This window comes from Phenylobacterium sp. LjRoot97, assembly GCF_964254345.1.
In the GTDB taxonomy this organism is placed as follows: Bacteria; Pseudomonadota; Alphaproteobacteria; order Caulobacterales; family Caulobacteraceae; genus Phenylobacterium.
In genome coordinates this window covers 3549027-3600749 of sequence record NZ_CAXUTH020000001.1, presented here as the reverse complement: position 1 = coordinate 3600749, position 51723 = coordinate 3549027, and the positions used below count along the sequence as shown (strand labels likewise).

General features: G+C 69.4%; 64 protein-coding genes and 1 pseudogene (2 of these 65 running past the window's edge). 29 read left to right on the top strand and 36 right to left on the bottom strand.

The features are described 5' to 3' along the window. Positions 1-35, top strand: the end of a protein-coding gene (locus ACSQ2H_RS17775) for an N-acetyltransferase family protein (protein WP_436062713.1). It extends 472 nt beyond the left edge of the window; only the last 35 of its 507 coding nucleotides appear in the window; the start codon falls outside the window, past its left edge; its stop codon occupies positions 33-35. Between the two features lie 66 nt (positions 36-101). Here ACSQ2H_RS17775 and ACSQ2H_RS17770 read toward each other — a convergent pair whose 3' ends face one another. After that, on the bottom strand, positions 102-788 hold the full coding sequence (locus ACSQ2H_RS17770) for a cation transporter (protein WP_436062712.1): 687 nt from the start codon (positions 786-788) through the stop codon (positions 102-104). Positions 789-832: 44 nt separating this feature from the next. Between ACSQ2H_RS17770 and ACSQ2H_RS17765 the strand changes: the two genes are divergently transcribed. Continuing rightward, positions 833-1255: a MerR family transcriptional regulator gene (locus tag ACSQ2H_RS17765; protein WP_436062711.1), complete on the top strand. Its 423-nt coding sequence runs from the start codon at positions 833-835 to the stop codon at positions 1253-1255. A 118-nt stretch (positions 1256-1373) separates the two neighbouring features. Here the strand turns inward: ACSQ2H_RS17765 and ACSQ2H_RS17760 are convergent, their stop codons facing one another. Beyond that, a complete protein-coding gene (locus ACSQ2H_RS17760; RefSeq protein WP_436062710.1) occupies positions 1374-1925 on the bottom strand; it encodes a TetR/AcrR family transcriptional regulator in 552 nt (183 codons plus the stop codon). A gap of 95 nt (positions 1926-2020) precedes the next feature. Here ACSQ2H_RS17760 and ACSQ2H_RS17755 point away from each other — a divergent pair, with 95 nt between their 5' ends. Continuing rightward, positions 2021-2458 (top strand): tautomerase family protein, encoded by a 438-nt coding sequence (locus ACSQ2H_RS17755; RefSeq protein WP_436062709.1) that lies wholly within the window; start codon positions 2021-2023, stop codon positions 2456-2458. 151 nt (positions 2459-2609) lie between these two features. Here the strand turns inward: ACSQ2H_RS17755 and ACSQ2H_RS17750 are convergent, their stop codons facing one another. Then, on the bottom strand, positions 2610-3008 hold the full coding sequence (locus ACSQ2H_RS17750) for a hypothetical protein (RefSeq protein WP_436062708.1): 399 nt from the start codon (positions 3006-3008) through the stop codon (positions 2610-2612). 70 nt (positions 3009-3078) lie between these two features. Here ACSQ2H_RS17750 and ACSQ2H_RS17745 point away from each other — a divergent pair, with 70 nt between their 5' ends. Then, complete coding sequence (locus ACSQ2H_RS17745; protein ID WP_436062707.1) at positions 3079-3681, top strand: GNAT family N-acetyltransferase; 603 nt, start codon at positions 3079-3081, stop codon at positions 3679-3681. Positions 3682-3685: 4 nt separating this feature from the next. Here ACSQ2H_RS17745 and ACSQ2H_RS17740 read toward each other — a convergent pair whose 3' ends face one another. From ACSQ2H_RS17740 to ACSQ2H_RS17725, 4 genes are all read right to left on the bottom strand, one after another. Then, complete coding sequence (locus ACSQ2H_RS17740) at positions 3686-3979, bottom strand: hypothetical protein (RefSeq protein ID WP_436062706.1); 294 nt, start codon at positions 3977-3979, stop codon at positions 3686-3688. Between the two features lie 96 nt (positions 3980-4075). Next, positions 4076-4639 (bottom strand): hypothetical protein, encoded by a 564-nt coding sequence (locus ACSQ2H_RS17735; RefSeq protein ID WP_436062705.1) that lies wholly within the window; start codon positions 4637-4639, stop codon positions 4076-4078. Between the two features lie 98 nt (positions 4640-4737). Beyond that, positions 4738-5667, bottom strand: a complete 930-nt coding sequence (locus ACSQ2H_RS17730) for an SDR family NAD(P)-dependent oxidoreductase (RefSeq protein ID WP_436062704.1) — start codon at positions 5665-5667, stop codon at positions 4738-4740. A 32-nt stretch (positions 5668-5699) separates the two neighbouring features. Further along, positions 5700-6959, bottom strand: coding sequence for an MFS transporter (locus ACSQ2H_RS17725; RefSeq protein WP_436062703.1), 1260 nt, complete (start codon positions 6957-6959; stop codon positions 5700-5702). Positions 6960-7207: 248 nt separating this feature from the next. On the opposite strand from ACSQ2H_RS17725, the gene ACSQ2H_RS17720 reads away from it, so the two are divergent. Beyond that, positions 7208-7693 carry a GNAT family N-acetyltransferase gene (locus tag ACSQ2H_RS17720; RefSeq protein WP_436062702.1) on the top strand — a complete coding sequence of 162 codons (486 nt, stop codon included), beginning with the start codon at positions 7208-7210 and terminating at the stop codon, positions 7691-7693. Here the strand turns inward: ACSQ2H_RS17720 and ACSQ2H_RS17715 are convergent. The 3 genes from ACSQ2H_RS17715 to ACSQ2H_RS17705 form a co-directional block, all read right to left on the bottom strand. Next, on the bottom strand, positions 7683-8591 hold the full coding sequence (locus tag ACSQ2H_RS17715) for an alpha/beta hydrolase (RefSeq protein WP_436062701.1): 909 nt from the start codon (positions 8589-8591) through the stop codon (positions 7683-7685). The two genes, ACSQ2H_RS17720 and ACSQ2H_RS17715, sit on opposite strands and share 11 nt — an antisense overlap. An 83-nt stretch (positions 8592-8674) precedes the next feature. Next, positions 8675-9709 (bottom strand): helix-turn-helix domain-containing protein, encoded by a 1035-nt coding sequence (locus ACSQ2H_RS17710; RefSeq protein ID WP_436062700.1) that lies wholly within the window; start codon positions 9707-9709, stop codon positions 8675-8677. A gap of 14 nt (positions 9710-9723) precedes the next feature. Then, positions 9724-10119, bottom strand: coding sequence for a DUF1801 domain-containing protein (locus ACSQ2H_RS17705; RefSeq protein ID WP_436062699.1), 396 nt, complete (start codon positions 10117-10119; stop codon positions 9724-9726). 127 nt (positions 10120-10246) lie between these two features. Here ACSQ2H_RS17705 and ACSQ2H_RS17700 point away from each other — a divergent pair, with 127 nt between their 5' ends. The 5 genes from ACSQ2H_RS17700 to ACSQ2H_RS17680 all read left to right on the top strand — a co-directional run bounded on the left by ACSQ2H_RS17700 (position 10247) and on the right by ACSQ2H_RS17680 (position 13819). Continuing rightward, positions 10247-10822, top strand: coding sequence for a DUF1285 domain-containing protein (locus ACSQ2H_RS17700; protein ID WP_436062698.1), 576 nt, complete (start codon positions 10247-10249; stop codon positions 10820-10822). Between the two features lie 23 nt (positions 10823-10845). After that, positions 10846-11460, top strand: coding sequence for a CoA pyrophosphatase (locus ACSQ2H_RS17695; RefSeq protein ID WP_436063584.1), 615 nt, complete (start codon positions 10846-10848; stop codon positions 11458-11460). Then, on the top strand, positions 11453-11728 hold the full coding sequence (locus ACSQ2H_RS17690) for a hypothetical protein (protein ID WP_436062697.1): 276 nt from the start codon (positions 11453-11455) through the stop codon (positions 11726-11728). Before ACSQ2H_RS17695 ends, ACSQ2H_RS17690 begins: the two co-directional genes overlap by 8 nt. Then, the gene (locus ACSQ2H_RS17685) at positions 11725-12969 is read left to right on the top strand and encodes a CCA tRNA nucleotidyltransferase (protein WP_436062696.1); all 1245 of its coding nucleotides are present in this window, start codon (positions 11725-11727) and stop codon (positions 12967-12969) included. The genes ACSQ2H_RS17690 and ACSQ2H_RS17685 overlap by 4 nt, the downstream gene beginning before the upstream one ends. A 151-nt stretch (positions 12970-13120) precedes the next feature. After that, positions 13121-13819 (top strand): glutamine amidotransferase-related protein, encoded by a 699-nt coding sequence (locus ACSQ2H_RS17680; RefSeq protein WP_436062695.1) that lies wholly within the window; start codon positions 13121-13123, stop codon positions 13817-13819. A gap of 72 nt (positions 13820-13891) precedes the next feature. Here ACSQ2H_RS17680 and hemF read toward each other — a convergent pair whose 3' ends face one another. Together hemF and ACSQ2H_RS17670 are read right to left on the bottom strand one after the other, a co-directional pair. Continuing rightward, positions 13892-14770 (bottom strand): oxygen-dependent coproporphyrinogen oxidase, encoded by an 879-nt coding sequence (gene hemF / locus ACSQ2H_RS17675; RefSeq protein ID WP_436062694.1) that lies wholly within the window; start codon positions 14768-14770, stop codon positions 13892-13894. Positions 14771-14782: 12 nt separating this feature from the next. Continuing rightward, positions 14783-15250, bottom strand: coding sequence for a tRNA (cytidine(34)-2'-O)-methyltransferase (locus tag ACSQ2H_RS17670; RefSeq protein WP_436062693.1), 468 nt, complete (start codon positions 15248-15250; stop codon positions 14783-14785). Between the two features lie 229 nt (positions 15251-15479). Between ACSQ2H_RS17670 and petA the strand changes: the two genes are divergently transcribed. The 4 genes from petA (at position 15480) to ACSQ2H_RS17650 (ending at position 20115) form a co-directional block, all read left to right on the top strand. Then, positions 15480-16034 (top strand): ubiquinol-cytochrome c reductase iron-sulfur subunit, encoded by a 555-nt coding sequence (gene petA / locus ACSQ2H_RS17665; RefSeq protein WP_436062692.1) that lies wholly within the window; start codon positions 15480-15482, stop codon positions 16032-16034. A gap of 5 nt (positions 16035-16039) precedes the next feature. Beyond that, positions 16040-17359, top strand: coding sequence for a cytochrome b (locus ACSQ2H_RS17660; protein WP_436062691.1), 1320 nt, complete (start codon positions 16040-16042; stop codon positions 17357-17359). A 7-nt stretch (positions 17360-17366) separates the two neighbouring features. Then, complete coding sequence (locus ACSQ2H_RS17655) at positions 17367-18215, top strand: cytochrome c1 (RefSeq protein WP_436062690.1); 849 nt, start codon at positions 17367-17369, stop codon at positions 18213-18215. Between the two features lie 130 nt (positions 18216-18345). Continuing rightward, positions 18346-20115, top strand: a complete 1770-nt coding sequence (locus ACSQ2H_RS17650; RefSeq protein ID WP_436062689.1) for a tetratricopeptide repeat protein — start codon at positions 18346-18348, stop codon at positions 20113-20115. Positions 20116-20119: 4 nt separating this feature from the next. Here the strand turns inward: ACSQ2H_RS17650 and ACSQ2H_RS17645 are convergent, their stop codons facing one another. Further along, positions 20120-20896 carry a hypothetical protein gene (locus tag ACSQ2H_RS17645; protein ID WP_436062688.1) on the bottom strand — a complete coding sequence of 259 codons (777 nt, stop codon included), beginning with the start codon at positions 20894-20896 and terminating at the stop codon, positions 20120-20122. Between the two features lie 158 nt (positions 20897-21054). On the opposite strand from ACSQ2H_RS17645, the gene ACSQ2H_RS17640 reads away from it, so the two are divergent. After that, positions 21055-21531, top strand: coding sequence for a hypothetical protein (locus tag ACSQ2H_RS17640; protein WP_436062687.1), 477 nt, complete (start codon positions 21055-21057; stop codon positions 21529-21531). On the opposite strand, the gene ACSQ2H_RS17635 is transcribed toward ACSQ2H_RS17640, so the two are convergent. The 8 genes from ACSQ2H_RS17635 to ACSQ2H_RS17600 form a co-directional block, all read right to left on the bottom strand. After that, positions 21528-22037, bottom strand: coding sequence for a GNAT family N-acetyltransferase (locus ACSQ2H_RS17635; RefSeq protein WP_436062686.1), 510 nt, complete (start codon positions 22035-22037; stop codon positions 21528-21530). The two genes, ACSQ2H_RS17640 and ACSQ2H_RS17635, sit on opposite strands and share 4 nt — an antisense overlap. Continuing rightward, the gene (locus ACSQ2H_RS17630) at positions 22034-22714 is read right to left on the bottom strand and encodes a dienelactone hydrolase family protein (RefSeq protein ID WP_436062685.1); all 681 of its coding nucleotides are present in this window, start codon (positions 22712-22714) and stop codon (positions 22034-22036) included. Before ACSQ2H_RS17630 ends, ACSQ2H_RS17635 begins: the two co-directional genes overlap by 4 nt. A 2-nt stretch (positions 22715-22716) precedes the next feature. After that, positions 22717-23385, bottom strand: coding sequence for a dienelactone hydrolase family protein (locus tag ACSQ2H_RS17625; protein ID WP_436062684.1), 669 nt, complete (start codon positions 23383-23385; stop codon positions 22717-22719). A gap of 187 nt (positions 23386-23572) precedes the next feature. Next, complete coding sequence (gene ychF / locus ACSQ2H_RS17620) at positions 23573-24670, bottom strand: redox-regulated ATPase YchF (RefSeq protein ID WP_436062683.1); 1098 nt, start codon at positions 24668-24670, stop codon at positions 23573-23575. A gap of 63 nt (positions 24671-24733) precedes the next feature. Next, a complete protein-coding gene (pth, locus tag ACSQ2H_RS17615) occupies positions 24734-25348 on the bottom strand; it encodes an aminoacyl-tRNA hydrolase (protein ID WP_436062682.1) in 615 nt (204 codons plus the stop codon). 29 nt (positions 25349-25377) lie between these two features. After that, entirely contained in the window at positions 25378-25986 is a 609-nt protein-coding gene (locus tag ACSQ2H_RS17610) for a 50S ribosomal protein L25/general stress protein Ctc (protein ID WP_436062681.1), read from the bottom strand. Positions 25987-26112: 126 nt separating this feature from the next. Further along, on the bottom strand, positions 26113-27156 hold the full coding sequence (locus ACSQ2H_RS17605; protein ID WP_436062680.1) for a hypothetical protein: 1044 nt from the start codon (positions 27154-27156) through the stop codon (positions 26113-26115). A gap of 274 nt (positions 27157-27430) precedes the next feature. After that, positions 27431-28366: a ribose-phosphate pyrophosphokinase gene (locus tag ACSQ2H_RS17600; RefSeq protein WP_436062679.1), complete on the bottom strand. Its 936-nt coding sequence runs from the start codon at positions 28364-28366 to the stop codon at positions 27431-27433. A gap of 159 nt (positions 28367-28525) precedes the next feature. Here ACSQ2H_RS17600 and ACSQ2H_RS17595 point away from each other — a divergent pair, with 159 nt between their 5' ends. Together ACSQ2H_RS17595 and ACSQ2H_RS17590 are read left to right on the top strand one after the other, a co-directional pair. After that, positions 28526-29602 carry a calcium:proton antiporter gene (locus ACSQ2H_RS17595; RefSeq protein ID WP_436062678.1) on the top strand — a complete coding sequence of 359 codons (1077 nt, stop codon included), beginning with the start codon at positions 28526-28528 and terminating at the stop codon, positions 29600-29602. Positions 29603-29676: 74 nt separating this feature from the next. Further along, positions 29677-30744, top strand: coding sequence for a mechanosensitive ion channel family protein (locus ACSQ2H_RS17590; protein WP_436062677.1), 1068 nt, complete (start codon positions 29677-29679; stop codon positions 30742-30744). On the opposite strand, the gene pgeF is transcribed toward ACSQ2H_RS17590, so the two are convergent. Genes pgeF through lgt form a run of 3 tightly spaced genes read right to left on the bottom strand, consistent with a single transcriptional unit; the run spans position 30741 to position 33417 of the window. Beyond that, complete coding sequence (gene pgeF, locus ACSQ2H_RS17585; RefSeq protein WP_436062676.1) at positions 30741-31514, bottom strand: peptidoglycan editing factor PgeF; 774 nt, start codon at positions 31512-31514, stop codon at positions 30741-30743. The two genes, ACSQ2H_RS17590 and pgeF, sit on opposite strands and share 4 nt — an antisense overlap. Next, entirely contained in the window at positions 31511-32566 is a 1056-nt protein-coding gene (locus ACSQ2H_RS17580) for a class I SAM-dependent methyltransferase (RefSeq protein ID WP_436062675.1), read from the bottom strand. The genes pgeF and ACSQ2H_RS17580 overlap by 4 nt, the downstream gene beginning before the upstream one ends. Beyond that, entirely contained in the window at positions 32563-33417 is an 855-nt protein-coding gene (gene lgt, locus ACSQ2H_RS17575; RefSeq protein ID WP_436062674.1) for a prolipoprotein diacylglyceryl transferase, read from the bottom strand. The genes ACSQ2H_RS17580 and lgt overlap by 4 nt, the downstream gene beginning before the upstream one ends. 83 nt (positions 33418-33500) lie before the next feature. On the opposite strand from lgt, the gene ACSQ2H_RS17570 reads away from it, so the two are divergent. The 3 genes from ACSQ2H_RS17570 to proC all read left to right on the top strand — a co-directional run bounded on the left by ACSQ2H_RS17570 (position 33501) and on the right by proC (position 35259). Further along, positions 33501-33746 (top strand): accessory factor UbiK family protein, encoded by a 246-nt coding sequence (locus tag ACSQ2H_RS17570; protein WP_436062673.1) that lies wholly within the window; start codon positions 33501-33503, stop codon positions 33744-33746. A gap of 141 nt (positions 33747-33887) precedes the next feature. Then, on the top strand, positions 33888-34391 hold the full coding sequence (locus tag ACSQ2H_RS17565) for a YbjN domain-containing protein (RefSeq protein ID WP_436062672.1): 504 nt from the start codon (positions 33888-33890) through the stop codon (positions 34389-34391). A gap of 73 nt (positions 34392-34464) precedes the next feature. Beyond that, entirely contained in the window at positions 34465-35259 is a 795-nt protein-coding gene (proC, locus tag ACSQ2H_RS17560; protein WP_436062671.1) for a pyrroline-5-carboxylate reductase, read from the top strand. 133 nt (positions 35260-35392) lie between these two features. On the opposite strand, the gene ACSQ2H_RS17555 is transcribed toward proC, so the two are convergent. From ACSQ2H_RS17555 to ACSQ2H_RS17540, 4 genes are all read right to left on the bottom strand, one after another. After that, entirely contained in the window at positions 35393-35815 is a 423-nt protein-coding gene (locus ACSQ2H_RS17555; protein WP_436062670.1) for a DUF2147 domain-containing protein, read from the bottom strand. Between the two features lie 54 nt (positions 35816-35869). Next, positions 35870-37222 carry an ATP-binding protein gene (locus ACSQ2H_RS17550; RefSeq protein WP_436062669.1) on the bottom strand — a complete coding sequence of 451 codons (1353 nt, stop codon included), beginning with the start codon at positions 37220-37222 and terminating at the stop codon, positions 35870-35872. A gap of 157 nt (positions 37223-37379) precedes the next feature. Beyond that, positions 37380-38087: a response regulator gene (locus ACSQ2H_RS17545; RefSeq protein WP_436062668.1), complete on the bottom strand. Its 708-nt coding sequence runs from the start codon at positions 38085-38087 to the stop codon at positions 37380-37382. Beyond that, complete coding sequence (locus ACSQ2H_RS17540) at positions 38087-38503, bottom strand: MarR family winged helix-turn-helix transcriptional regulator (protein WP_436062667.1); 417 nt, start codon at positions 38501-38503, stop codon at positions 38087-38089. Before ACSQ2H_RS17540 ends, ACSQ2H_RS17545 begins: the two co-directional genes overlap by 1 nt. Positions 38504-38644: 141 nt before the next feature. Here ACSQ2H_RS17540 and ACSQ2H_RS17535 point away from each other — a divergent pair, with 141 nt between their 5' ends. After that, on the top strand, positions 38645-39532 hold the full coding sequence (locus ACSQ2H_RS17535) for a branched-chain amino acid aminotransferase (protein WP_436062666.1): 888 nt from the start codon (positions 38645-38647) through the stop codon (positions 39530-39532). A gap of 306 nt (positions 39533-39838) precedes the next feature. Here the strand turns inward: ACSQ2H_RS17535 and ACSQ2H_RS17530 are convergent, their stop codons facing one another. The 5 genes from ACSQ2H_RS17530 to ACSQ2H_RS17510 form a co-directional block, all read right to left on the bottom strand. Next, entirely contained in the window at positions 39839-40237 is a 399-nt protein-coding gene (locus ACSQ2H_RS17530; protein WP_436062665.1) for a DUF4870 family protein, read from the bottom strand. Positions 40238-40332: 95 nt separating this feature from the next. Beyond that, on the bottom strand, positions 40333-40809 hold the full coding sequence (locus tag ACSQ2H_RS17525) for a hypothetical protein (RefSeq protein WP_436062664.1): 477 nt from the start codon (positions 40807-40809) through the stop codon (positions 40333-40335). Beyond that, a complete protein-coding gene (gene folB / locus ACSQ2H_RS17520; RefSeq protein WP_436062663.1) occupies positions 40809-41156 on the bottom strand; it encodes a dihydroneopterin aldolase in 348 nt (115 codons plus the stop codon). The genes ACSQ2H_RS17525 and folB overlap by 1 nt, the downstream gene beginning before the upstream one ends. 95 nt (positions 41157-41251) lie before the next feature. Beyond that, the gene (locus ACSQ2H_RS17515; protein ID WP_436062662.1) at positions 41252-41986 is read right to left on the bottom strand and encodes an SDR family oxidoreductase; all 735 of its coding nucleotides are present in this window, start codon (positions 41984-41986) and stop codon (positions 41252-41254) included. A gap of 9 nt (positions 41987-41995) precedes the next feature. Then, entirely contained in the window at positions 41996-42208 is a 213-nt protein-coding gene (locus tag ACSQ2H_RS17510; RefSeq protein WP_436062661.1) for a hypothetical protein, read from the bottom strand. A gap of 4 nt (positions 42209-42212) precedes the next feature. Between ACSQ2H_RS17510 and ACSQ2H_RS17505 the strand changes: the two genes are divergently transcribed. Continuing rightward, a complete protein-coding gene (locus ACSQ2H_RS17505; RefSeq protein WP_436062660.1) occupies positions 42213-42521 on the top strand; it encodes a hypothetical protein in 309 nt (102 codons plus the stop codon). Positions 42522-42529: 8 nt separating this feature from the next. Here the strand turns inward: ACSQ2H_RS17505 and ACSQ2H_RS17500 are convergent, their stop codons facing one another. Both ACSQ2H_RS17500 and ACSQ2H_RS17495 read right to left on the bottom strand, forming a co-directional pair. Then, a complete protein-coding gene (locus ACSQ2H_RS17500) occupies positions 42530-43072 on the bottom strand; it encodes a hypothetical protein (protein WP_436062659.1) in 543 nt (180 codons plus the stop codon). Positions 43073-43125: 53 nt separating this feature from the next. Beyond that, positions 43126-43665, bottom strand: coding sequence for a porin family protein (locus ACSQ2H_RS17495; RefSeq protein WP_436062658.1), 540 nt, complete (start codon positions 43663-43665; stop codon positions 43126-43128). 131 nt (positions 43666-43796) lie between these two features. On the opposite strand from ACSQ2H_RS17495, the gene ACSQ2H_RS17490 reads away from it, so the two are divergent. The 5 genes and pseudogenes from ACSQ2H_RS17490 (at position 43797) to ACSQ2H_RS17470 (ending at position 48926) form a co-directional block, all read left to right on the top strand. Next, positions 43797-44747, top strand: coding sequence for an SMP-30/gluconolactonase/LRE family protein (locus ACSQ2H_RS17490; protein ID WP_436062657.1), 951 nt, complete (start codon positions 43797-43799; stop codon positions 44745-44747). A gap of 122 nt (positions 44748-44869) precedes the next feature. Continuing rightward, entirely contained in the window at positions 44870-46309 is a 1440-nt protein-coding gene (locus ACSQ2H_RS17485; protein WP_436062656.1) for an aldehyde dehydrogenase family protein, read from the top strand. Between the two features lie 105 nt (positions 46310-46414). After that, a pseudogene (locus tag ACSQ2H_RS17480) lies at positions 46415-47476 on the top strand (AMP-binding protein); the annotation flags it as partial. A gap of 172 nt (positions 47477-47648) precedes the next feature. Next, on the top strand, positions 47649-47972 hold the full coding sequence (locus ACSQ2H_RS17475; protein ID WP_436062655.1) for an AMP-binding enzyme: 324 nt from the start codon (positions 47649-47651) through the stop codon (positions 47970-47972). 21 nt (positions 47973-47993) lie between these two features. Then, on the top strand, positions 47994-48926 hold the full coding sequence (locus ACSQ2H_RS17470; protein ID WP_436062654.1) for an alpha/beta hydrolase: 933 nt from the start codon (positions 47994-47996) through the stop codon (positions 48924-48926). 219 nt (positions 48927-49145) lie between these two features. Here ACSQ2H_RS17470 and ACSQ2H_RS17465 read toward each other — a convergent pair whose 3' ends face one another. After that, on the bottom strand, positions 49146-50411 hold the full coding sequence (locus ACSQ2H_RS17465; RefSeq protein WP_436062653.1) for an adenosylmethionine--8-amino-7-oxononanoate transaminase: 1266 nt from the start codon (positions 50409-50411) through the stop codon (positions 49146-49148). 49 nt (positions 50412-50460) lie between these two features. On the opposite strand from ACSQ2H_RS17465, the gene bioF reads away from it, so the two are divergent. Beyond that, a complete protein-coding gene (gene bioF / locus ACSQ2H_RS17460; protein ID WP_436062652.1) occupies positions 50461-51609 on the top strand; it encodes an 8-amino-7-oxononanoate synthase in 1149 nt (382 codons plus the stop codon). Beyond that, a protein-coding gene (gene bioD, locus ACSQ2H_RS17455) for a dethiobiotin synthase (protein WP_436062651.1) crosses the window boundary here: on the top strand, positions 51609-51723 show its 5' portion. The gene runs 545 nt beyond the window's last position; 115 of the gene's 660 nt are visible here — the first part of the coding sequence; the start codon lies at positions 51609-51611; its stop codon lies beyond the right edge, outside the window. Before bioF ends, bioD begins: the two co-directional genes overlap by 1 nt.

Genomic DNA, 51723 nt, shown 5'->3' with positions numbered 1-51723 from the left:
CCGACGCGCCGCTGAAGGCGCTGGCGGAGAGCTGAGGGCGTCGTTCTCTCGCCGAAGTCCCTCTCCCCTCAAGCGGGGAGAGGGAGATTGCGTCGGCTAGGCTAGGCGGCCTGCGCGCGCAGTTCGCCGCGGGCCTGGCGGATGATCGAGGAAGCGGTCGAGAGGAAGAGGCTGGCCATGATGGCGGCGACGGCGAGGTCGGCCCACTTGGTGGCGGTGTAGGCGACAATGCCGGCCGCGCAGAGCACCGCGACGTTGCCGATGGCGTCGTTGCGCGAGCAGAGCCAGACCGAGCGGACATTGGCGTCACCGTCCCGGAAGCGCAGCAGCAGCAGGGCCGAGATGACGTTGGCGCTGAGCGCCAGCGCGCCGACCCAGCCCATGGTCACCGCGTCGGGCGCGCCGTCGACGAAGGTGCGCCAGAGGGCGGCGACCAGCACGTAGACGCCCATCAGCCCGAGGCTGACGCCCTTGACCAGGGCGGCCTTCGACCGGAACGACAGGCTCTGGCTCAGGGCGAACAGCGACAGGCCGTAGGTGGCGCTGTCGCCGGCGAAGTCGAGGGCGTCGGCCTGCAGGGCCATGGAGCCGGCCAGCTGGCCCTGGACCACCTCGAGCGCGAACATCCCGGCGTTGAGGCCGAGCACGATCCAGACCGCACGGCGGAAGGCGGGGGAGCCGTTCTCGACGGCGCGGGCGGTATCCTCGCAGCCGCAGCCGGCGGAGGCGCAGGCGGCCCCTTCGGGGGCGGGCGGCGGCGCCTTGTGGTGGACGATCTCGTAGGTCATGCCTAAGTGATGGATCCTATAGTCACTGTAGGAGCAAGCGGCGAATGGCGGGCGATATCTCGATCGGCGAACTCTCGCGCCGGGCCGGCGTGAAAGTGACCACCATCCGCTTCTACGAGGGCGCCGGGCTGATGCCGGCCCCGCCGCGCAGCGAGGGCGACCGGCGGCTGTACGACGCCGGGCATGTGCGGCGGCTGAGCTTCATCCGCCATGCGCGCGAGCTCGGCTTCGAGATGGAGGACCTGCGCACGCTGCTGGAGCTGTCGGACCGGCCGGACGGGTCGTGCGGGCCGGTCGACGAGATCGCCGGCCGGCATCTGGCGGCGGTCGAGGAGAAGATCGCCAAGCTGACGGCGCTGAAGGGCGAGTTGTCGCGGATGCTGGCGACCTGCAGCCATGGGGCGGTGGCGGAGTGCCGGGTGATCGAGGCGCTGGCCGACCACTCGCACTGCGGCGGGGAGCACTAGGCGCCCTCCGCTGTCATCCCGGTTTGCGCCGCCCGCCTTGGGTGGGCGCTGCTGCGCGTCGCCTGACCCCTCACCCCAGCCCTCTCCCCTCGAGCGGGGAGAGGGGGCTCATCTGCCGTCAGCCTGCCTCGGCGATGGCCAGCTTGAGGTTGGTTTCCAGGATTTCGTCGGCCAGGGGGCCGTCGGGGACGGCTCTGGCGAGCATCAGAGCGCCGGCCATGCGGGTGACGACGCCGAGCGCGCGGGCGTGGCGGTCGGGGCCGTCCGGCAGCTTGGACTCGATCGAGGCGATCATCTGTTCGAGGCCGCCGGCGAAGGCGGTCTTCACCTCGTCAGGTCCGCGGCCGACGTCGCCGCCGAGGGCGGCGGCGGGGCAGCTCTTGCCCGGGGCCTTGCGGGCGGCCTGGGACAGGTAGTGGGTCAGCAGTTCGGTCAGGTCGCGGGCGCGTTCGCGATGGCCGGCCATGGTCGCGAAGGCGCTCTCCACGGCCTGGGCGGCGAGGACGTCCTTGGACTTGAAGTGATTGTAGAAGCCGCCGTGGGTGAATCCGGCGGCCTTGGTCAGGTCGCCGACGCTGACCCCGTCGAAGCCGCGTTCGCGAAACAGGGTCGAGGCCGCGCCGACGATGCGCTCGCGGTTCTCCTGCGCCTGCGCCTTGCTGATCTTCATCGGCTTGCCTCTTGACGACCTTATGGACTCAATGATGATGATCATCATTATTGAAGTCAAGGCGGCGCTTGGGCCGCGGGCAAGGGAGCCGTTCGATGCCGCTTTGGAAGATCTACCACCCGGTCGGGGCGTTCAGCCTGGAGGACAAGAAGGGGCTGTCGGAGGCGATCACCGCGCTCTACGCCCGCGGCCTGCCGAAGTTCTATGTCGGGGTGGTGTTCCAGGAGGTCGCCGCCGACTCGTTCTTCATCGGCGGCGAGAGCGTCGACAACTTCGTGCGCATCTGGGTCGACCACATCGCCCGGACCATGCCGACGGCGGAGGCGCGGGCGAAGTTCATCCAGATGGTCGACGCGGCGCTGGCCCCCTACGTCCGCGACCGCGGGCTGAACTGGGAGTACCACATCGACGAGACGTCCTATGAGCTGTGGTCGATCCAGGGCTATCGCCCGCCGTTGCCGGGCACCGAGGACGAGATCCGCTGGCGGACGGAGAACCAGCCCAGTCCGGTGGGGCCGCGGGAGGTGGTTTAGGGAGATCAAGATGCTCCCCCAGAGGGGGAGCTCCCGGCCGTCAGGCCGGGTGAGGGGGACTTTGGGGGCTCACCATCGAGTCGCGGTCCCCCTCAGTCCGCCATTCGGCGGCCAGCTCCCCCAGAGGGGGAGCATTTAGTGGCCGGACGCCTCAGACCGAGATGTCGATGATCATCGGCCTGGCCGGTTCGCCGCGCTTAGCGGCGTCGGAGGCTTCGGCCTTGAGCGCCTGCTCCATGGCTTCCTTCACCAGGCGGGCGACCTCGCTCTCGACGGTGGCGGGGTCGGCGTCGGGGTTGGCGGATTTGACCTCGGCCTCGATCTTTTCCTTCAGCTTCTCGAGCTTCTGCTCCTGGGCCCAGGCGTAGATGCCCTTCTCGCGGATCTCGTCGAGGACGGCGCGCTGGCTGGACTTGGAGAGCTCGGCCTTGCGTGCAGCTTCGGCCGCGGCGGACGGTTTTGCCGAGTCGGTTTTGCCGAGCTGGCCGATCTTGCTCAGCGTATCGGTGGAGAAAAGGCTGTTAGCTAGGTTTGAACCGCCGACTTGCATGCGAACGCTCCTTGACTGGGCTAACGTTGAGCAAAGGCCGGGCCAACCGGCGGGAGAGGAGGAAACGGCGATGAGCGCTCCGCCTAAGACGGTGCTGCAGGTCAGCGCGGAAGAAGAGGCGGCGATCCGCGCGGCGGTGCGCGGCGTCGGCGGACCGGCGATGATCATCGCGGGAGCAGAGCACGTGGCCGGGCTGACGGCGCTGCTGGCCGATCCGAAGGTGTCCGACCCGATCTACGACCTGCCGCGGCCGATCAACGAGACGAACGTCGGCCGCTGGGTCGAGGAGAGCGAGGCGCTACGCCAGAAGGGCGAATGCCTCCTCAGCGTCTCGCTGGACGAGGCCGGCGAGGTCGCCGGCTATTCGCGGTTCACGGTCTGGCCGGACCGCTCGGCGGCCGAGATCGCCGGCGCGCGGCGGGCGGACCTGCAGAACTCGCACGGCGGCAAGGCGGGGGTGGCGCGCTCAATCGCCTTCATGTTCGAGCATCTGGGGGTGCGGCTGATCGCGCTGACCGCGGCGCTGGACAATGTGCGCTCGGCCGCCTCGATCGACGCGGCGGGCTTTCGGCGAATGGGCGAGATCGACAGCGTGCGGCCCGACGGGACCACGCGGCGCTCGATCTACTGGGAGCTGACGCGCGAGGAGTGGGTGCGCACCCACCGGCTCTAGGGGCTCAGACGCGCAGGTCGACCACGGCGCCGGCCGGATCGCGGCCTTCCTGCGCGCGCTGGTCGGCGGCGCGCTGGGCGTCTTCCTCAAGGATCTTCTGGAAGTCGCCGGCGGCCATGCCCGCCAGGGTCTTCTTGAGCTTCTCTTCCTCTTCCGGGGTCAGCGTCCGGTCGGGCCGGGCCGGCTCCTCGATGCGCAGCTTGCCGGCGGACTCCTCGCTCTCCTTGGCTTTGCCAGCAGGGGAGGCGAACTGGGGCTGGGCGTACCAGCTGGCGGGGCCGACGCTGCTCACGGACATGGGGCGCTCCTGGCGGAAGGACGCCTGGCATAAAGCAAGTTTCGGGCCAGAAACCCTTGCGGCGCAAGCGATTGCGCGCGTGCAACCAGTCGGCGGTCAGCCCTTGGCGCCGAACAGCCGGCTCAGCCATCCACCGCTTCGGGCGGCCTGCGGCGCCTCCACGGCGACGAACTCGGCGTCGACATCCTCGTCGTGGCGATAGCCGGTCACCGCCTTGGCGAGGTCGATGGGGACATCGAAGATGAGATCGGCCTTGAGATCGTCGTCGCTGGCGTCCTCGACGGCCTGCTCGGCCGTCAGGCGGTCGTGGATGGCCTGGTACTCGGACGGCGGGACGCCGGTGACCTCAGGCGCGCCCTTCTCGCAATCGTAGTCGACACGCCAGGCGACCTGGCCGTCCCGGTAGAACGTGGTCGTCGCGCACATGACGGTCTCGGAGAACTGGCAGCCGATCACGGCGCAGGTCGTCGAGAGCGACGACAACCGTTCCTCCGACGCAAAGCGCGAATCCTGAGACTGGAGGATCGTCCAGCCGCTTGGCAGTTCGCCGATCCAGGCGGTAGGCCGGCGACGTGACGGCGGTTCCTCGGTCATGCCGAGGAGTTCCAGCGCTTGCGCGCGTTCAAGGCCCTTGAGGCCGATCCAGGAAAGACTGCCCATAGCCGAGCTTCGCGCGTAGCGAGCCGGGGTGCAACCTAAAGAAAAGCGGCGGCCCCCGTGGGGAGCCGCCGCTCTGTAGTCCTAGGCTATCGCGAAGATCAGCCGGCCTTGGCCGGGGCCGCGCCTTGGCTCGCCAGCGGCGGGCGCGAGAGCGGGGTGAACTTCGGCTCCATCTTCGGAACGGCTTCCGAGAGGATGGTTTCGACCGTCCAGCCTTCTTCCTTGGTCACGGTCTCGATCGGACGCGGCTGGCTGTAGAGGATGATGTTCTCGCCCGAGGCGCCGAACACCTGACCCGAGACGCTGGCGGCGGCCGGGGTGATCATGGCGACGGAGAAGCGAGCCGGTTGGTCGGCGCGGATCTTCTCGGCCATCACCGCGCGACGGGCGGCGGCGGCTTCGTCCTTCACCGGCACCGACTGGGTCATGCGGGTCCAGGCGACCGGGGCCAGGCAGTTCGAACGCACGTTGTTGCGCGCGCCTTCCATGGCGATGATCCGCGACAGGCCGGCGATGCCCATCTTGGCCGCGCCGTAGTTGGCCTGGCCGATGTTGCCCAGCAGGCCCGAGGTCGAGGTGAAGAACATGTAGGCGCCGTCGTTCTGTTCGCGGAACAGCTCGATGGTGGCGCGGGCGACGTTGAACGAGCCGCGCATGTGGACCGCGATGACCGAGTCCCATTCGGCTTCGGTCATCTTGTGGAACATGACGTCACGCAGGATGCCGGCCGGATTGATGACCGCGTGCAGGCCGCCGAATTCCTTCTTGGCCTGCTCGACCATGCCGTAGACGGCGTCCAGGTCGGTGACGCTGTCGGAGTTGGAAACCGCTTCGCCGCCCGCGGCGCGGATTTCCTGCGCGACCTGTTCGGCCGGACCCGCCGAGCCTTCGTCTTCGCCCTTCAAACCGCCGCCGAGGTCGTTGACCACGACCTTCGCGCCTTCGGCCGCCGCGATCAGCGCGCAATCACGGCCAATGCCGTTGCCGCCGCCGGTGACCAGAACAACTTTCCCTGAAAGTGCACCCATCGATCAATCTCCCTAAAAGAATAGCGTCGTTGTTATTCGAGCCTGTCGGCCTTGCGCAAGGCGGGAAACAGTTTGGCCCAGAGGCCGGTGACGATCAACGCGGCGACGCCCCCCGAGACGGCGGCCGCCACCGCGCCCATGAAGCGGGCCGCAACACCGGTGCGGAACTCGCCCAGCTCGTTCGAGGCGCCGATGAACAGCGAGGAGACGGCGGCCACGCGGCCGCGCATCTGATCGGGCGTGACGATCTGAACCAGGGTCTGGCGGACATAGACGCTGAGCATGTCGGCCCCGCCGAGCACGGCCAGGGCCACGACCGACAGCCAGAAGGTCTGCGAGAGGCCGAAGACGATGGTGGCGAGCGCGAAGATGGCGACGCCGACGAACATGATCGGGCCGGCGTTGCTGCGGATCGGATTGGCGGCCAGCCAGATCGCCACCAGGGTGGCGCCGATGGCGGGACCGGCGCGCAGCATGCCGAAGCCCTCGGCGCCGACGTGCAGGATGTCACGGGCGTAGACGGGCAGCAGGGCGGTGGCGCCGCCGAGCAGCACCGCGAACAGGTCCAGCGAGATCGCCCCGAAGACGATCTTGTTATGCCAGACGTAGCCAAGGCCCTCCTTGATCAGGGTCCATCGCGAGCCGGCCTGGGTCACCGGCTTGGTGTTCATGGCGATCAGCGAGACGGTCAGCACGGCGATCAGGTAGAGGCCGCTGGTCGTGCCGTAGGCGACGGCCGGCGAGATCGAGACCAGCGCCCCGCCGAGCGCCGGGCCGATGATCGAGCCGCCCTGCCAGGCCAGCGAGTTCCAGGCGATGGCGCGCGGCAGCAGGCTGCGCGGCACCAGCATCGGGCCCATGGCGGTGCCGGCCGGGCCCATGAAGGCGCGGCTGGTCCCGAACAGCACGGCCACGCCGAGCAGCAGCGGGATGGTGGCGAAGCCGAACAGGCTGGCCGACAGCAGCAGCAGCACCGAGGCGATCTCGCCGGCGTAGCAGAACTGGAGGATGCGCTTGCGGTCGTAGCGGTCGGCGGCCTCGCCCGCCCACAGCGCCAGCAGCAGCACCGGGATGAAGGTCACCAGCCCGATCATGCCGACATAGAAGGCCGACTCGGCGACGCTGTGGGTCTGGCGGGCGACGGCGTAGACCTGCCAGCCGAGCGCCACGCTCTGGATCTGCACGCCGAGGGTCGAGGCTACGCGCGTCGACCAGAACAGCATGTAGTCACGGTGGGCGAGGAGCTCGCGGGCGGTGGTCGGCTGGTCGGCGGCTTCGGTCGGGTCGGACATGCGAGCTCGGCACTCGGGGACTGCAAAGGCCGCGCAACTTGGACCGCGACGACCTGCGCCGCAACGCGCGATTGACGCGGGGCTGTCATGGCCTTATGCGCCGCGCTTCCCGTGAACGATCTGGAACACGTCCATGCGACGCCAGCGACGAACCGGGCGCGCCCGCCGCGCCAGCTAGAGCCCCGCTCGCCGTCGCCTTTGCGCGTATGGCGGCGGACCCCGTCGCCTCCCGCACCGCAAAGACGTTCATGATCGATCCCGCCGACCAGGCCCTTTCCTACACCCAAGAACAGCCCGCCGACGCCGACGCCATCGAGGCGCTGCTGGACCATGCCTTCGGTCCGGGCCGCTTCGTGAAGTCGTCCGAGCGCGTGCGCGAGTTCGCCGAATTCCGCCCCGAGATGTCGTTCTGCGCCTGGGACGGCGCGCGACTGGTCGGCGTCGTGCGGATGTGGAAGGTGCACGTCGGCGGAACCCCGGCGATCTTCCTCGGCCCGCTGGCGGTGCGGGCCGAAGGCCGCAAGTTCGGCGTCGGCGGCGAGATGGTGCAGCGCGCCTGCGCCGCCGCGCAAGGAGCCGGCTATCCGGTGCTGTTGGTCGGCGACGAGCCCTATTTCAGCCGCTTCGGCTTCTCGGCCGCGCCCTGCAAAGGCGTGCGGATGCCCGGACCGGTGAACCAGCGCCGGGTGCTGGCGTGCGGCGTCGAGCTGCTGGACGGACCGGTCACGGCCTGAGCGCGGCGGCGGTGATCGCCGTCAGGCCGGTCGGCGCGGTGACCAGGCCGACATGGTCGAGGCCCGGGACCAGCTGCACGCGGACCTTCGGATTGGCGGCGCGAAACTCGGGTCCGTAGCGCTCGGCGTAGAACTGCTGATCCTGCGACCCCACCAGCACGAGCACCGGCCGCCTGGCGCCGCGCAGCGCCGCGCGATGGTCGCCCACGCCGTAGTTCATGGCCAGGCGATAGGAGTAGGCCGGGGTCATCAGGCTGGCGACCTGCGGCGGGACCTCGAAGCGCGCCACCTCGGCGCCGTCCCAGCCGTGCAGGCCCAGACGGTTCAGGCCCATGATCAGGACGATCCTGGCCACGTCGATGTGCGCCCAGCCGCCGCCGCGGCGCGCGATCTTCGAGGGGAACGGGAGGGCCGGCGCCAGCAGCACGTAGCGGTCGAACAGGTCCTGATCTGGCCCGCCGGCGGTGCGCAGCGCGAAGGCCCCGCCGGCCGAGAAGCCGACCAGGGTGAGGTCGGCGCCGGGACGCGCGCGCCGCACCTCGGCGGCGAAGTCGGCCAGGTCGTCGTCCAGTTGGCCGAGATAGGCGATGTCGCCCCGGGGCCCGGAGGCGCCGTGGCCGCGGACGTCCAGGGCGTAGACGCTGAAGCCGGCGGCGTTCAGCGACCTGGCGAGCGGGTTCATAGTCAGGGACTGGCCGGCCGATCCATGCAGGAGGACGGCGACCCGGGGCCCGCCCGGATAGGCGCGATAGGCGAGGGCGGTCCCGTCGCCGGCCTGGAAACGCGACAGTGGCGGCGCGCCCGCCGGATCCAGCGCCGGGGGTGTGGCCATGGCCGAGACCGGCGCCAGCGCCAGGACGGCGCAGATCAGGGCGCGGCGGATGAACTTCAGGAACATGGGAGCCTCGTCGAACAAATGGTTCGGCGAGGTCTGCGCGGCGGCGCGGGGCCGGTCTGGCCGATTTCGAAATCGGCCAGCGGCTAGAGCGAACTCGGCAGGGCCGCCCGGCGATAGGCGCTGGGCGTGACGCCGGTCTGCGCCTTGAAGGCGCGGTTGAACGGGCCGATCGAAGAAAAGCCGGTGTCGAGCGCGATGGTCAGGATCGAGACCTCGGCCTGGGTGGGGTCGGCCAGCGCCTGCTGCGCCTCGGCGATTCGGTAGCCGTTCACGAAGGCCGAGAAGTTGCGATGCCCGAGCGCGTCGTTGATCAGGCGGCGCAGCTGGTGCTCGGGCATGCCGACCCGCGCGGCGAGGCGACCGATGGTGAGCTCCTCGCGATAGGCGCGGTCCTGGGTCATCAGTCTCTCGAGACGCGCGGCGGCGGCGGGCGGAGCCGCATCGCTGCGAACCGTGCGGGGCCGCCGGTCGAAAAGCTCGCGGGCCTGAAGGTTCAGCAGGCCCCAGGACACCGCGGCCAGTCCGGCCAGGACGGCGGCGATCGCCGCGAGGCTGGCGAGGTCGGCGCGGGGCGATGGTCCGTGCACGGCGAACAGTCCGGCGTTGAGCATGGTGGCGCCCGCCAGACTGACGACGACGATCAGGCGCAGGCGCAGCCGGGCGTCGACGAGGTCGTCGCGCCAGGTGGCGAACACCTCGGTGAGCGCGCCGGCGGAGATCAGCAGCACCGCCGCGCTGACCGCCAGCCGCAGGGCGCCTGTCGCCGCCTCGGCAAGGCCGGGGGCGGCGGCGGCGAAGCCGAGCGCGGCGACGGCGGCCCAGGCCGCGCCATGCCAGGGCCGCAGGCGGAACGAGACGCTGAACAGCGAGGCGGCGACGAGCCAGCCGACGACGGCGTTGCCGGCGCTGAGCCCCAGCAGGGCGGCGTGCAGCCAGCCGGTGGTGGCGGCGAGACCCGGCGCGGCGCACCAGGCATGGGCGGCCACGCCGAGCGCGAAGACCGCCGCCAGCCGGGCGCTCGCCTGGCCGCGATGGTCGCGCAGCATCAGCGCCGCGACCAGGACGGCGAGCACGGTGACCGCGCCGCGCAGCGCGATGTCGAGATCGGCGAAGGACATCGGCGCCGGCGCTGTCAGGCTTTGCGGGGTTTCTTCTTCGCGGCGCTGTTGAGCGCGGCGGCGGCGGCGATCAGGGCCTTGAAGGCCGTCTCGTCGAGCGCCGCGCCCTGCGGGATGTCGATGGCCCGGCGGGTATTGCCCTCGAGGCTGGAATTGAACAGTCCCGTGGGATCGTCGAGGGCCGCGCCCTTGGCGAAGGTCAGCTTGACGTAGGCCTTGTAGGTCTCGCCGGTGCAGATGATGCCGTCGTGCGACCAGACCGGCGTGCCGCGCCACTTCACCTCTTCGACCACCTCGGGAACCGCCTGGTGGATCAGGGCGCGGACGCGGGCGAGGGTCTCGCCGCGCCAGTCGCCGAGCGCGGCGATGCGGGTGTCGATCTCGGCGGAGGCGGATTGGGGCTGCGTCATGCGGCGTGTCCTTCGGCGGCGGCCGCCACCTTGCGGCGATTGAAACGGCGATGTCGAGGGAGCTGGTTCCAGCGGCTTGTGGAAGAACCCCGTTGAGGCGACGCACGCGGGTCCTTACCTTTGCTGCATGGGAGAGACGACATCCAAGCCCGGCCTCGACGGCGTGATCGCGGCGGCCAAGCAGGCGCCCGGCCGCGGATTGCCGCCGGTCCACCTGTGGAACCCCGCCCACTGCGGCGAGATCGACATCGTGATCCGCAAGGACGGGACCTGGTTCCACGAGGGCACGCCGATCGGCCGCGAGGCGCTGGTGCGGCTGTTCTCGACGGTGCTGCGCAAGGACCCGGACGGCTTCCACCTGGTGACCCCGGTGGAGAAGATGAAGATCACGGTCGAGGACGCGCCGTTCATCGCCACGCGGGTCGACGCCCAGGACGGGGCGCTGACGTTCCTGACCAATGTCGGCGACGAGGTGGTCGCCGGGCCCGAGAACGAGATTCGGGTGGACATGGACCCCGCGACCGGCGAGCCGCGGCCTTATCTGCACGTGCGGCGCGGGCTGGAGGCGCTGATCGCCCGGCCGGTGTTCTACGAGCTGGTCGAGCTGGCGCAGGAGCGCGACACGCCCGACGGGCCGCGCCTGGGCGTCGAATCGAACGGCGCCTGGTTCCCGGTCGGCCCGGCCGGAGCCCACCAGCTGTGAGCCCGAACGCACCGCCGGACGAGATGCGCGAGTGGATCGCCGGTCATCTCGACCCGCTGGACGGCGAGCCGGCGAGCACGGCCGCGTCGGATTTCGACCTGGGGCCGAACGCGTTTCCCAACGAGCCCGTGAGCCTGAAGCCGGCGGCGGTGCTGGTCGGGCTGATCGAGCGGCCCCACGGCTATTCGGTGCTGCTGACCCGGCGGGCCGACACCCTGCGCAGCCATACCGGCCAGATCGCGCTGCCGGGCGGGCGCTGCGATCCTGGCGAGACCAGCCCGGTGACGGCGCTGCGCGAGGCGCACGAGGAGGTTGGGCTGGCGCCGGACTACGTGACGCTGGCGGGGCTCTCCTCGCCCTATCGCACCGGCACCGGGTTCCTGGTGACGCCGGTGGTGGGGTTCATCCAGCCCGGCTTCTCGCTGAGCGCCAATCCGGCCGAGGTCGCCGACATCTTCGAGACGCCGTTCGGGTTCCTGATGGATCCCGCCAATCACGAGCGGCACGAGCGCCAGGGCCCCGACGGCCAGCTGCGCCGGTTCTACGCCATGACCCACGAGGACCGCTTCATCTGGGGCGCGACGGCGGGGATGCTGCGGGCGCTCTACGACCGGCTCTACGGGGCGGCGGTTGCTTAGGGAACTGGCCCCGCGGCTGCTGCTGATGGCGGCGCCCTTCGTCATCTGGTTCGTCTGGCGCGAGGTGGCGCTGCGCACGGGACGGCCGATGGGCTCGACCCCCTGGACCTGGCTGGTGGCGATCGCCGGCGCGCTGCTGGCGGTTTCGCTGCTGGCGACTGGTCTTTTCCATGGCGACAACCGCGGGGAGACCTATGTTCCTGCGGAAGTGGAGGCCGGCGGACACGTGGCGCCGGGACATTTCGAGAAGAAGGCGCCCGCAAAGTGACGCAGAGCATCGGCGAAAAGCCCTGGATGAAGCCCGCAGCGCCGGTGATGGAGGCGCTGGAGGCGGTCGGCGGCCCCGGATGCGCCCGGTTCGTCGGCGGGGCGGTGCGCAACACGCTGCTGGGCCAGCCGGTGGGCGATGTCGACATCGCCTGCACCCTGACGCCCGACCAGGCGACCAAGGCCCTGGAGGCGGCCGGGATCAAGGTCGCCCCGACCGGGGTCGACCACGGCACCGTCACCGCCATCGTTGGCGGCGAACCCTTCGAGGTGACGACCCTGCGCCGCGACGTCGAGACCGACGGACGCCGCGCGGTGGTGGCGTTCACGGAGGACTGGGCCGAGGACGCCCAGCGCCGCGACTTCACGATGAACGCGGTCTATGCCGACCGGCTGGGAAACCTGACCGACCCGACGGGGACCGGCGTGGCCGACGCCCAGGCCGGGCGGCTGGTGTTCGTCGGCGAAGCGGCGACCCGCATTGCCGAGGATTCCCTGCGCATCCTGCGCTACTTCCGGTTCCTGGCCTGGTACGGCAAGGGCGAGCCGGACGCTGCGGCGCTGGCCGCCTGCGAGGCCGGCCGCGAGCTGATGGGCAACCTGGCCGCCGAGCGGGTGGCCAAGGAACTGCTGAAGCTGGTCGCCGCCTACGACCCGCGGCCGGCGACGGCGCTGATGGCCAAGACCGGCGTGCTGGCGCAGTTGCTGCCGAGCGCCACGGACCTGGGCGCCTTCGACCAGCTGGTCGAGGTCGAGACCGAGCAACTGTTCACCTGCGATGCGCTGCTGCGGCTGGCGACCTTGCTGCCGGACAACGAGGTCGGGATCGGCAAGGCGGCGGAGGCCCTGCGGCTCTCCAACGAGCAGCGCGACCGGTTGATAGCGGCGATGGGCAAGACCCCGCGCATCACCTCGTGGATGAGCCCGCGCGAAAGCCGGCGGGCGGTCTACAAGATCGGCGTGCAGGCGTTCAGCGACCGCATCAAGCTGGCCTGGGCCCATTCCGAGCGCTCGGCCGCCACGCACCAGTGGCGCGGGCTGCTGGCCCTGGCCGAGAGCTGGACCCCGCCGCCGTTCCCGCTGACCGGTGAGGACGTGCTCAAGTCCGGCGTGCCGAAGGGCCCGATGGTCGGCCAGGTGCTGCGCGAGGTCGAGGACTGGTGGATCGACCACGACTTCATCGACGACAAGTTCTCGGCCATCGAGAAGCTGAAGGCCGTGGCCCAGGGCATGGCGTACTAGACCTCCATTGCTCCCCCTCTGGGGGAGCTCCGGGCCGCATGGCCCGGTGAGGGGGATTGCGGCGCCTCCAGCAGGCCCCCTCCGTCTCGATGCTGCGCATCGATCCACCTCCCCCAGCGGGGGAGGAACTGAGAAGTGGAGATTGCCCCCGATGAAACTCGGCATCCTGGAGACCGGCGCGCCGCCCGAGGAGATCCGCGGGCGCTATGGAAGCTATTCGTCGATGTTCCGGCGGCTGTTCGGCGAAGGCGCCTATGACTACGCCGTCTACGACGTGGCGGCGGGCGAGACGCCGGCGGGCGTGGCCGAATGCGGGGCCTGGCTGGTCACCGGATCGTCGGCGGGCGCGTACGACCCCGAACCCTGGATCGCGCCGCTGGAGGACTTCCTGCGCGCCGCCAAGGGCCAGGCGCCGCTGGTCGGGATCTGCTTCGGCCACCAGATCATGGCCCAGGCCTTCGGCGGCAAGGTGGTCAAGTCGCCGAACGGCTGGGGGCTGGGGCTGCAGCGCTACCGGATGGGCGCGGCGCGCGGTTGGATGGACAGCCCCGAGCCGATCGCCGTTCCCGGCTCGCACCAGGACCAGGTCGTCGAGGCGCCGCCCGGCGCCAAGGTGATCGGCGGCAACGACTTCTGCCCGGTGGGCATGCTGGACTATGGCGATGACCGGGCGATCTCGCTGCAGCTGCATCCCGAGTTCGAGCCCGACTACGCCAAGGCGCTGATCGAGACGCGGCGCGGGACGCGGCTGAGCCAGGACGACGCCGACCGGGCGGTGATGAGCTACGAGCAGCCCGACGACCGCCTGCGGGTCGGCGCCTGGCTGCAGCGGTTCATCGAGACGGCGTAGGGGCTGCTTGCCCAACCTCTCCCCTTGGAAGGGGAGAGGGGAAGTTGGGGCGCGCGGCAGCTCCGTCGCCGGCTAGATCCAGCTGACCATCGGCGGCATCGAGGACAGGATGGTGTCGATGTTGCCGCCGGCCTTGAGGCCGAACATGGTGCCGCGGTCGTAGAGCAGGTTGAACTCGACGTAGCGGCCGCGGCGGATCAGCTGTTCCTGGCGGTCGGCCTCGGTCCACGGTTCGTCCATGCGGTGGCGGACGATCTTCGGATAGACGTCGAGGAAGGCCTCGCCGACCGCGCGGGTGAAGGCGAAGTCCTTTTCGAAGTCGCCGCTGTTGTGGCGGTCGTAGAAGATGCCGCCGATGCCGCGGTGCTCCTTGCGGTGCGGCAGGTAGAAGTACTCGTCGCACCAGGCCTTGTACTTGCCGTGCCACTCCGGATCGTAGGGGTCGCAGGCGGCCTGCATGGCGGCGTGGAACAGCACCGCGTCGTCGGCCTCCTGGCTGCGCTGCGCATCGAGCATCGGCGTCAGGTCGGCCCCGCCGCCGAACCAGCTTTCCGCCGTCGACAGGAAGCGGGTGTTCATGTGCACGGTCGGCACGCGCGGCGAGCGCGGGTGCACGATTAGGCTGATGCTGGCCGAGACGTAGGTCGGGTCCTGGTCGGCGCCCGGCATCTGGGCGGCCATCTCGGGCGAGAAGCGGGCCAGAGCCGCGGAGGTGTGCACCCCGGCCTTTTCGAACAGCCGGCCCTTCAGGTGGCCGCCGATCCCGCCGCCGGTCCCGGTCTCGCGCGTCCAGGGGCGTGCTTCGAACTGGCCGGGCTCGCCGGGATAGAGGTCGACGGGCGCCTCCTCTTCCAGGCGCTCGAGCTCGGCGAAGATCCGGGTCTGCAGACTTTCGAACCATTCCTTGGCGCGGTCGCGCCGGGCTTCGATCTCGGGAGAAATGTTGGTCATCGCGTACCGCAGTTAGGAAATTTGCACGGGCTTAGGAAATTGATCGGTCTGCCGCAACGCCTCGGAAAGGCCGATGGCGGCCGAGACGGTGACGTTGAGCGAGCGCCGACCAGGCGTCAGCGGAATGAAGACTCGGGCGTCGGCGGAGTCGTGAACATCGTCCGGAACGCCGAGGCTCTCGCGGCCGAACAACAGGATGTCGTCGGGCCGAAACACGAAATCATGCAATGGCTGCGCGGCCTTAGTAGAGAACAACACTATGCGAGCGGCCCCCTTGGCGGCCTGAAAATCGCTCCATCCGGCATGACGAACGACATCGGCCGGTTCGCCGTAATCCATCGCCGCACGGCGGATGGCCTTGTCGGAAAGCGGGAAACCACAAGGCTCGATGACGTGTACGGGCACCCCCATACAGGCGCCGAGGCGAAGAGCCGCGCCAAGGTTTTGCGGAATGTCCGGTTGAAAAAGCGCGAGCAGCATTCTAAGCGGTCCAGCCACGGGATTAGCCGGGGCCAGGGGCGAATCACGGAAGGGCGGGGTGCGAGATGCAATCCGACTGTCTTCCGCGGGTTTGCCCGGCGCCAGCGTTCAGTTCCGGTGGCCCTTACCAGAACCGCTGGCAGGGGTCGAAGGCGGGATCACTCCGGAATTATCCGTAGTGGTCTGACGGGCCGCGGGCACGCGGCCGCAAACGAAGGGTAGCTTTAAGGTGGCCGACACCGTCGCGGGCGCAAATCCCGATACGCATGCCGCGGGCGACGACCCGAACCGGCGTGATTTTATTCATATTGCAGCGGCGGCTGCGGCCGGCGGCGCTGTCGCGGGCCTCGCCTGGCCGTTCATCGACCAGATGAACCCGTCCGGCGATACGCTGGCGCTGGCGTCGGTCGAATTCGACCTGACCAAGGTCGAGGAAGGCCAGCAGGTCACCATCAAGTGGCGCGGCAAGCCGCTGTTCATCCGCAATCGGACTGGCGCGGAGATCGCCAAGGCCATTGGGGATGACAGCGCGAGCATGCCCGATCCGCAGAAGGACGAAGATCGTCACAAGCCGGGCAAGGCCCAATGGCTCGTGCTGGTCGGCACCTGCACGCACCTCGGCTGCGTGCCGACGTTCGGCGGCGGCGACTACGGCGGCTGGTTCTGCCCGTGTCACGGTTCGCACTACGACGTCTCGGGCCGCATCCGTAAGGGTCCGGCGCCGAAGAACCTGGCGGTGCCCGACTACACCTTCCTTTCCGACACCAAGGTCAAGGTGGGCTGACCCAGATGAGCGGACATTCCAATTACGAACCGAAGACCGGCATCGAGCGTTGGCTCGACACCCGTCTGCCTGTCGTGCGCCTGGCGTACGACTCGATGATCGACTTCCCGACCCCGAAGAACCTGAACTACTGGTGGACCTTCGGCGGCATCCTGGCGGTCTGCCTCGGCATCCAGCTGGTCACCGGCATCGTGCTGGCCATGCACTACGTGCCGCACGTCGACCACGCCTTCGCCTCGGTCGAACGCATCATGCGTGACGTCAACTACGGTTGGCTGATCCGCTACATGCACGCCAACGGCGCCTCGATGTTCTTCATCGCGGTCTACATCCACATGTTCCGCGGGCTGTACTACGGCTCGTACAAGGCTCCGCGCGAAGTGCTGTGGATCCTGGGCTGCGTGATCTACCTGCTGATGATGGCCACCGCCTTCATGGGCTACGTGCTGCCCTGGGGTCAGATGTCCTTCCACGGCGCCGTCGTGATCACCAACCTGTTCGGCGCGCTGCCGGTCGTGGGTGAAGCGATCACCACCTGGCTGTGGGGCGGCTTCGCGGTCGACAACCCGACCCTGAACCGCTTCTTCTCGCTGCACTTCTTGCTGCCGTTCATGATCGCGGGCGTCGTTGGCCTGCACATCTGGGCGCTGCACGTCCCGGGCAACAACAATCCGACCGGCGTGAACGTGAAGTCGAAGGAAGACACCGTTCCCTTCCATCCGTACTACACGGTGAAGGACGGCTTCGCGATCGTGGTGTTCCTGATCCTGTTCGCGACCTTCGTGTTCTACAACCCGAACGCCCTGGGCCACGCCGACAACTACATCCCCGGCAACCCGCTGGTGACCCCGGCGCACATCGTTCCGGAATGGTACTTCCTGCCGTTCTACGCGATCCTGCGCGCGGTTCCCGACAAGCTGGGCGGCGTGATCCTGATGTTCGGCGCCATCGCGGTGCTGTTCGTCCTGCCCTGGCTCGACACCTCCAAGGTGCGCTCGATGCGCTACCGGCCGACGGCGAAGCTGTACTTCTTCATCTTCCTGCTGGCCTGCCTGGTGCTCGGCTACTGCGGTGGTCAGTTGCCGGACAACCACGTGATCCCGGGTCTGTCGACCTTCAAGCTGTTCGACGCCGACCTGAACTCGATGGTGTGGCTGTCGCGGGTCGCGACCCTCTACTACTTCGCCTACTTCATGGTCATCCTGCCGATCCTGGGCCTCACCGAGACCCCGCTTCCGCTGCCGGAATCGATCAGTGAACCTGTGCTTTCGCATCCCGCCAACGCGCCGGCCGGCGCCGCGGCTTCGCCTGAAAAGAGGGGTTAAGCCTCAGATGCTGCGTAAAGGTATCGCGCTCGCGGCGCTTGGCTTGGCCATTCTCGCGGCTCCGGCGGCTCAGGCCGCCGGCGGCGCCCTGCCGCCCAAGCACGTTGAGTTCAGCTTCGAAGGTCCGTTCGGCAAGTTCGACCAGGCTGAGCTGCAACGGGGTTACAAGGTCTATCGGGAGGTCTGCTCGGCCTGCCACTCGATGAACCTGATGTACTTCCGGAACCTCGGCCAGAAGGGCGGGCCGTTCTACGATGCGAAGTACAAGAACCCGAACGACAACCCCTATGTGAAGGCGATCGCCAAGGACTATCAGATCAAGGACATCGACTCGGAAACGGGTGATGTGATCGATCGTCCGGGCACGTCGGCCGACAAGTTCCCGTCGCCCTTCCCGAACGAAGCGGCGGCGCGGGCCTCGAACGGCGGCGCCTATCCGCCGGACCTGTCGGTGATGGCCAAGGCTCGTCACCACGGGCCGCAGTACATCTACTCGCTGCTCACCGGCTACAAGAACCCGCCCGCGGGTCTGAAGGTCGGCACCGGCCAGCACTACAACCCGTACATGAACGGCGACGTGTCGGCCGCGTGGTCGGGTCCGCACGACAAGGTTCCGCCCGGCGGCTTCATCGCCATGGCCCCGCCGCTGGCGGCCGGTCAGGTGACGTTCGACGACGGCACCAAGTCGACGCTGGAGCAACAGTCCAAGGACGTTGCGGCCTTCATCGCCTGGGCTTCCGAGCCCAAGATGGAAGAGCGCAAGGCCTTCGGCATGGCGGCGATGATCTACCTCTTCATCTTCGCGGGCCTGCTGTACGCCAGCTACCGCAAGATCTGGAAGAACGTCGCCCACTAGGGCGAGCCGCCTCCAGCGAGATACGAGAAGGCCCCGGAGCGATCCGGGGCCTTTTTCGTTGCGCGCGGCTTGCTTGACTTTGCCGTGGTCGAAAACCAACGATACGCCAAACGGCTGGCGGAGGTCGGCGATGGGTACCGGGTTCAAGACTGCGGCGCTCGCCGGGTTGGGGCTGTCGCTTACGAGTCTGTCCTTCGAGGCGCCGATCTCGCCGCAGGTCCTGGCCGCGCTCGATCCGACCTTGATGGCGTCGTCGATCTGCGGGAGTCCGAAGACCGGCGGGGCTTTGGCGCGCAATCTGCTGCTGGCCCAGGCGGTCGCCGCGCCGGCCAGCCAGGCCGGGCCGATCCCGCTCTATGACGACCTGACCAAGTCCCCGTTCCCGGTCACCACGACCGATCCGCAGGCCAAGCGCTACTTCAGCCAGGGCCTGCTGCTGACCTACGGCTTCAACCACGCCGGGGCGGTGCGCTCGTTCCGCGAGGCGCAGCGGCTGGATCCGACTTGCGCCATGTGCTGGTGGGGCGAGGCGGTGGCGCTGGGACCGAACATCAACGCGCCGATGGACGAGCGCGACCGCGAGGCGGCGCTGGCTGCGATGGACAAGGCCATGGCCCTGCGCGAGCGGGCCTCGCCGATGGAGCGGGCGCTGATCGAGGCGGTGGCCAAGCGCTACTCGCGCGACCCGAAGGCCGACCGCGCGGCGCTGGACGGAGCCTATGCCGACGCCATGCTGGCGGTCGCCGGCCGCTTCGCGGCCGACGACGACGTCGCCGTGCTGGCCGCCGAGGCGGTGATGGACACTTCGCCCTGGAACTACTGGGAGCCGGACAAGAAGACGCCGGTCGGGCGCAGCGGCGAGGCGGTGGCGCTGGTCGAGACGGTGATGGCGCGCAATCCGGGCCACGTGCAGGCCGGGCACCTCTACATCCACCTGCTGGAGGCCGCGGACGCCCAGCGGGCCGAAGCCGCCGCCGACCGGCTGGGAACCCCCACCGCGCCCAGCGCCGGGCACCTGGTGCACATGCCCTCGCACATCTACCAGGCGCGCGGCCGCTATGCGGACTCGATGCGGGTGAACGTGGCGGCGGCGCGGGCCGACGAGGCCTACATCCGCAGCGCCGGGGACCACAGCCTGGTGCGCTACGGCTACTATCCGCACAACGTCCACTTCATCGTCACCTCGGCGCAGCTGGCCGGCGACATGGACACGGCGATCGGCGAGGCCGAGCGGCTGCGGGCGCTGATGGGCGTTGAGACTTCGGCGAAGATCGGCTGGGTGCAGATCATCGAGGCCGCGCCCTATCTGGCGATGGCCCAGTTCGCGGCGCCGGAGGCGATCCTGGCCATGCCCGCGCCCGACGCCCGGCTGCCCTATGCGAGCGCGATGCGCCACTACGCCCGAGCCGTCGCCTACGCCCAGCAGCGCGACAAGGCCGCGTTCGACCGCGAACTCGCGGCGATGGACGCCCTGGTCAAGGCCGACGCCTTCGCCGACCTGACCGCCCAGCTGGTGCCGGCGGTCGACCTGGTGGGCATGGCGCAGGAGGTGGCGCACGGGCGCCTGTCGACCGCCGAGCGCCGCTACGACGAGGCGGCGGGGCACTACCGCAAGGCCATCGCCATCGAGAGCCGCATTCCCTACACCGAGCCGCCGTACTGGTATTATCCGGTCCACCAGTCGCTGGGCGCAGCGCTGTTCCTGGCGGGCAAGCCAGCAGAGGCCAGCGAGGCGTTCCGCACGGCCCTGGCGCAGACGCCGCGCAACGGCTGGGCGCTCTATGGGCTGGCCCGCAGCGAGGAGGCGCAGGGCCGCAAGGCGGACGCGCAGGCCGCGCGGCAGGCCTTCGTCCGGTCCTGGGCCGGTCGGCCGGAGTGGCTGGCGATGGAGCGGCTGTAGCGGCCTAGCCGGCGGGCGCGAGCAGCAGCTTGCCGGCCGGGAAGTCGAAGCGCAGCCGCCAGCGGGCCAGCAAGGGCGCGCCGATGACGCCGTCAGCCTGGGTGTCGGCCAGAGCGCCAGGCAGATTCTCGAACAAGGTCCCGGCGAAGGACGCGGCGCGCAGCTGCGCGCGGGTCTCGCCGTAGGGCAGCATGTCCTGCGGCTTGGCCGCGCCGGGGACCGAGGCGAGTCGCTCGGAGACGCGGACAGCGGCGTCCGAGCCGGTGGCGATCACGAAGTCGCCGCCTACGGCCCTGGGCCCATCGGAAACTGCGGCATGGGCGGTGGCGACGCCGCCGGCGACCCGCAGCGGCAGGACGCTGACCTTGCTGCGCACGCGCGGGGCCTGGGCGCGCGGATAGATGGCGATCTTGCAGGGCGCGAAGCTGACTTCGACCACGTAGGCCGACAGCAGGTCGGCGCCGATCACGCCGGCGATCGGGGTCGGGAAGGCGTAGGTCCGCGCATCCAGGTCGGCGATCACGAACGGGCGGTCGGGCAGGGTAAGGCCGGCGATGCGGACCGGGCCGCGCTGGTCGGGCTCGACCAGTCCGGCGCCCTGGGCCTTGGTCTCGTGCAGCTGGGTGACGGCTGAGCCGGTGTCGAGGATGTAGTCGCCAGCCAGGCCGTCGATCGAGGCGGGCGCGACGATCACCCCTTGTTCGTACCAGCAGGCGGTCTCGCCGGCGTGGGCGGCGAGCGGGAGAGCGGCGGCGGCGAGGGCCAGGGCGACCGGCTTCATGGGATCCGTGAGGCGAGAGAGCGCCGGGGCGCTTGGCGGCCCCTTCGCGGGCAGCATAGCGGCGATTGTAGCGCTCGGCGACGGGCAGCGTGGGCCTTCCGCGGTTGCGAGGGCGATTGGGCCTTACCCCTGCCGCATCGATCGCCTAAGTCGAAGCCATGAGCTTCATCAAGCCCTGGCGAGACTTCCGGCGCATGCAGGACGTGGCGGTCGGCGCAGCGGTGCTGATCTATGCCGGCGCGGTCGTGAACGCGTTTCGCGTGCTGCCGGGCGGCGCCGATCTGATCGCCCAGCGCACGTTGATCTGGCCGGCCATGTTCCTGTTCGTCTCGCTGGTCTCGCCGCTGGCGGTGCCGCCCCTGAAGCGCGGGCTGGCGCGCTATGTGTGGCTGAGCTTCCAGGCGGGGTTCGGCCAAACGCCGGTCTCGGTGCTGACCGGAGTGGGGCTGCTCGCGGGCGCGGCGCTGTTCATCTACTGGCAGGTCTGGGCGGTGGGCCATGGCGGCCGGTATCCCGCCGGGGTGTTCTCGGGCTATGCGGCCGGAATCGGCATCCTGGTCGCGCAGGCGGTGCTGGTCCGGGCCCTGGAGACGGTGCCCGAGGTGCGCAAGCAGATCGAAGAGCGCGAGCCCTAGCCCGCGGCGGCCGGATGGTCGATGTCGAGGTGCAGCCGCAGGGTCGGCAGGCCGAACTCGTCTTCTTCCTCGCCGACGACTACGAAGCCCAGCTTTTCCAGGATCCGCCAGGAGGCGAGGTTGGCCGGGTCGATGGTGGCGTCGACCGCGTCAGGTGTGCAGGCGGCCAGCAGAGCGCGGGCGGCCTCGGTGGCGTAGCCCCGTCCCCAGTAGGCGCGGGCGAAACCGTAGATCAGTTCCAGGCGATTGGGGTGGGGCGTCGGGATCAGGCCGACCCAGCCGATCAAGGCGTCGCTGTCGCGCAGGACGACGGCCCGGCTGCCGACCTCGCTGATCATCAGGCTGGCGGCGGCGTTGTTGATCCAGAGCGCGGTGGCGGCCCGGCTCAGCGGCACGCCGTCGCCGACATGGGCCATGACCTGCGGGTCGGCGGCGATCGCGCAGAGGGCGTCGAGGTCGCTCGCCGCCAGCGGCCGGAGCCGCAGTCTCGTGGTTTCCAGGATCACGCCGAACTTCGCCCCCCGCCGTTGTTGGAGAACAGGGCCAGTGTCCGCAGGCGGGCGAGCCGGGCGCTGTCAGCGTCGTAGTCGGCGCGGCGGTCGGAAACGAACCCGTGGCCGGCCGGATAGAGATGGATCGGGATGTCGGGATGGCGCTCGCCGATTTCCTCGACCCGCTCGGGCGGGATCGAAGCGTCGGTCTTGCCGAAGTGCAGGATGATCGGGACCTTGGGAGTCTCGTCCTTCAGCTCGCTGATCCGGCGGCCGTAGAAGCTGGCCGCGGCCGACAGGCCGGTGCAGCGACAGGCCGCCAGCCAGGTGGCCGCGCCGCCCCAGCAGAAGCCGGTGACGAAGACCGGGGCCTTGAGCGCGTCGATGGCGGCCTGGGCGTCGCCGGCGACCTGGTCCCACGGCGTGGCCTGGGAATACTCGACGCCCTTGGCGACGGCTTCCTGGCCGTAGTCCGCCTGGAAGCCGCGCTCGAGGCGGTCATAGAACGACGGGGCGATGGTCTCGTAGCCGTCGGCGGCGAAGGCGTCGGCCAGCTCGCGGATGTGCTCGGTGACCCCGAAGATCTCCTGGATCAGCAGCAGACCGCCGCGGCGGGCGTCGGTCGGCCTGGCGTGATAGGCGCCGAGCTCGAAGCCGTCGAAGGCGCTCTTGAGGGTGATCTGCTCGCCCATGCTCACGCGTTCTCGAACAGCTCGCGGGTGCGGGCGCGGGCGAGGTCGGCGGCCTCTTCGTTGTAGCGCTCGGGGCTCTCGTTGTTGAACCCGTGGCCGGCGCCTTCGTAGATGTAGACGGGCAGATCGGGGTGATGTTCGTGCACGGCCTTCTCGACCTCATCGGCCGGGATCCCAGGATCGGTGTGGCCAAGGTGGACGATGGTCGGGCAAAGCGGCTGGAGTGCGGCGTTGGCCTGCACAAGGCTGCCATAATAGCTCGCGGCGGCGGCGATCCCCTCGACCTTGGCGGCGCTCAGCCAGGTCAGCGAGCCGCCGTAGCAGTAGCCGACGACGAACACCTTGCCGCGCGCGGCCAGGAAGTCGCGGCAGGCGCCGATGTCGCTGAGCGCCTGCTCCAGCGGCGTGGCGCGGGCATGGGCGACGCCGGCGGCCAGGCCCTCCGGATCATGGGCGGCGGTGAAGTGGCGCTCGCGGCGGTCGTAGAGCGAGGGCGCGATCGCCTCGTAGCCGGCCTTGGCCCAGCGTTCGACGTCGGCGCGGATGTGCCGGTCGATGCCGAAGATTTCCTGCAGCACGATGACCCCGCCCTTGCGGGGGGTGAAGGCCTGCTCGTGGTAGGCCGAAAAGTCGAAGCCGTCCGCGCCCCGGAGGGTGATGGTCTCGCCCATGCGTTTCTCCCGTCTTGTTAGACGCGAGCTAAGCAGAGAACCTCAGCTGGGGGGAGGGCGATGGGGTGAAAAGTTCCTCCCCTTTTTGAGGAAGAGGGAGGGGGACTGCTCTCGAAGAGAGTGAGGCAAAGTCCCCCTCAGTCGGCTTCGCTGACAGCTCCCCCGAGGGGGAGCATCCAAGCGGACTTTAGACGTTGAAGCGGAAGTTCATCACGTCGCCGTCCTTGACGACGTATTCCTTGCCTTCGGCGCGCAGCTTGCCGGCGTCACGAGCCCCGGCCTCGCCCTTGAGGTTCACGTAGTCCTCGTAGGCGATGGTCTCGGCGCGGATGAAGCCCTTCTCGAAGTCGGTGTGGATCACGCCGGCCGCCTGCGGGGCGGTGTCGCCCTTGTGGATCGTCCAGGCGCGGGCTTCCTTGGGGCCGACCGTGAAGTAGGTCTGCAGGCCGAGCAGGTGATAGGCCTCGCGGATCAGCTTGTTGAGGCCCGGCTCGGTCAGGCCGAGGGTTTCCAGGAACTCGGTGCGCTCGGCCTCGTCCAGCAGGGCGATCTCGCTCTCGATCTGGGCGGAGATCACGACATGGTCGGCGCCGTCGCGCTTGGCACGCTCGGCGACCAGGTTCGACAGGTCGTTGCCGGTGGCGGCCGAGGCCTCGTCGACGTTGGAGACGTAGAGGGCGGGCTTGGAGGTCAGCAGCTGCAGCATCCGCCAGGCCTTGTCGTCCTCGGCGGACACGACGGCCTTGCGGGCCGGGCGGCCGGCGTTGAGCTCGGTGAGCGCGACATTGACCAGGCGCAGGGTCTGGGCGCTTTCCTTGTCGCCGGTCTTGGCGCGCTTCTCGAGGTTGGCGACGCGCTTTTCCAGGCTCTCGAGGTCGGCCAGCATCAGCTCGGTCTCGATGGTCTCGAGGTCGGCGAGCGGGTCGATCTTGCCTTCGACGTGGGTGATGTCGTCGTCGATGAAGCAGCGAGCCACGAAGGCCACGGCGTCACAGTCGCGGATGTTGGCCAGGAACTGGTTGCCCAGGCCTTCGCCCTTGGACGCGCCGCGCACCAGGCCGGCGATGTCGACGAAGTTCATCCGCGCCGGAATGATCTCCTTGGACGGGATGATCGCGGCCAGGGCGTTCAGGCGCGGCTCGGGCACGGCCACGTCGCCGGTGTTCGGCTCGATGGTGCAGAACGGATAGTTGGCGGCCTGGGCCGCAGCCGTCTGGGTGAGCGCGTTGAAGAGGGTCGACTTGCCGACGTTGGGCAGGCCGACGATCGCGACTTTGAGAGCCATGGGGAGAGCTGTTCCTGAAATTCGAGCCGGCGACCTAGCACGTTAGGCCGATTGGCCCAAGCCTTAGGCCTGGCGGCCGCGCGGCACGTCGCCCTTGTCGGCGGGAGCCAGGCGCATGACTTCGGTCTGATACTTCTCGTCCTCGCCCTCGGCGAGCAGGGGCGCGGCGTCGGCCACGGCGCGGAGCAGCGCCTCGACCCAGGCCTGGTCGACCTTGTGGAAGTCGGAAAGCACGTGGCCCTGGACGCGGTCCTTGTGGCCCGGATGGCCGACGCCGAGCCGGGCGCGGCGGAAGTCGGGGCCGATGTGGGCGGTGAGCGAGCGCACGCCGTTGTTGCCGGCCGCGCCGCCGCCCAGCTTCATGCGGAAGCGGCCGGGGGCCATGTCGATCTCGTCGTAGAACAGCACGAGGTCGGCGGGCTTGAGCTTGTAGAACTTCAGCGCCTCGGCCACGGAGCGACCGCTCTCGTTGTAGAAGGTCTGAGGCTTGAGGATCAGGGTGCGGACCGGGCCGCCCGGAGTTTCGATCTCACCCTCGCGGACGAGGGCGGAGAAACGGGAGCGTTCGGGACCAAAGCGCCAGCGGCGCGCAATCTCGTCAACGGCCATGAAGCCGATGTTGTGCCGGTTGCCCGCATAGCGGGCTCCCGGGTTGCCCTGGCCGGCCAGGATGAGCATGCGCTGCCCCCCAACCGGCCGTCAGGGACTTAGGCTTCGGCTTCGCCGGCGGCTTCTTCAGCGGCTTCCGACGCCGAGGCCGACGAACCGGCCACGGTGGCCACGACGAAGTCGCGGTCCATGGCGGCTTCGACGCCCTTGGGCAGGGTGAAGGCCGAGATGCGGATGGTGTCGCCGATGTCCAGACCGGTCAGGTCGAAGACCAGCTCTTCCGGGATGGCGTCGGCATGGCACTGCAGTTCGACGTCGTGACGCACCACGTTCAGCGTGCCGCCCTTCTTCAGGCCCGGCGAAGCTTCGTGATTCTTGAAGTGCACCGGCACGGCGATCTTGATCGTCTGGTGCGCGTCGACGCGGAACAGGTCGAAGTGCATCGGCTCGTCGGTCACCGGGTGCATGTCGACGACCTTGGCGATCACCGGCTGGGTTTCCGAGCCGTGCTTCAGGGTCACCAGGTGGCCGAGCAGCTTGCCGGTGTAGAGCGCCTTGCGGAACTCGTTCGACTTGACGGTGATCGCCACGGGATCCTTGTCGCCGCCGTACAGCACGCCGGGGACCAGACCCTCACGACGGGCGGCGCGCGCGCCACCGGTTCCAATGCGCTCGCGCAGTTCAACGTTCAGGATGATATCGGCCATGGCCTCGCCTCAAAACGAAGCCGCCGCGCGAAGACCCGCGCGGCGACGGAACGACCCGTAAGGGCCGAAAGGTGCGCGTAGATACACAAAACCCCCGCCCGTGGCAACGGGCAGGGGGAAGGATTTCTAACCCTTTTTCGCCGGCTTCTTTGCCGCAGGCTTCTTGGCCGGAGTCGGCTTGTAGCTGGCGTTCTCGCGGACGGTCGGAACGAAGCGCGGTTCGAACGGCTCGGGCTGGCCCGAGGCTTTGATGACGCAGCGGGCGGTGTCCATCATCCCGTGCTGGCCCAGGCAGAAGACGTCCTCGTAGTGCGGCTTGGCGACGGCCAGGCACTGATAGAGGTTGAGCTTGGCCATGTTGGCGCAGGAGGTGACGTTCGGCTCGACCATGATGGCGTTGAGCGTGGCCACGTTCGGCTCGCTGGCCTGACCGAGCACCGCCAGCGCCGCGACGGCGAGGCTGCGAATCACCACCGGAGTGAACGGCGGGGTCACGGAGGTCCCGGTCACGCCGAGCGGCTGGGCGCCGCTGATCGCCTGCTGCAGGCGGGTGGTCTGGGTGATGTCGCCGACGGCCGGGGTCGAGCCGAGCAGCTTGGCCTGGGACAGGCGCGCGTCGCGGCCGACCACGTCGCTCTTGGACCACGACTGCTTCTGCACGTCGTAGGCGGCCTGCTTCACGGTCTTGCCGGCCTGATAGAACTTGTTCCCGTCCTCATTGAGCGCGGCGATCACCACCCCGGCGCCGCTGGCCGCGCCGGGCAGGCCGACCACGTAGGCCGGGTCCTTCATGATCTCGTAGGCGATCTGCTGGCGCTGGGCGGCGGTGCCCGAGTACTGCTTGACGCCGGCGACGAAGGTCGGGTCCTGCAGGGCGACGATCGCGCCGTAGGCGATGGCCCCCTTCAGGAACTGCTTGGGCTCATAGGAGGCGGCGACCTTCAGGCCCTCGGCGACCGTCTGGCCATCGACGAAGGCCGGCGAGATCGCCGCGGCCCTGTCCATGTAATAGCGGTAGGCGGAGGCCTGCTCGACGATGCTGGGCGCCAGGCTGACGGCCGGCGCGGGCGGCTCCACCGGCTTAGGCGGCGGAGGCTCGGCGCAGGAGGCCAGAATTGTGGCGAATGCGATGGCGACGGCCGTCAGGCCAGCGCGAGAAGCCGAAATCATCCAGAGCCTTCCCCAAGAAATAAGGCGTGGGAGCCTAGCCCCTCCAGCAGGCGAGAATGTGACCGCCAGGGGTTAACGAGGCTTAACCAAAGCCGGCTTGAGGCGGGGTCTGACGCATTTGTGACCCGCCCCGCCGCGGCCGCTTCGGCGAGCATAGAGCGGGGCCGGCAGGCGGTCGTCACCGCATCGGGGCCGGGCGTCGTTTCGCCGCGGACGCGGGCGGGAACCCGGCGGCGGGACTGCGGCGGCCAGCGGCCGCCGCAGATCGTCGGGGTCAGTCGAAGAGCTTGGAGACCGATTCTTCGTTGGCGATGCGGCGGATGGCTTCGCCGAGCAGCTGGTCGCAGCTGACATAGCGGATCTTGCCGCCTTCGAGGGCGCGGTCGGGGGCCGGAATGGAGTCGGTCATCACCAGCTCCTTCAGCACCGAGCCGTTGACCCGCTCGACCGCGGCGCCGGACATCACGCCGTGGGTCACGTAGGCCGAGACCTCGGTGGCGCCGGCGTCAATCAGCGCCTGGGCGGCGTTGCAGAGCGTGCCGCCGCCGTCGATCATGTCGTCGAACAGGATGCAGCGGCGGCCGGAGACGTCGCCGATGACGTTGGCGACTTCGCTCTTGCCGGGGCCCGAACGGCGCTTGTCGACGATGGCCAGCTCGGCGTTCAGGCGCGAGGCCACGGCCAGGGCGCGGACCACGCCGCCGACGTCGGGCGAGACGATCATGATCTCGGCCGGCTTTTCGTAGTTTTCCTTGATGTCGGTCGCCAGCAGCGGCGCCGAGATCAGGTTGTCGGTCGGAATGTCGAAGAAGCCTTGGATCTGGCCGGAGTGTAGATCCATGGTCAGCACCCGGTCGGCGCCGGCGCGCTCGATCAGGTTGGCGACCAGCTTGGCCGAGATCGGCGTGCGGCCGCCGGTCTTACGGTCCTGACGGGCGTAGCCGAAGTAGGGCATCACCGCGGTGATCCGCCGGGCCGAGGCGCGCTTCAGCGCATCGATGCAGACCAGCAGCTCCATCAGGTTGTCGTTGGCGGGATAGTTCGTCGACTGAAGGATGAAGACGTCCTCGCCGCGGACGTTCTCGTCGATGGTCACCCAGACCTCGTTGTCGGCGAAGCGCTTGACCTGCGCGCGGGTGAGGGGGAGGTCGAGGCGCGAGGCGACAGCCTCCGCCAGCGCACGGTTGGAGTTGCCAGCCAGCAGCTTCATCGGTCCCCCAGGGGCAGGTATCGGTAATTGCCGGGCTTTTAGCAGGCGAGGGCCGCGGAGCAAGGCCCCAGAACAGCGCAGGACAAGATCGCATAACAATCTCGCGGGGCGGGCGGGTTCGTCTCGCGGCATGGCGGCGCTTGGTTTACGGTGTTCGCCATGCCCAAAATCGGACTCCCAGCCTGGACCTGGCTCTCACCCATCATTGGCTCGCTGCTGCTTTTCGGATCGAAGCTCGGCGGGCCTTACGACATAGTTCTGGCGATCGGACTGGTCGCTTGCGTCCTGGCCGCCGTGCACCACGCCGAAGTGGTGGCCCACAAGATCGGCGAACCCTATGGCACCTTGGTCCTGGCCGTCGCGGTGACGGTGATCGAGGTGTCGCTGATCGTCTCCCTGATGCTGTCCAGCGGCCCGTCGGGCGCGGGACTGGCGCGCGACACGGTGTTCGCCGCCATCATGATCATCCTCAACGGCCTCGTCGGCCTCTGCCTGTTGCTCGGCGGCGCGCGCCACCTGGAGCAGCGTTACGGCCAGGCCGGCGTCAGCGCGGCGCTGGCCACCCTGGCGGCGCTGGCGGTGCTGACCCTGGTGTTGCCCAACTACACGACCTCGGCCGCCGGGCCGGTCTATTCGAACAGCCAGCTGGCCTTCGTCGGCCTGGTCTCGCTGGTGCTCTACGGCACCTTCGTGCTGGTGCAGACGATGCGCCACCGCGACTACTTCCTGCCCAGCGGCTCGGCCGCGCATGACGAGGACGCGCACGCCGCGCCGCCGACGGCGCTCGCCGCCTGGGTCAGCCTGGCGCTGTTGGTCATTGCGCTGGTCGTCGTGGTGCTGCTGGCCAAGTCGCTGGCGCCGACGATCGAGGCGGCGGTGGCCGGGGCCGGCGCGCCCAAGGCCGTGGTCGGGGTGATCATCGCCGGCCTGGTGCTGTTGCCGGAAAGCCTGGCGGCGGTGCGGGCGGCGCGAGCCGACCGCCTGCAGACCAGCCTGAACCTGGCGCTGGGCTCGGCCCTGGCCTCGATCGGCCTGACCATCCCCGTCGTGGCGGTGGTCTCGCTGGTGATGGGCTGGCCGCTGTCGCTCGGCCTCGACGCCAAGGCCATGGTGCTGTTGATGCTGACCCTGCTGGTCACCACCCTGTCGCTGGCGACCGGGCGGACCACGGTGCTGCAGGGCGTCGTGCACCTGGTGCTGTTCGCGGTCTACCTGTTCACGACCATCGTGCCGTGATCCATTCCTGAGCTGTCGCGTTTGTTGACGGACCCAAGCCGGCGCGCCCGGCGCAAGTTCGAGACAATCGCGACATGACGGAGTGGATGGAGGGCGTTGCGCCCTCTTGGCTGCCTGCGTGGCTGCTGGACGTGGGGGTGCTGGCCTTCGGCGCCCTGCTGGCGTTGGCGGCCCACCAGGTGCTGGTGACGATCGTCCGGCGGCTGATCGCCTCGCGGGACGAGTTCTGGCGCGAACTGATCAAGCGCACGCGCAGGCCCAGCCGGCTGGCGGCGCTGATCCTGGGGCTGGGGGCCGCCGCGCCCCTGGCCAGCCTGGGGCAACTGCAACTCGAAGTGCTCGGCCGGGTGCTGCTGATCGGCATCATCGTGCTCTGCGGCTGGACGGCGCTGACCGCGCTCGACATCGCCACGCTGATCTACACGCGGCGCTTCCGGATCGACGTGGAAGACAACCTGCTGGCCCGCAAGCACGTCACGCAGACGCGGATCCTGCGGCGCACCATCGCGGCGCTCATCGTCGTGCTGACCATCGCCTTCGCCCTGATGACCTTCAACGGCGTGCGTCAGTACGGGGTCAGCCTGCTGGCCTCGGCCGGCGCGGCGGGGATCATCGCCGGCCTGGCGTTGCAGCCGTTCCTGACCAACCTGATCGCCGGGATCCAGATCGCCACCACCCAGCCGATCCGGATCGACGACGCAGTCATCGTCGAAGGCGAGTGGGGGCGCATCGAGGAGATCGGCTCGACCTATGTGGTCGTGAAGCTGTGGGACTGGCGGCGGATGGTGCTGCCGCTGACCTACTTCATCCAGAAGCCGTTCCAGAACTGGACGCGCGAGAGCGCCTCGCTGATCGGCACGGCGATGGTCTATGTCGACTATTCCGCGCCGATCGAGGTGCTGCGCCGCAAGCTGGAGGAGATCGCTGCGGCCTCGCCGCTCTGGGACCGCAACGTGGTCAACCTGGCGGTGACCGAGCTCAGCGAGCGAACCATGCAGGTCCGTTGCCTGACCAGCGCGCGCAACGCCGGCGAAGCCTTCGACCTGCGCTGCGAGGTCCGCGAGAAGATGGTGGCGTTCCTGCAGGAGGAGCTGCCGCAGGCCCTGCCGCGCGAGCGCTTCGATCTTCGGCCCGGCGCCTAGTCCAGCGCGATCGCCGACAGCAGGCGGCCGAAGTCCGGCTCGCCGCGCTTGAAGGCCCGGCGGTTGGAGAAGAACAGCTCCTCCTCGGCGCAGGTGTCGCGGCCCAGCCATTCGCAGCCCCCGACGCCGGCCCGGCGCAATCGGTGCAGGACGTAGCCCGGCAGGTCGAACATCGCCTTGTCGGGCGCCTCGCCCGGGACGAAGAACTCGACGTTCTCGGCGGCCTGGGCGGTGAAGGCGTCGAGGAACTCCAAGCCGACTTCGTAGGAGGCCTGGGCGATGCAGGGGCCGACGACCGCGACGATGTCGCCCGGGCGCGCCCCAAGGGTCTGCATTTGCGCGACCGTGGCCTCGGCGATGCCGGCGAGCGCGCCCTTCCAGCCGGCGTGGGCGGCGGCGACGACGCGGGCCTTGGGATCAGCGAACAGGATCGGCGCGCAGTCGGCGGCCAGGGCGCTGCAGACCAGGCCGGGCTTGCTGGCGACCACACCGTCGGCTTGCGGCCGCTCGCCGTTCCAGGGGGCGTCGGCGACCAGGGCTGTGGCCGAGTGGATCTGGTAGCAGGTGTTGAGCGCGCCTTCGGGTTGGCCGAAGTGGGCCGCGGCGCGGCGGCGGTTCTCGATCACGTCGTCGGGCGCGTCCTTGGAGCCGCGGCCGACGTTCAGGCTGGCGTAGAGGCCGGTGGAGACGCCGCCCTGCCGTGTGAAGAAGGCGTGGCGGATCCCCGCCAGGTCGAGCAGCGGCGAAGTCAGAACAGGAAGATCGGTCACGTAAGCGTCTCGAAGGCTGGCGGTTCGAAGCCGGCGGAATGGATACAGGCGGCCTTGAAGAGATCGCCCATCTGATCGGGCGAGACCAGGCGTTCGAGCTGGCGCTCGATCACGTCGCCAAGGTCGGGGCGGGCGTTGGCCAGGGCCTCGGCGCGGGCGCCGATCCCGAGCCGCACGAGCAGCTCGCCCTGGGTGAGGATCTGCGGGGTCTGACCGCCGCGCGCGGCGGCCGCGGCCATCACCGCCGGGAAGTCGGCGTGGACGGTGAGATCGGCCTCGCCCGGACCGGCCAGCGGGCTTTCCTTCTGATGGCGGCGCAGGGCCTGCAGGGTGTCGCCGAACCCGGGCGCGGCGCGGCCGTAGTCGATGAGCAGCGCCGCGCCGCCGTCGGCCAGGACGCGCAGGGCCAGCGCCTCGCCCAGAGCGGCCTGGGCTGGCGAGTGCTCGAGGATCGCTCCGACCGGGGCCAGCCGCTCGACGCCCGGGGCGCCGGCCAGGCCGAAGGCCAGGGCGCCGGCGTCGTCGAGGCCGACCATGCGCTCGGCCCAGCCCTTTTCCGTGCGTACGAACTGGCGGGCGGGCAGGCAGTCGAGCAGCTCGTTGGCGACCAGGATCAGCGGCGCGCCGCCGGGCACCTCGTCCAGCGACGCGGCCCAGGACAGATGGTCGCCGAGCGTCTGGCGCTGGCGGTCGCGCAGCGGCTGGGAGACCTCGACCAGCCAGACGTCGGCGGCCTCGGTGAACTCACGCGAGAGCCGGGCGGCGCGCAGCAGGTCGCTCATCAGCGTGCCGTCGCCGGGCCCCATCTCGACCAGCCGGAACGCGGCGGGGCGGCCCAGGCGGCTCCAGGTCTCGACGGCCCAGAGGCCGATCAACTCGCCGAACATCTGGCTGACCAGCGGGGCGGTGATGAAGTCGCCCGCTTCGCCGAGCGCCGGGCGGGTCGCGTAGTAGCCGTAGTCCGGGTCGTGGAGGCAGGCGTGCATGTACTGCGCGACGCTTATCGGCCCGCTGGCCCGGATCTGGGCCGTCAGGCGGTCGCGCAGGCTCATGGCGTCTCGGTCTTGGCTTGGCTGGGCGGCGACGCGGCCTCGGTGGCCAGGGGTTCGCGCAGGCCGCGCCAGATCAGGAAGAGGCCGCCGATCACCATCGGCGCCGACAGCATCATCCCCATGGTGAGGCCCAGCGGGAAGTGCTGGAGGTAGCGGTCAGGCTCGCGGAAGTTCTCCACGAAGGTGCGGAAGACGGCGTAGCCCAGCAGGAAGATGCCGGCCACGACGCCGCGCCGCTGGAGCAGGCCCGCGCGATGGGTCGCCCAGCGCAGGATGAGGAAGAGAACGACGCCTTCCAGCGCCGCCTCGTAGAGCTGGCTGGGGTGGCGCGGGGTGACGCCGTCGGCCTGCGGGAAGATGAACGCCCACGGCACGTCGGACGGCCGGCCCCAGAGCTCGCCGTTGATGAAGTTGGCCACGCGCCCGAAGAACAGGCCGATCGGCGCGCAGGCGGTCACGGCGTCGCCGAGGCGCAGCACGTCGATCTTGTTGCGCCAGGCGAAGGCGAACACCGCGATCAGCACGCCGAGCGCGCCGCCATGGAAGCTCATGCCGCCTTCCCAGACCTTCACGATCTGCAGCGGGTCCTGGATGACGATCGAGGGCGTGTAGAAGAACACGTGGCCGAGCCGGCCGCCGAGGATGATGCCGAGCGTGATCCAGAGGATCAGGTCGTCGATCTGGGCAGGCGTGGCCGGCGCCCCGCGGGGGCCCCACAGCGCCTGATTCTTCATCATCCCCGCGACATAGCGCCACCCCAGCAGGATGCCGGCCACGTACGCCAAGGCATACCAGCGAATTGCGAAAGGCCCGATCTGCACGAGGACTGGGTCGAAATCGGGGAATGGCAACGTGGGGATCTCCGAATGCTTCGCCGCCAAGGTTTAGACGAGAAGCCCTTCGCTTTCATCCCCCGGCGGGCCATATAGGGCCTATGCAGACTCAGAACCCCTTTCTGGACGAGTTCGCCAAGCTGACCAGCGCGGCGATGGGCCTGGCCCAGACGGCCGGAGACGAGGCGAAGGCCGCGTTCCGCGCCCAGGCCGATCGCTTCGTGGCCGACTTCGATCTCGTCCGTCGCGACGACCTCGACGCCCTCAAGGCTGAGATCGCGGCGCTGCGCGCCGAGGTGGCCGCGCTCAAGGAGCAGGCGCCTAAGAAGACCGCGAAGAAAGACTAGGTCTTAATACACGCGAATGTGGCTCGCCCCTGAAAAGAAGCCGGTGACGGCAGGGCCGCGAAGCAGCTTACTTTCAATATCGCAGGCGATTCGATGGCCGGCCCGGCCGCGGACGCCCTCTGCGAAAGGACCTCTGGTCTAATGGATACGCCCCAGCCTGAAGAAGACGTCCTGGTCACGCTCGACCCGCTAGACGTGGTCGAGCATGTGCTGACGGCCGAAAACCTGCAGTTCGATCGCACCGAAGACGGTGACCTTGCCTTCGCCCTCACCGGCGACTGGAAGGACTACGAGCTGTGGTTCGCGTGGCGTCCCGAAGCGGACTGCCTGCAGCTTTGCCTCTCGGTCGACCTGAAGGCCACGCCCGAGCAGAAAACCGCCGCCTACGAACTGATGGCGACGCTCAACCAGCGCGTCTGGCTGGGCCACTTCGAGGTCTGGGACGACGGCGAGATCATCTTCCGCCACTCGATGGCGCTGATGACCGGCGAACGTCCGAGCCTGGCCCAGGCTGCAGCGATGATCGACGTAGCGATGGAGGCGGCCGACCGCTTCTATCCGGCGTTCGACTTCCTGGTGCGCGGGTCGAAGTCGGCGGCCGACGCCGTGGCCGCCTGCATGTTCGAGACCGTCGGCGAGGCCTAGGCGCAGCCGGACTTAACCACTAGAGCGTGATGGCCGCCGAAAGCCGTTCGGCCATCACGTTCGAGGACTTCCGATGACGCCAATCCTGATGCTGGGCGCCGGCCGCATGGGCGGGGCGCTGATCGAGGGCTGGCGGATGGCCGGCGCGTTCCAGGCCAGCGACCTGATCATCCGCGAACCGCACGCCAATCCGACGCTGGAGACGGCCAAGGCGGCCGGCGCGCAGATCAATCCCCCCGATGCAGAGTTGGCGCAGGCGAAGACCGTGCTGCTGGCGGTCAAGCCGCAGCTGTGGCGCGAGGCGGCGGCGCAGGTCGCCGAGCACCTGGCGCCCGATGCGGTGATCGTCTCCATCGCCGCCGGCGTGCGCAGCGCCGACATCTCCCAGGCGTTCGGCGGCAAGGCCGTGGCGCGGATCATGCCGACCACGGCGGTCGCGGTCTGCCAGGGCACCGCCAGCATCTACGCGGCCGATCCTGAAGCCAAGGCGCGGGCCCATGCGCTGTTCGCGCCGGTCGGTGCGGTGGTGGACGTCGCCGACGAGGAACTGATGCACGCGGCGACCGGGGTCTCCGGTTCGGCCCCGGCCTATCTCTACGCCTTCGTCGAGGCGCTGGAGGCGGCGGGCGCGGCGGCCGGGCTGCCGGCCGCGGACTCCGCGCGGCTGGCCCGCTCGACCATCGCCGGGGCCGCGGCGCTGATGGCGCGCAGCGGCGAGGAGCCGGCCGAGCTGCGCAAGCAGGTCACCTCGCCGGGCGGCACGACCCAGGCGGCGCTCGACGTGCTGCTGGGGGAGAACGGCTTCCCCGACCTGCTGCGCGAGGCGGTGGCGGCCGCGACGCGGCGCTCGAAGGAACTCGGCGGGTAGGAACCCGATCCTCCCCTCTTGGGGGAGGTGGCGTCCCGCAGGGACGACGGAGGGGGGACTGCTCTTCCAGTCAAAGTCCCCCTCAGTCCGCCTGGGCGGACAGCTCCCCCAGAGGGGGAGCATCCAATCGGCTTCAGCTCGTGCGCTTCCAGGTCTGGGCCTGGCAGACGACGGCGACGCAGCCCTCGACCTTAAGGGTCCCGTCCGGATTGGCGCTGATCTTCGAACCGTAGGTCTTGCCCGAGTTGGGATCGTAGATCTTGCCGCCGGTCCACTTGCCGGGGCCGGCCGACTTGAAGTCGCGGATCATCAGCATGCCCAGGATCGGGCGGCTGCGCAGCGAGGCGTCGGGATTGTTGGCGTCCTTGGCCCCGGCGGTCTTCAGCCAGGCGACTTGGCCGCACATCTTGGTCTTGTCGCCCGCGCAAGGCGCGACCTTGACCTTGGCGGTCCCGGCCTGGACCAGCCAGAGCCCTTCGACCGGATCGGCGGCCAGGGCGGGCGAAGCGATCGCGGCGGCCAGGGCGGTCGCGGCGGCTAGGCGGGCTAGGATCATCGGGGGTTCCTCCTGGCGCAATCTCGGCGTGCGGCGGAGACTGGCCGAACCCGGTTATCCAGGCAACCTGACAATCGCCCTGAGGCCGCCCATCGGGGAACGGTCGAGGGTGATGTCGCCGCCATGGCTGCGGGCCACGTCGCGGGCGATGGCCAGGCCCAGCCCGACGCCCTTCTCGTTCTGGTTCCGCGATTCATCGAGGCGGTTGAAGGCCTTGAAGGCGTCCTCGTAGCGGTCCTGCGGGATGCCCGGGCCGTCGTCATCGACGATGATCTCTACCCCGCCCGAGGCGCGCGCCGCAGCGAGGACCTCGACCGTCTCGCCGTGGGCGGCGGCGTTCATCACCAGGTTGGACAGCGCCCGCTTCAGCGCGTTGGGCCGCACGGAGGCCAGCAGGTCCGGATCGGCGGCGACGTGCACCTTGGCGCCCGCCCGCAAGGCCCCTTCGCTGACCTCGTCGATCAGCGACTTGAGGTGGACGGTTTCGACGGCCTCGCCGCCCTCGCCGCGGGCGAAGGCGAGGTACTCGTCGATCATGTGCTCCATCTCGGCCAGGTCGCGCTTCATCTCGCCGGTGCGCGGGCCAGGATCGGCCAGGGCCAGCTCCAGCTTAAGGCGGGTCAAGGGCGTGCGCAGGTCGTGGCTGACGCTGGCCAGCAGGGCGGTGCGCTGGTCGATATGGCGCTGGATGCGCGACTTCATGGCCAGGAAGGCCTGGGCGGCCTGGCGCACCTCGCGCGCGCCGCTGGGCTTGAAGGTCGGGGCGTCGACGCCCTTGCCGAAGGCGTCGGCGGCGCTGGCCAGCCGCTCGATGGTGCGGGTCTGGTTGCGGATGAACAGGATGGCGATGGCGGTCAGCAGGATCGTCGCCATGGCCAGCCAAAGCACGAAGATATGGCCCTGGGTGGCGAAGGCGCGGTCGCGTGGGGCGAGGATGCGAATGACGCCCTGGTCGACCTTCACGCGGATGTCGACATAGGCCGGGTAGCGCGTGGTGTCGAACCAGTAGGGGGCGTCCAGCCGCTGACTGAGGGCGCGGTCGATGGCCCGGTCGACGACGGCGAAGGCGTTGGTGCGCCGGCCGTGGGGCAGCTCGCGGCCCGGCTGCAGGGCGATGGAGAGGTTCAGCGACTTCTCGGCCCGCTCGGCGATCGTGGACATGGTCTGCGGGCTGGGATCGTCCTGATAGCTCTCGACCGCCCAGGCGACCTCGCCGGCCAGGCCGTCGGAGAGGCGGCTGGTGACGGTCTGCCAGTGGGCGTCGAAGAAGATCCAGGTCACCGCGATCTGCATCAGTGCGACCGGCAGGACGATGATCAGCAGCGAGCGGCCGAACAGCGAGGTCGGCAGGCTGCGCTTGATCAGCCGCTGCACCAGGCGCGGTTCGAGGCGGCGGGGGAGTTTCACTGGAGTTCCTCCCCTGCGTAGCGGGGGAGGGGGACCGCGCGCCTGCGCGGTGGAGGGGGCGTGACTGAGCTCGGAGCGGGCGGCCGCCCCCTCCACCATCCTGCTGATGGTCCCCCTCCCCCGTGTACGGGGGAGGAAAAGAGGTGGGCGGCAGCCATCAATCAGGCGCCAGCAGGTATCCGACGCCGCGCACCGTCTGGAGGTAGCGCGGGGTCTTGGGGTCGCTTTCGATCTTGCGGCGCAGCCGCGTGACCTGGACGTCGACGGCGCGGCCGGAGGGGTCGACCGTCTCGCGGGCCAGCTCCAGCCGGTCGACCGGCTCGTGCGGGCTGCGGGCCAGGCGCTTGAGGAGGGCGACTTCGGCTTCGGTGAGGCGCACCGGCACGCCGCCGCGGCTGAGTTCGCCACGCTCCAGGTCGAACGCGCAGGCGCCCAGCGACAGGCTGCCGTTGGCGCCGCCGGCCGGGCGCTGGTCGGCGCGGCGCAGGATCGCCTCGATGCGCAGCAGCAGCTCCTCCGGCTCGAACGGCTTGCCCAGATAGTCGTCGGCCCCGAGCTTGAGGCCCTCGATGCGGTCTTCGGCCAGGCCGCGGGCGGTCAGCATCAGCACCGGCGTGCGGCCGGCCGCGCCCTTGCGCTCGCGCAGCCAGCGGACCAGCGAAAACCCGTCTTCGCCCGGCATCATCACGTCGAAGACCGCGAGGTCGAAGTCGATGGTCTCGATCAGGCTGCGCGCCTGGGCGCCGCCCGGCGCCGAGGTGACGCGGAAGCCGTTGCGGGTCAGGTACTGCTTGAGCAGGTCGCGGATGCGGTCGTCGTCGTCGACGACGAGCAGGTGACGTTCGGCAGTCTCGACCGCGGCCATCAGGCGCCTCCGCTCTTCATCCGTCCGCCGGCCAGGGCCGACAGGATCTGCCTGGCGCCGGCCACGCCGTCCAGGCCGCCCACCCGATAGGACCGGGCGAGCTGGGCGCGCAAGCGTTCTGAGATGCGGTCCTCGAAGGCGGCGCCGGCTTCGGTCAGGCTGACGGCGCGGCGTCGGCCGTCGAGATCGCCGGCGATCTTCTCGGCCAGACCCTTGGCCTCAAGGTCGGCGACGATGCGGCTGGCGGCCTGTTTGGACAGGCTGGTCAGGTGGGCCAACTCCTGCACCCCGACCCCCGGCCGGCGCTTGAGCAGAAAGGCCGCGCGCCAGTGCGAGCGGCCGAGGCCGAGGCCGGTTTCGGCCTCCAGGCCAGCGTCGACACCGGCCCATAGCGCGGCCTCGGCGAGCAACAGCATTTCGAGCCCGCCATCCAGCTCTTCGTCTCGCAGAATGAGCCTTGGATCGGCTGCGACCATTACACTTTGAAACCCATTTTGTTTGACGTGGGGGGCGGGGGAGTCTGTAAGAGGGCCGTATTGAAAGGAGGACTTTCCCTCATGTCTCTAGTGCCCTTTGACGATCGCGACGGATGGATCTGGCTGGACGGCCAGTTCGTGCCCTGGCGCGAGGCGAAGGTGCACGTACTGACGCATGGCCTCCATTACGCCTCGGCGGTGTTCGAAGGCGAGCGGATGTACGGGGGAGAGATCTACAAGCTGCGTGAACATACCGAGCGTCTGTTCAAGTCGGCCGAGATGCTGGACTTCGAAATCCCCTTCACGGTGGAGGAGATCGACCAGGCCTGCAAGGACACCTGCGCCAAGAACGGCCTGACCGACGCCTATCTGCGCCCGATCGCCTGGCGCGGTTCGGAGATGATCGGGGTCTCGGCCCAGAACACCAAGATCCACGTCGCCATCGCGGTGTGGGACTGGCCGAGCTACTTCAGCCCGGAAGAACGCGCCAAGGGCATCCGCCTGACCTGGGCCAAGTACAAGCGCCCGTCGCCGGAGACCGAGCCGGTCCACGCCAAGGCCACCGGCCTCTACATGATCTGCACCATCTCCAAGCACGCCGCGGAGAAGGCCGGCTACACCGACGCGATGATGCTCGACTACCGCGGCTACATCGCCGAGAGCACCGGCTCGAACGTGTTCTTCGTCAAGGACGGCGCGCTGCACACCCCGACCCCGGACTGCTTCCTGAACGGGATCACCCGCCAGTCGGTGATCGCGCTGGCCAAGTCCAAGGGCGTCGAGGTGATCGAGCGTCACATCAAGCCGGAAGAGCTGGCCGGCTTCACCGAGTGCTTCGTGGTCGGCACCGCGGCCGAAGTGACTCCGGTCGGCGAGATCGGCGAGTATCGGTTCACGCCGGGCGCGCTGTCGCTGGGCCTGGCCGACGACTATGCGCGCATGGTGCGCCGCGAGGCCGTGCCGGCGTAAGCCGCGCCACGACCGCAAAGACAAGTTCGCCGCCCGGAGCAGTCCGGGCGGTGTTTTTGTTTCGAGTTTCGAAGAATGGGGATGGGGGGATCCGCCCTCCAGCCGCCTCTGGACCGTCGCTCGCGCTCCCCGCTGCAGCGCCAGACCCAGGTTGGCTACGAACCCCCCCGCGCCGTCGCCCCCCATGGCGTCGACGAGAGCCGATGCTGCCAAAGCGGGGGGAAGGGGTCTAGTGCCGGGGGGCCACAGGCAGCGCGCGACGAGAGCCGCGCCGCCCTTTCGAGCGGCGCGGCGCCGTGACTGCCGTCAAATCAGCCAAGTGTTCGGCCGCGGATATGCCTGGTCCTGCGAGATGTAGACGAGGCCGATGATGCAGCGGATCGCGAACCAGACGCCGACCGCGCCCCAGAGGAAGAGGAACAGCATCAGGAACGGGATGCCGATCAGCACCAGCGAGAGCACGGCGCTGATCCCAATGAGCAGGCCCAGCGACAGGAAGATCGCCAAGCCGATCCAGAAGGTCCTGATCTGAAAGTCGTAGTGGGTCCGCATGCGCGGGCCGGCCTTGTCGAGGTTGATGTAGGCCACCACCAATCCAACCAGGATGGTCAGGCCGTTCACCAGGCCAAGCAGGTAGAGGCCGTAGACCACTGCCGGCAGGACGCGGTCCTCGGTCGTCACAACGGTGGTTTCGGTTTGGCTCAATTCAGTCTCCCAAGCGAAGTATCTGAACGAGATGTGGCCCCGTTCAGCGCGAATGCCAGCTTAATTCGCGTTCATGTCGCTTGGATGCAGGGCGACTACCGATTTTTCGGCCGCAGCCAGGGCAGGACCGCCGCGCCGAGGATCACCACGAACACCAGCCGCGCGGCCAGGGCGACGCCCAGCAGCCAGGCCCCGGCGACGCCGGCGGCGAGCAGCAGGGCGAGCGCGCCGACCGCCATCAGGCCCATGATCCAGAGCACCGCCTCGGTGTTGGGCGAGGGGCGGCGGATCGGGCGCTCGGGCGCGGCGCTCGACAAGGCGGACAGGAACGCCTCGAAGCTCTCGCCCTGGTCGCGGGGGCGCAGGGCGTCGCCATAACTGAGTGCGGGGATGGTCAAGCGGCGGCGCTGGAACTGCAGCACTGCGCCGCGGCCCGCGCGGGTGACGCCGCGCAGTTCGGCCAGCGGAAACCGGCGCTCACGGCCGGTGCGGCGCTCGACGATGGCGGATTTCTCGATCGTCCAGACGGTTTCGCCCTGCAGCGGCGAGAGGCGCGCGGCGTAGCTGGCCATCAGCCCCGGACGACGGTGATCTCGACCCCGGCGGCGGCGGCGTGCGGCGCCAGCGCTTGCGGCTTCTCTACCCGCACGCGGGCGCGCATCACACGAGGATCGGCCAGGCAGGCGCGGGCCAGACGCTCGGCGAAGTCCTCGACCAGCTGGATGTGGCCGGCCGCGGCGATGGCGCGCGCCGACTCCCCGATCGTCTCGTAGTTGACGGTGTCGGCCAGGCGGGTGGCGCCGGCGGTCGGGACGTCGAGTTCGACATCGACGATCAGCGGCTGGGACATGCCCTTCTCGTGAGCGTAGACCCCGATCTCGGCTTCGACCTTGAGGCCGGTGACGAACACCTTGGTCATGACCACGCGCCCCTGCGGCTCAGGCGACGGGGCCTCGGGCGAACTCTGCTGAAGCGATGGAAGAACCAAGTGGGCTCCGTTCCGGGGAAGCGGCTCTAGGCCAGGTGCTGGCCCGCGTCGACGGCGATCATCTGGCCCGTCACTGACCTTGCGTCAATGAGGTACCGCAGCGCATGGCCGATCTCGACCGGATCGACCGGGTGGCGCAGCAGGGTGGCGGCGACCTCGTCGTCGAAATCGCTGCCCTCTTGATGGATGGACGGCAGGGTCGGGCCCGGGCCGATGCCGTTGACGCGGATGCGCGGGGCCAGCTCCTGGGCCAGCATCTGGGTGGCGGCCCAGAGCGCGCTCTTGGACAGCGAATAGCTGAAGAAGTCGGGCCCCGGCGCGAACACCCGCTGGTCGAGGATGTTGACGATCTGGCCGGTGCGGCCGGCCGGCAGCCGGCGGGCGAAGGCCTGGGCGAGCACCAGCGGCGCGCGCAGGTTGGTTTCCAGATGCGCGTCCCAGGAGGCGCGGTTCATGCTGGCGAAGGCGTCGCTCTCAAATACCGAGGCGCAGTTGACCAGCAGGGTCACCGGGCCGAGCTCGCTCTCGGCGGCGCCGACCAGCGGGGCGGTGGAGCCCTCGTCGCGCAGGTCGCAGGCGTGCAGCGAGGCCTTGCGGCCGCGGGCGCGTACGTCAGCCGCGGCGGCCTCGGCGTCGTCGTCTATGGTCCGAACGTGGATGGCGACATCGAAGCCCGCGTCGGCAGCGGCCTGGGTCAGGACCCGGCCGATCCTGCGCGAACCCCCAGTGATGAGGGCTGCGCCGCGAGCGGTGTCAGCCAAGGCGTCGCCTTAGTCGAGCCGGCCGAACTCGAAGTAGTTCAGGCCGCCGATGACGACGATGAAGGCAAGGATGGTCAGGATCGCGGTCATGGGAAGCTCCGGCGTTGCCCGTCCGGCTTTAGAGCGGGCGCGGCCGGATCGCAAGGGGCGGGAACCGGACGGCGCTTCGGGCTTTGCTTTAGCGGGGCGTCGCCCTGCGGCTTCGCCCGACGGCAGGAGCAAATTTATGATCAAAGACCAGGAGTCCTTCGAGGCGGCCCTTCAGCGGGTGGCGGACCTTCTGGAGCACCCCCCTGCGGACGGCAGCCGGGAGGACCACGAGTTCTTCCAGCTGCTGCACGACATCGAGCTCTTCCATCCGACCGCGCTCAGCGCCCCGCCGGACAGCAACTTCGCCCAGCTTGGCCGCGACGCGCAGGCGCTGATGACGCGGGCCAACGACTTCCAGGCTAAACGCGAGGCGCGCGAGAAGCAGGAAAAGTGGATGACGTTCCCCGAGGACGGCGAGGGCATCGGCCCGACGACCGGCGTGTGATCGTCGGCCTAGGCCAGGGCTGGAATCAGCAGCGTCACGATCATAACGGCCATCACCACGCCCAGGACGATCAGCAGGACGTCGCCGGCCGGTAGCGCCAGCCGCGGCCCCGGTCCTGGCGGGGGCGACGGAGCTCTGGCGCTGGGAGCTGTGCGCCCTCGCAAGCCAAGCAGGTGCACGACACCGGCTGTGCCTAGCGCGGCCACTACGCCGATGGCGGTGAATGGCAGCCAGGCTAGGACATCTGCCGACTGTATGTTGACGAGCGCCCCAGCGGCGCTGGCCATCCCTCCTGTGACGGCGCAGGTCGGCAGGAAGGCCGGTCGAGGCCACTTGGCGATTGCGATGTTGGCCATAACGCCCGTGGCGGCGGCGGGGACTGCGCCCATCGGATATCCCCCAGCGAGAAGGAGGAGCCCCGGCGCCCTGGTCAGCAGCATGAACGGCGCGAGCGGAAGCAGCGCGATCGCTGCGCCGATCAGCGGCCCGACGACGACGAAGACGGCCAGGACCGCCAAGGGTCGATGCGGCGTGCGTACGATCTCTTCCATGTCGCGGAGGTTGCGAGGCTGGGATTTACGTCCTCCTAAGGCGGGCGACCGCCTCAGAACCTGCGCACATAGGCCGCCGCCCAGGCGTCGGCGGCGTCTCTGCCGCCGAACTCGTGACGGGTGTAGTCGACCCTGACGCCGTTGGGGCCGGCGAAGAAGTACTGCGCGCCGACTCCGAAGCTGAAGGCGTCCCTCGTCCGGTCTTCGTCCAAGGACTGGCCGAAGTAGCTGACCTTGAGGTTCAGCTTGGCGCGGCCGAAGCCTAGCCGGGCGAAGACCTCGGCGTTCTCGGACAGCGGCAGGACGCCGACGGCGTAGACGCCGACCTGGCCCTTGAGCCTCTCGGTCCCGTCGTAGTCTGCGATGTACGGCTGGTAGATTCGGTCGTCGTCGACGCCGAAGCCGAGCTCGCCTTCGATCCCGAGGTGTGGGGTCAGGCGCGCGCCCAGCCGGCCCTGGACCGCACCCAGGCTGGTGTCGAGCTGCTTGGTCTCGAACTGTGCGTAGCCGAGGGAGCCGTAGAAATCTGCAGCGTGAGCCGAGCCGGCGACGGCGAACGCAGCGATGAGCAGCGGCAGTCGAGCAAATTTCATGAACGCCCCCTAATGGCGAATTTCTATTTTGACGCACCTTATGAGGGTGTCGTTGGGGCGGAAAGATGTCGCTCGCCTTGCTCAACCGCATCCGTGCGGGTCAAGCTGGCGAAAACGCCGGAGGAGACGCCATGCCGCTATCGCCCATCGCGCCGGGCGACCTGACCAAGGTCGCCGTGGGAATAGACCGTCCCGAGGACGTCGTGGTCGGGCCGGACGGCCGGGTCTTCGCCTCGGATCACCAGTGTGCGGTGGCCGAGATTTTCCCCGACGGGTCGTTCAAGCGGATGGGGCCCAAGGGCGGGGCGCCGAACGGGATCAACATGGACCGCCAGGGGCGGGTGCTGATCGCCAACTTCGGCATCTATGACCGTGAGGATGGGCCGCTGCAGCGGTTCGATCCGGCGAGCGGCGAGCACGAGACGCTGCTGACCGAGGTGGGCGGCCGGCGACTGACCAGCGCCAACTATCCGGTGATGGATCGGGCCGGGAACATCTGGTGCGCCAACTCCACCCACGCCGAGACCTGGCCGCAGGCGCTGGACGGGCGCACCGACGGCTTCATCTTCGTGCTGCGGCCGGACGGGTCGAGTCAGGTCGTGGCCGAGGGGCTGAAGTTCCCGAACGGCATGGCCCTGTCGGCGGACGAGCGCTACCTGTTCTGCGCCCAGACCAGCGGCGCGGATGTCATGCGCTTCCCGATCCACGAGGGCGGGACATTGGGCGCTGGCGGCCGCTACGGTCCCGTGCTGGGCAAGCTGCAGGCGCCGGAGGCGCCGGGCGTCGACCACAACGAGCTCGGCTATACGGACGGCGTCGGCCTGGACGCTGAGGGCAACCTCTGGGTTTGCCTGCCGGCCGCCAACAAGGTGGTGGCGATCACGCCCGAACTGGAGGTCGTGACCGTGATTCACGATCCCTCGGGCGAGGTCGTGAACCACCCGACCAACATCACCTGGGGCGGCCCGGATCTGAAGGACCTTTACATCGGCTCGATCCGGGCCGGTTATGTCCTGAAGGGCCGTAGCCCGGTTGCGGGACAGCCGCATGTGCACCAATTGGAGGGGCAGGTTTCGGCCTGAATCCTTCAGGGTTAGAAGGTTGCCTCTTCCACAGTGATCATTGATCACTAAAATGCTTGTTTGAAGCCGTCGGGGGATCTCGTCGGCGCTCCAAATCCAACGAACGCCTCCGGGAGGACGTCATGCGCGAGTACCTGCAGTTCTACATCGACGGTCAGTGGGTCGATCCGGTCGAACCCAAGACGCTCGACGTCATCAACCCGGCGACCGAGAAGGTCGCGGGCAAGATCTCCCTCGGCTCCGCGGCCGACGTGGACAAGGCCGTCAAGGCCGCTCGCAAGGCGTTCGCGACCTGGTCGCAGACCAGCCGCGAAGAGCGCCTGGACGTCCTGAACCGCATCCTCGCCGAGTACCAGAAGCGCTTCGGCGACCTGGCCACCGCGGTCACCGAGGAAATGGGCGCCCCGGCCAGCCTGGCGCAGCGCGCGCAAGTTCCGATCGGCATGGGCCACCTGGGCACCGCCGCCGCCGTGCTGAAGGACTTCAAGTTTGAAGAAGACCGCGGCCCGACGATGATCGTCAAAGAGCCGATCGGCGTCTGCGGCTTCATCACCCCCTGGAACTGGCCGCTGAACCAGATCGTCTGCAAGGTGGCCCCGGCCATCGCGACCGGCTGCACCATGGTGCTGAAGCCGTCGGAAGTGGCGCCGTTCACCGGCCACATCTTCGCTGAGATCATGCATGCCGCCGGCGTGCCGGCCGGCGTGTTCAACCTGGTCCAAGGCGACGGCGTCGGCGTCGGCGTACCGCTCTCGAGCCACCCGGAAGTCGACCTGATCTCGTTCACCGGTTCGACCCGCGCCGGCATCGAAGTGGCCAAGAACGCCGCTCCGACCGTCAAGCGCGTGGCCCAGGAACTGGGCGGCAAGAGCCCGAACATCGTCCTCGACGACGACGCCTTCGCCAAGGGCGTGGGCCGCGGCGTGGCCACGGTGATGAACAACTCGGGTCAGTCCTGCAACGCCCCGACCCGCATGCTGGTCCCGCAGCAGCGCATGGATGAAGCGATCGCCGTCGCCAAGGAAGCGGCCGCCCAGGTCACCGTCGGCGACCCGAACGGCAACAGCCTGCTCGGCCCGGTGGTTTCCGAGGTGCAGTTCAACAAGATCCAGAAGCTGATCCAGTCGGGCATCGACGAGGGCGCGACCCTGGTCGCCGGCGGCGTCGGCCGTCCGGAAGGCCTGGACACCGGCTACTATGTGAAGCCGACCGTGTTCGCCAACGTGACCCCGGAGATGACCATCTCGAAGGAAGAGATCTTCGGCCCGGTGCTGTCGATCCTCGGCTACGAGAGCGTCGACCAGGCGATCCAGATCGGCAACGACACCGAGTACGGCCTGGCCGCTTACGTCCAGGCGGCCGACCTCGCCAAGGCGCGTGAAGTGGCTTCCAAGCTGCGCGCCGGCCAGGTGTCGATCAACGGCGGCGGCGGCGACCTGATGGCGCCGTTCGGCGGCTACAAGATGAGCGGCAACGGGCGCGAGTGGGGCGATTTCGCCTTCAACGAGTTCCTCGAAGTGAAGGCCGTTCTCGGCTACGCGCCGAAGGAAGCCGCCGAGTAAGGCTTTCAAATCGCGAAGGCTTTTGCGGGCCGGCAGGACGATGGTCTTGCCGGCCCGCTTGCTAAGGGATCATCCTCTCCGAAAAGAAGAGAGGAGGGAGGAGCGATGTCCCAGGACATCCGATGCGTGGCCGACATCGCGCGCCACCACGCGCGCGTACGACCCGCCGAGACCGCGATCTGGTTCGAAGGCGCGGTCACGACCTATGGCGAACTGGACCGGCTTTCGTCGCAGTGCGCCCAGGCGCTGATCGCCGCCGGCGTGACGCCGGGCGAGCGGGTCGGGGTGCTGACCAAGGGCTCAGACACGTTCTTCGTGCTCTGGCTGGGCTGCCTGAAGGCCGGCGCCTGCCTGACCCCCGTCAACTGGCGGCTGGCCCCGCCTGAGATCGCCTTCGTGCTCAAGGACGCCGGCTGCCGGCTGGTGGTGACGGGCGCCGATTTCGCGCCGGTGCTCGAGAAGATCGCCGGCGATCTGCCGGCCCTGCAGACGCTGGTGCAGATCGAGGCCGGCCATGCGCAATGGCCCGGATTCGCCGACTGGATCGGCAGGTATCCGGCCCTCGACCCGCAGCTGCCTGCCGCTGAAGACGACGACGTCATCCAGCTCTACACCTCGGGGACCACGGGGCTGCCCAAGGGCGTGCAACTGACCGAGCGCAACTACGCCACCGTGTTCGAGTCCGCGACCCAGCAGTGGGCGCAGTTCGCGCCGGGCATGGCGGTGCTGGTGGCGATGCCGCTGTTCCATGTGGCCGGGGCCAACCTCGGCATCCTGACGCTGCTGCAGGGCGCCAAGGCCATCGTGCTGCGCGAACCCGACCCCGGCGTGATCCTCAAGATGATCGAGCAGCACGCGATCGAGCACGCCTTCCTGGTGCCGGCGCTGATCAACATGATCCTCCAGCGCCCGGAGGTCGGGCAGACCGACCTGTCGAGCGTGCGCAACATCTATTACGGCGCCTCGCCGATCTCCGAGGAGGTGCTGAAGCGGGCGCAGGCGACGTTCCCGGCCCAGTTCACCCAGCTCTACGGCCTGACCGAGACGATCGGCGGCGGCACCAACCTGCCGCCCGAGGCGCACGACCCGGCGCGCGGCAAGCTGCGCTCGTGCGGCATCGCGTCGGCGGGCTTCGAGGTGCGGGTGCGCCTCGAGGACCGCGACGCCGCGCCGTACGAGGTCGGCGAGATCGAGATCCGCTCGCCCGGGGTGATGAAGGGCTACTGGAACCGGGCCGAGGACCGCTCAGGCGATCTGCCCCGAGGGCTGGTTCCGCAGCGGCGATGCCGGCTACTTCGACGACGACGGCTATCTGTTCATCCACGACCGGGTGAAGGACATGATCGTCTCGGGCGGCGAGAACATCTATCCGGCCGAGGTCGAGAACGCGCTGTTCTCGCACCCGGCCGTGGCCGACGCCGCGGTGGTGGGCGTGCCGGACGACCGGTGGGGCGAGGCCGTGAAGGCCTTTGTCGTGCTGCGGCCCGGCGCGGAGGCCGACGCCGCGGCGGTCATGGACCACTGCCGGGCGCTGATCGCCGGCTACAAGGTCCCCAAAAGCGTGGATTTCATTGCGGTCCTGCCGCGCAACCCGTCGGGCAAGGTGCTGCGGCGGGAGCTGCGCGCGCCCTACTGGGAAGGCCGCGGCCGCAACGTCGGCTGAGTTTCAAGGAGAGGAAGACTGATGCTGGACCCGCACTTCAAGGCGATGATCGACGCGGCTGCCGAACAGGCGGCGAACGCTCCGCCGCTGGACGCCGTGCCGCCCGCCATGATCCGCATGGGCTACCAGATGCAGCGCAAGGCGACCGACCAGAACCCGCCGCAGGACGTGGTCGCCAAGGACCTGCAGGTCGACGGCGGGGCCGGCCCGATCCCGGCGCGGCTGTACACGCCGGGCGCCGCCCAGACCCCGAGCGGCGGCTTGGTCTATTTCCACGGCGGCGGCTTCACGATCGGCGACCTGGAGACCCACGACGGCCATTGCCGGCGGCTGGCCTCGCTGGCCGGCGTGCGGGTGCTGGCGATCGACTACCGGTTGGCGCCCGAGCATCCGTTCCCGACCGGGCACGACGACGCCCTGGCGGCGACCAAGTGGGCCTTCGACCACGCGGCCGAGATCGGCTTCGATCCCAAGCGCATCGCGGTCGGCGGCGACTCGGCCGGCGGCAACCTGGCGGCCTCGGTCTCGATCGACCTGAAGGACGATCCGGCCCGCAAGATCGCCTTCCAGCTGCTGCTCTATCCGGGCATCTGGCCGGAGGTGGAGACCGCCTCGCGCAAGGAGCTGGACGGCCCGATCCTGACCAAGGCGGCGATCGCCTGGTTCGACAAGTCGCTGGCCGCGCTTGGTCACGCGCAGCAGGCGCGCGCCTTCCTCGGCAAGGCCAAGCTGAGCGCCGACCTGCCGCCGGCCCTGGTGGTCACCGCCGGGTTCGATCCGCTGAAGGACGAGGGCCGCGACTACGCCGCGGCGCTGAACGCCGCCGGCGCCAAGGCCGCTCATGTCGAGTATGCGGGCCTGATCCACGACTTCTACCTGATGTCCGACGTCTCGCCGGCGGTGGGCGAGGCGGCCAAGGAGACCGCCGCGGCGCTGAAGGCGGCGATCGGGTAGGCGGCGCGAAGCGGCGCTCTGCCGAGCTGACTGCGGCGAGGTCCCCCTCACCCCAACCCTCTCCCCCAAAGGGGGCGAGGGAGCAGGTTTGCTCCAATTCCTCCCCTCATGGGGGAGGTGGATCGACGCGGAGCGTCGAGACGGAGGGGGACTGCTGAGTCGGTACGCCCCCTCAGTCAGCCATTCGGCTGACAGCTCCCCCAGAGGGGGAGCAATTGATCACGCCAGCAGCACTGCGCGGATCGCGCCGGTGAGTTGGGCGAGTTCGGCGTCGGTGGTGACGTAGGGCGGGGTCAGGTAGACGACCTTGCCCATCGGGCGGATCCAGCAGCCGTGTTCGGCGAAGGCCATGCAGAGCGGGCCGGTCTCGACCGGGTGGTCGAACTCGACGACGCCGATGGCGCCGTAGGTGCGCACGTCGACGACGCCGGGGGCGGCGCGGCAGGGCTCCAGCCCCTCGGCCAGGGCGGCGTTGATGCGGGCGACGTCGGCCTTCCACTGGCCGGTCTCGAAGAGGTCGAGGCTGGCGTTGGCCGCCGCGCAGGCCAGCGGATTGGCCATGTAGGTCGGGCCGTGCATCAGGGCCGCGCCGGCGTCGTCGGACCAGAAGGCCTCGAAGACCTTGGTCCGGGCGATGGCGGCCGAGAGCGGCAGGGTGCCGCCCGTGAGCGCCTTGGACAGGGTGACGATGTCGGGCGTGACGCCCGAGCCGGAGCAGGCGAACAGGTCGCCGGTGCGGCCGAAGCCGACGAAGATCTCATCGAAGATCAGCAGCAGGTCGTGCTTGTCGGCCAGCCGGCGCAGCGCGCGGAGCACCTCGTCGGAATGGAACAGCATGCCGCCGGCGCCCTGGATGCGCGGTTCGACGATGATGGCGGCGATCTCGCCGGACTGCTCGGCCAGCAGCGCGTCGAGGGCGGCTTCCGACGCCGGATCGAGCGGCAGGTCGGTGACCACCTGGGCCGGCATGACGCCGGCGAACAGGCTGTGCATGCCCTCTTCGGGGTCGCAGATGGTCATCGTGGCGAGGGTGTCGCCGTGATAGCCGCCCTTGAAACTGAGGAAGCGGGTGCGGCCGGCGACGCCGCGGTTGATCCAGTACTGCAGCGCCATCTTCATGGCGATCTCGACCGAGACCGAGCCGCTCTCGGCGAAGAACACGTGGTTGAGGTCGCCGGGCAGAAGGTCGGCCAGACGGCGGGCCAGGCGATAGGCCGGCTCGTGCGCCAGGCCGCCGAACATCACGTGCGGCGCGCGCTCCAGCTGGGCGGTCACCGCGGCGCGGATGTGCGGATGGTTGTAGCCGTGGCAGGCGGTCCACCAGGAGGCGATCCCGTCGACCAGCTCTCGGCCGTCCTCGAGGATGATCCGCGCGCCCTGCGTGCGGGCGACGGCCAGCGGCGCCGGCGCGGTCTTCATCTGACAATAGGGGCGCCAGACGTTGTCGGCGCCTTCGGAAAGCCAGTCCGGTGTGGGGAAAGTCATGAGCCGTGGCTTTAACCGAAGCTCCGCCTCGTGCATACCGCGCGCCGTGATGGACAGTCTGACCGCTTTCGCCCAGTCCAAGCTCGACGCGCTCGAGGCGCGCAGCCTGAAGCGTACATTGGTCCCGACCCAGCGCCTGGACGGGCTGTGGGTCGAGCGCAACGGGCGGCGGCTGCTGTCGTTCTCGTGCAACGACTACCTCAACCTCTCGCATCATCCGGTCGTGAAGGCCGCGGCGCTGGCGGCCGTGGAGACCCACGGGGTCGGCTCCGGCGCCTCGCGGCTGGTGACCGGCGACAACCCGATCTTCAGCGAGCTCGAGGCGCGGCTGGCGGCGCTGAAGGGCGCAGAGGCCGCCTGCGTGTTCGGCTCCGGCTACCTGGCCAATTCCGGGATCATTCCGACCTTCGTCGGCGAGGGCGATCTGATCTTGATCGACGAGTTGGCGCATGCCTGCATCTGGTCCGGCGCACAGCTGTCGCGGGCGCGGATCGTGCCGTTCGCCCACAACGACGTCGCCGACCTGGCGGCCAAGCTGGCCGCCTATCGCGGTGAGGCCGGGCGGGCGCTGATCGCCACCGACGGCGTGTTCTCGATGGACGGCGACGTGGCGCCGCTGGACGAAATTTCGGCCCTGGCGCAGGCGCATGACGCCTGGCTGTTGGTCGACGACGCCCATGGCCTGGGCGTGCTGGGCGAGGGGCGCGGCACGGCGGCGATGTTCCCGAGCGCCAAGGTCGACCTGGCGATGGGCACCTTCTCCAAGGCGCTGGGCGGCTACGGCGCCTATGTCTGCGCCAGCGCGCCGGTCATCGACTTCATCAAGACCCGCACGCGCACGGTGGTCTACACGACCGGGCTGCCGCCGGCGAACGCCGCCGCGGCGGTGGCCGCGCTGGACGTTATCGCGGCCGAGCCTGAGCGGGTGGCCGCGGTGCTGAGCAAGGCGCGGCGCTTTACGCGGGCGCTGAACCTGCCAGAGGCGACGAGCGCGGTGGTGCCGATCGTGCTGGGCGAGGCCGGCCGTACCCTGGCGGCGGCCCAGGCGCTGGAGGCGCAGGGCTTCCTGGTGGTGGCGATCCGGCCGCCGACAGTGCCGGCCGGCACGGCGCGGCTGCGGGTGGCGTTCACGGCCGGGCATCCGGACCACGAGATCGACCGGTTGGCGGCGGCGGTTCGCCCGCTGATGGAGGCCTGATGCGCCAGCTGTTCGTCACCGGCGCCCACACCGACGTCGGCAAGACCTATGTCGCCTGCGCGATGTTGCGCGCGGCGCGGGCCAAGGGGCTGAGCGTCGCGGCGCTGAAGCCGG

Bases quoted from the DNA above. Each gene is read 5' to 3' on its own strand.
- ACSQ2H_RS17470 (WP_436062654.1), top strand. From the start codon at position 47,994: ATGCTGGACCCGCACTTCAAGGCGATGATCGACGCGGCTGCCGAACAG.
- ACSQ2H_RS17745 (WP_436062707.1), top strand. From the start codon at position 3,079: ATGAGCGCTCCGCCTAAGACGGTGCTGCAGGTCAGCGCGGAAGAAGAG.
- ACSQ2H_RS17605 (WP_436062680.1), bottom strand. From the start codon at position 27,156: ATGATTTCGGCTTCTCGCGCTGGCCTGACGGCCGTCGCCATCGCATTC.
- ACSQ2H_RS17475 (WP_436062655.1), top strand. From the start codon at position 47,649: ATGATCGTCTCGGGCGGCGAGAACATCTATCCGGCCGAGGTCGAGAAC.
- ACSQ2H_RS17600 (WP_436062679.1), bottom strand. From the start codon at position 28,366: ATGAAGCTGCTGGCTGGCAACTCCAACCGTGCGCTGGCGGAGGCTGTC.
- ACSQ2H_RS17655 (WP_436062690.1), top strand. From the start codon at position 17,367: ATGCTGCGTAAAGGTATCGCGCTCGCGGCGCTTGGCTTGGCCATTCTC.
- ACSQ2H_RS17500 (WP_436062659.1), bottom strand. From the start codon at position 43,072: ATGGAAGAGATCGTACGCACGCCGCATCGACCCTTGGCGGTCCTGGCC.
- ACSQ2H_RS17465 (WP_436062653.1), bottom strand. From the start codon at position 50,411: ATGACTTTCCCCACACCGGACTGGCTTTCCGAAGGCGCCGACAACGTC.
- ACSQ2H_RS17595 (WP_436062678.1), top strand. From the start codon at position 28,526: ATGCCCAAAATCGGACTCCCAGCCTGGACCTGGCTCTCACCCATCATT.
- folB (WP_436062663.1), bottom strand. From the start codon at position 41,156: ATGACCAAGGTGTTCGTCACCGGCCTCAAGGTCGAAGCCGAGATCGGG.
- ACSQ2H_RS17720 (WP_436062702.1), top strand. From the start codon at position 7,208: ATGATCGATCCCGCCGACCAGGCCCTTTCCTACACCCAAGAACAGCCC.
- ACSQ2H_RS17610 (WP_436062681.1), bottom strand. From the start codon at position 25,986: ATGGCCGATATCATCCTGAACGTTGAACTGCGCGAGCGCATTGGAACC.
- ACSQ2H_RS17645 (WP_436062688.1), bottom strand. From the start codon at position 20,896: ATGAAGCCGGTCGCCCTGGCCCTCGCCGCCGCCGCTCTCCCGCTCGCC.
- ACSQ2H_RS17640 (WP_436062687.1), top strand. From the start codon at position 21,055: ATGAGCTTCATCAAGCCCTGGCGAGACTTCCGGCGCATGCAGGACGTG.
- ACSQ2H_RS17540 (WP_436062667.1), bottom strand. From the start codon at position 38,503: ATGCTGTTGCTCGCCGAGGCCGCGCTATGGGCCGGTGTCGACGCTGGC.
- ACSQ2H_RS17505 (WP_436062660.1), top strand. From the start codon at position 42,213: ATGATCAAAGACCAGGAGTCCTTCGAGGCGGCCCTTCAGCGGGTGGCG.
- ACSQ2H_RS17750 (WP_436062708.1), bottom strand. From the start codon at position 3,008: ATGCAAGTCGGCGGTTCAAACCTAGCTAACAGCCTTTTCTCCACCGAT.
- ACSQ2H_RS17770 (WP_436062712.1), bottom strand. From the start codon at position 788: ATGACCTACGAGATCGTCCACCACAAGGCGCCGCCGCCCGCCCCCGAA.
- ACSQ2H_RS17650 (WP_436062689.1), top strand. From the start codon at position 18,346: ATGGGTACCGGGTTCAAGACTGCGGCGCTCGCCGGGTTGGGGCTGTCG.
- ACSQ2H_RS17630 (WP_436062685.1), bottom strand. From the start codon at position 22,714: ATGGGCGAGCAGATCACCCTCAAGAGCGCCTTCGACGGCTTCGAGCTC.
- ACSQ2H_RS17545 (WP_436062668.1), bottom strand. From the start codon at position 38,087: ATGGCCGCGGTCGAGACTGCCGAACGTCACCTGCTCGTCGTCGACGAC.
- bioF (WP_436062652.1), top strand. From the start codon at position 50,461: ATGGACAGTCTGACCGCTTTCGCCCAGTCCAAGCTCGACGCGCTCGAG.
- ACSQ2H_RS17625 (WP_436062684.1), bottom strand. From the start codon at position 23,385: ATGGGCGAGACCATCACCCTCCGGGGCGCGGACGGCTTCGACTTTTCG.
- ACSQ2H_RS17765 (WP_436062711.1), top strand. From the start codon at position 833: ATGGCGGGCGATATCTCGATCGGCGAACTCTCGCGCCGGGCCGGCGTG.
- ACSQ2H_RS17485 (WP_436062656.1), top strand. From the start codon at position 44,870: ATGCGCGAGTACCTGCAGTTCTACATCGACGGTCAGTGGGTCGATCCG.
- ACSQ2H_RS17570 (WP_436062673.1), top strand. From the start codon at position 33,501: ATGCAGACTCAGAACCCCTTTCTGGACGAGTTCGCCAAGCTGACCAGC.
- ACSQ2H_RS17695 (WP_436063584.1), top strand. From the start codon at position 10,846: ATGCGCGAGTGGATCGCCGGTCATCTCGACCCGCTGGACGGCGAGCCG.
- ACSQ2H_RS17700 (WP_436062698.1), top strand. From the start codon at position 10,247: ATGGGAGAGACGACATCCAAGCCCGGCCTCGACGGCGTGATCGCGGCG.
- ACSQ2H_RS17590 (WP_436062677.1), top strand. From the start codon at position 29,677: ATGACGGAGTGGATGGAGGGCGTTGCGCCCTCTTGGCTGCCTGCGTGG.
- ACSQ2H_RS17760 (WP_436062710.1), bottom strand. From the start codon at position 1,925: ATGAAGATCAGCAAGGCGCAGGCGCAGGAGAACCGCGAGCGCATCGTC.
- ACSQ2H_RS17525 (WP_436062664.1), bottom strand. From the start codon at position 40,809: ATGGCCAGCTACGCCGCGCGCCTCTCGCCGCTGCAGGGCGAAACCGTC.
- ACSQ2H_RS17735 (WP_436062705.1), bottom strand. From the start codon at position 4,639: ATGGGCAGTCTTTCCTGGATCGGCCTCAAGGGCCTTGAACGCGCGCAA.
- ACSQ2H_RS17740 (WP_436062706.1), bottom strand. From the start codon at position 3,979: ATGTCCGTGAGCAGCGTCGGCCCCGCCAGCTGGTACGCCCAGCCCCAG.
- ACSQ2H_RS17705 (WP_436062699.1), bottom strand. From the start codon at position 10,119: ATGACGCAGCCCCAATCCGCCTCCGCCGAGATCGACACCCGCATCGCC.
- ACSQ2H_RS17580 (WP_436062675.1), bottom strand. From the start codon at position 32,566: ATGAGCCTGCGCGACCGCCTGACGGCCCAGATCCGGGCCAGCGGGCCG.
- ACSQ2H_RS17495 (WP_436062658.1), bottom strand. From the start codon at position 43,665: ATGAAATTTGCTCGACTGCCGCTGCTCATCGCTGCGTTCGCCGTCGCC.
- ACSQ2H_RS17710 (WP_436062700.1), bottom strand. From the start codon at position 9,709: ATGTCCTTCGCCGATCTCGACATCGCGCTGCGCGGCGCGGTCACCGTG.
- ACSQ2H_RS17555 (WP_436062670.1), bottom strand. From the start codon at position 35,815: ATGATCCTAGCCCGCCTAGCCGCCGCGACCGCCCTGGCCGCCGCGATC.
- hemF (WP_436062694.1), bottom strand. From the start codon at position 14,770: ATGACCAACATTTCTCCCGAGATCGAAGCCCGGCGCGACCGCGCCAAG.
- ACSQ2H_RS17715 (WP_436062701.1), bottom strand. From the start codon at position 8,591: ATGTTCCTGAAGTTCATCCGCCGCGCCCTGATCTGCGCCGTCCTGGCG.
- ACSQ2H_RS17725 (WP_436062703.1), bottom strand. From the start codon at position 6,959: ATGTCCGACCCGACCGAAGCCGCCGACCAGCCGACCACCGCCCGCGAG.
- ACSQ2H_RS17730 (WP_436062704.1), bottom strand. From the start codon at position 5,667: ATGGGTGCACTTTCAGGGAAAGTTGTTCTGGTCACCGGCGGCGGCAAC.
- ACSQ2H_RS17660 (WP_436062691.1), top strand. From the start codon at position 16,040: ATGAGCGGACATTCCAATTACGAACCGAAGACCGGCATCGAGCGTTGG.
- ychF (WP_436062683.1), bottom strand. From the start codon at position 24,670: ATGGCTCTCAAAGTCGCGATCGTCGGCCTGCCCAACGTCGGCAAGTCG.
- ACSQ2H_RS17755 (WP_436062709.1), top strand. From the start codon at position 2,021: ATGCCGCTTTGGAAGATCTACCACCCGGTCGGGGCGTTCAGCCTGGAG.
- pth (WP_436062682.1), bottom strand. From the start codon at position 25,348: ATGCTCATCCTGGCCGGCCAGGGCAACCCGGGAGCCCGCTATGCGGGC.
- ACSQ2H_RS17680 (WP_436062695.1), top strand. From the start codon at position 13,121: ATGAAACTCGGCATCCTGGAGACCGGCGCGCCGCCCGAGGAGATCCGC.
- ACSQ2H_RS17565 (WP_436062672.1), top strand. From the start codon at position 33,888: ATGGATACGCCCCAGCCTGAAGAAGACGTCCTGGTCACGCTCGACCCG.
- ACSQ2H_RS17535 (WP_436062666.1), top strand. From the start codon at position 38,645: ATGTCTCTAGTGCCCTTTGACGATCGCGACGGATGGATCTGGCTGGAC.
- proC (WP_436062671.1), top strand. From the start codon at position 34,465: ATGACGCCAATCCTGATGCTGGGCGCCGGCCGCATGGGCGGGGCGCTG.
- ACSQ2H_RS17670 (WP_436062693.1), bottom strand. From the start codon at position 15,250: ATGCTGCTCGCGCTTTTTCAACCGGACATTCCGCAAAACCTTGGCGCG.
- ACSQ2H_RS17490 (WP_436062657.1), top strand. From the start codon at position 43,797: ATGCCGCTATCGCCCATCGCGCCGGGCGACCTGACCAAGGTCGCCGTG.